The sequence below is a fragment of the Anaerolineae bacterium genome (assembly GCA_025062375.1).
GTDB lineage: Bacteria > Chloroflexota > Anaerolineae > SpSt-600 > SpSt-600 > SpSt-600.
On record JANXAG010000001.1, the window covers coordinates 57,525 to 113,867 of the forward strand.

At 51.4% G+C, this 56,343-nt stretch carries 56 protein-coding genes (2 of these 56 running past the window's edge); 35 read left to right on the plus strand and 21 right to left on the minus strand.

Features of this window, described 5'->3' with window-relative positions:
* The 4 genes in view from rbfA to NZ653_00320 are tightly spaced (at most 58 nt apart) and all read left to right on the plus strand, a layout consistent with a single transcriptional unit that may run on beyond the window.
* Window positions 1-256, plus strand: partial view of a 30S ribosome-binding factor RbfA gene (rbfA, locus tag NZ653_00305; protein ID MCS7285570.1) — the 3' portion only. It extends 131 nt beyond the left edge of the window; only the last 256 of its 387 coding nucleotides appear in the window; the start codon falls outside the window, past its left edge; the stop codon is at window positions 254-256.
* Window positions 225-1,172 (plus strand): bifunctional oligoribonuclease/PAP phosphatase NrnA, encoded by a 948-nt coding sequence (locus NZ653_00310; GenBank protein MCS7285571.1) that lies wholly within the window; start codon window positions 225-227, stop codon window positions 1,170-1,172. The genes rbfA and NZ653_00310 overlap by 32 nt, the downstream gene beginning before the upstream one ends.
* Before the next feature lie 58 nt (window positions 1,173-1,230).
* On the plus strand, window positions 1,231-2,103 hold the full coding sequence (gene truB / locus NZ653_00315) for a tRNA pseudouridine(55) synthase TruB (protein ID MCS7285572.1): 873 nt from the start codon (window positions 1,231-1,233) through the stop codon (window positions 2,101-2,103).
* 3 nt (window positions 2,104-2,106) lie between these two features.
* Window positions 2,107-3,483 (plus strand): bifunctional riboflavin kinase/FAD synthetase, encoded by a 1,377-nt coding sequence (locus tag NZ653_00320; protein MCS7285573.1) that lies wholly within the window; start codon window positions 2,107-2,109, stop codon window positions 3,481-3,483.
* On the opposite strand, the gene NZ653_00325 is transcribed toward NZ653_00320, so the two are convergent.
* Window positions 3,480-5,090, minus strand: coding sequence for a putative manganese-dependent inorganic diphosphatase (locus tag NZ653_00325; GenBank protein ID MCS7285574.1), 1,611 nt, complete (start codon window positions 5,088-5,090; stop codon window positions 3,480-3,482). The genes NZ653_00320 and NZ653_00325 overlap by 4 nt on opposite strands.
* Before the next feature lie 117 nt (window positions 5,091-5,207).
* Here NZ653_00325 and queA point away from each other — a divergent pair, with 117 nt between their 5' ends.
* Window positions 5,208-6,227 carry a tRNA preQ1(34) S-adenosylmethionine ribosyltransferase-isomerase QueA gene (queA, locus tag NZ653_00330; protein ID MCS7285575.1) on the plus strand — a complete coding sequence of 340 codons (1,020 nt, stop codon included), beginning with the start codon at window positions 5,208-5,210 and terminating at the stop codon, window positions 6,225-6,227.
* Here the strand turns inward: queA and NZ653_00335 are convergent.
* The 7 genes from NZ653_00335 to NZ653_00365 all read right to left on the minus strand — a co-directional run bounded on the left by NZ653_00335 (window position 6,224) and on the right by NZ653_00365 (window position 13,561).
* The gene (locus tag NZ653_00335) at window positions 6,224-7,030 is read right to left on the minus strand and encodes an ABC transporter permease (GenBank protein ID MCS7285576.1); all 807 of its coding nucleotides are present in this window, start codon (window positions 7,028-7,030) and stop codon (window positions 6,224-6,226) included. The two genes, queA and NZ653_00335, sit on opposite strands and share 4 nt — an antisense overlap.
* A gap of 4 nt (window positions 7,031-7,034) precedes the next feature.
* Entirely contained in the window at window positions 7,035-8,222 is a 1,188-nt protein-coding gene (locus NZ653_00340; GenBank protein MCS7285577.1) for a glycosyltransferase family 4 protein, read from the minus strand.
* Between the two features lie 247 nt (window positions 8,223-8,469).
* Window positions 8,470-9,765 carry a phosphopyruvate hydratase gene (gene eno, locus NZ653_00345; protein ID MCS7285578.1) on the minus strand — a complete coding sequence of 432 codons (1,296 nt, stop codon included), beginning with the start codon at window positions 9,763-9,765 and terminating at the stop codon, window positions 8,470-8,472.
* Between the two features lie 11 nt (window positions 9,766-9,776).
* Window positions 9,777-10,583, minus strand: coding sequence for a selenium-dependent molybdenum cofactor biosynthesis protein YqeB (gene yqeB, locus NZ653_00350; GenBank protein ID MCS7285579.1), 807 nt, complete (start codon window positions 10,581-10,583; stop codon window positions 9,777-9,779).
* Entirely contained in the window at window positions 10,574-11,440 is an 867-nt protein-coding gene (gene sucD, locus NZ653_00355) for a succinate--CoA ligase subunit alpha (protein ID MCS7285580.1), read from the minus strand. Before sucD ends, yqeB begins: the two co-directional genes overlap by 10 nt.
* Window positions 11,421-12,854, minus strand: coding sequence for a B12-binding domain-containing radical SAM protein (locus NZ653_00360; protein ID MCS7285581.1), 1,434 nt, complete (start codon window positions 12,852-12,854; stop codon window positions 11,421-11,423). The genes sucD and NZ653_00360 overlap by 20 nt, the downstream gene beginning before the upstream one ends.
* Window positions 12,855-12,868: 14 nt before the next feature.
* Window positions 12,869-13,561: a hypothetical protein gene (locus NZ653_00365; protein ID MCS7285582.1), complete on the minus strand. Its 693-nt coding sequence runs from the start codon at window positions 13,559-13,561 to the stop codon at window positions 12,869-12,871.
* A gap of 294 nt (window positions 13,562-13,855) precedes the next feature.
* On the opposite strand from NZ653_00365, the gene xpt reads away from it, so the two are divergent.
* The 15 genes from xpt to NZ653_00440 all read left to right on the plus strand — a co-directional run bounded on the left by xpt (window position 13,856) and on the right by NZ653_00440 (window position 29,682).
* Complete coding sequence (xpt, locus tag NZ653_00370; GenBank protein MCS7285583.1) at window positions 13,856-14,428, plus strand: xanthine phosphoribosyltransferase; 573 nt, start codon at window positions 13,856-13,858, stop codon at window positions 14,426-14,428.
* Complete coding sequence (locus NZ653_00375) at window positions 14,425-15,063, plus strand: PHP domain-containing protein (GenBank protein MCS7285584.1); 639 nt, start codon at window positions 14,425-14,427, stop codon at window positions 15,061-15,063. Before xpt ends, NZ653_00375 begins: the two co-directional genes overlap by 4 nt.
* Window positions 15,063-16,346, plus strand: a complete 1,284-nt coding sequence (gene miaB, locus NZ653_00380; protein MCS7285585.1) for a tRNA (N6-isopentenyl adenosine(37)-C2)-methylthiotransferase MiaB — start codon at window positions 15,063-15,065, stop codon at window positions 16,344-16,346. Before NZ653_00375 ends, miaB begins: the two co-directional genes overlap by 1 nt.
* Before the next feature lie 5 nt (window positions 16,347-16,351).
* Window positions 16,352-17,212, plus strand: a complete 861-nt coding sequence (gene rfbD, locus NZ653_00385; protein MCS7285586.1) for a dTDP-4-dehydrorhamnose reductase — start codon at window positions 16,352-16,354, stop codon at window positions 17,210-17,212.
* On the plus strand, window positions 17,202-18,164 hold the full coding sequence (locus tag NZ653_00390) for a glycosyltransferase family 2 protein (protein MCS7285587.1): 963 nt from the start codon (window positions 17,202-17,204) through the stop codon (window positions 18,162-18,164). Before rfbD ends, NZ653_00390 begins: the two co-directional genes overlap by 11 nt.
* Window positions 18,161-20,176 (plus strand): molybdopterin oxidoreductase family protein, encoded by a 2,016-nt coding sequence (locus NZ653_00395; protein MCS7285588.1) that lies wholly within the window; start codon window positions 18,161-18,163, stop codon window positions 20,174-20,176. Before NZ653_00390 ends, NZ653_00395 begins: the two co-directional genes overlap by 4 nt.
* 12 nt (window positions 20,177-20,188) lie before the next feature.
* Window positions 20,189-22,882: a cation-translocating P-type ATPase gene (locus NZ653_00400; protein MCS7285589.1), complete on the plus strand. Its 2,694-nt coding sequence runs from the start codon at window positions 20,189-20,191 to the stop codon at window positions 22,880-22,882.
* Between the two features lie 205 nt (window positions 22,883-23,087).
* Window positions 23,088-23,597, plus strand: a complete 510-nt coding sequence (gene def / locus NZ653_00405) for a peptide deformylase (protein ID MCS7285590.1) — start codon at window positions 23,088-23,090, stop codon at window positions 23,595-23,597.
* The gene (locus NZ653_00410; protein MCS7285591.1) at window positions 23,581-24,528 is read left to right on the plus strand and encodes an ADP-ribosylglycohydrolase family protein; all 948 of its coding nucleotides are present in this window, start codon (window positions 23,581-23,583) and stop codon (window positions 24,526-24,528) included. The genes def and NZ653_00410 overlap by 17 nt, the downstream gene beginning before the upstream one ends.
* Window positions 24,516-24,860 carry a cupin domain-containing protein gene (locus NZ653_00415; GenBank protein ID MCS7285592.1) on the plus strand — a complete coding sequence of 115 codons (345 nt, stop codon included), beginning with the start codon at window positions 24,516-24,518 and terminating at the stop codon, window positions 24,858-24,860. Before NZ653_00410 ends, NZ653_00415 begins: the two co-directional genes overlap by 13 nt.
* Before the next feature lie 10 nt (window positions 24,861-24,870).
* Window positions 24,871-25,209 carry a cupin domain-containing protein gene (locus tag NZ653_00420; GenBank protein ID MCS7285593.1) on the plus strand — a complete coding sequence of 113 codons (339 nt, stop codon included), beginning with the start codon at window positions 24,871-24,873 and terminating at the stop codon, window positions 25,207-25,209.
* Entirely contained in the window at window positions 25,209-25,985 is a 777-nt protein-coding gene (locus tag NZ653_00425) for a carbon-nitrogen family hydrolase (protein ID MCS7285594.1), read from the plus strand. The genes NZ653_00420 and NZ653_00425 overlap by 1 nt, the downstream gene beginning before the upstream one ends.
* A gap of 23 nt (window positions 25,986-26,008) precedes the next feature.
* The gene (locus NZ653_00430; protein MCS7285595.1) at window positions 26,009-26,569 is read left to right on the plus strand and encodes a helix-hairpin-helix domain-containing protein; all 561 of its coding nucleotides are present in this window, start codon (window positions 26,009-26,011) and stop codon (window positions 26,567-26,569) included.
* Window positions 26,566-28,881: a DNA internalization-related competence protein ComEC/Rec2 gene (locus NZ653_00435; protein MCS7285596.1), complete on the plus strand. Its 2,316-nt coding sequence runs from the start codon at window positions 26,566-26,568 to the stop codon at window positions 28,879-28,881. Before NZ653_00430 ends, NZ653_00435 begins: the two co-directional genes overlap by 4 nt.
* A gap of 66 nt (window positions 28,882-28,947) precedes the next feature.
* Complete coding sequence (locus NZ653_00440; GenBank protein MCS7285597.1) at window positions 28,948-29,682, plus strand: hypothetical protein; 735 nt, start codon at window positions 28,948-28,950, stop codon at window positions 29,680-29,682.
* Here the strand turns inward: NZ653_00440 and speB are convergent.
* Genes speB through NZ653_00455 form a run of 3 tightly spaced genes read right to left on the minus strand, consistent with a single transcriptional unit; the run spans window position 29,642 to window position 33,459 of the window.
* The gene (gene speB, locus NZ653_00445) at window positions 29,642-30,481 is read right to left on the minus strand and encodes an agmatinase (protein MCS7285598.1); all 840 of its coding nucleotides are present in this window, start codon (window positions 30,479-30,481) and stop codon (window positions 29,642-29,644) included. The two genes, NZ653_00440 and speB, sit on opposite strands and share 41 nt — an antisense overlap.
* A 9-nt stretch (window positions 30,482-30,490) precedes the next feature.
* Entirely contained in the window at window positions 30,491-31,732 is a 1,242-nt protein-coding gene (locus tag NZ653_00450; protein MCS7285599.1) for an MFS transporter, read from the minus strand.
* On the minus strand, window positions 31,729-33,459 hold the full coding sequence (locus NZ653_00455) for a TIGR04190 family B12-binding domain/radical SAM domain protein (protein ID MCS7285600.1): 1,731 nt from the start codon (window positions 33,457-33,459) through the stop codon (window positions 31,729-31,731). Before NZ653_00455 ends, NZ653_00450 begins: the two co-directional genes overlap by 4 nt.
* A gap of 206 nt (window positions 33,460-33,665) precedes the next feature.
* Between NZ653_00455 and NZ653_00460 the strand changes: the two genes are divergently transcribed.
* From NZ653_00460 to NZ653_00480, 5 genes are read left to right on the plus strand one after another with little or no spacing between them, the layout of a single operon-like run.
* On the plus strand, window positions 33,666-34,460 hold the full coding sequence (locus tag NZ653_00460; protein MCS7285601.1) for a TatD family hydrolase: 795 nt from the start codon (window positions 33,666-33,668) through the stop codon (window positions 34,458-34,460).
* A 3-nt stretch (window positions 34,461-34,463) separates the two neighbouring features.
* A complete protein-coding gene (locus NZ653_00465) occupies window positions 34,464-35,435 on the plus strand; it encodes a polyprenyl synthetase family protein (GenBank protein MCS7285602.1) in 972 nt (323 codons plus the stop codon).
* 4 nt (window positions 35,436-35,439) lie between these two features.
* The gene (locus NZ653_00470) at window positions 35,440-36,417 is read left to right on the plus strand and encodes a glycosyltransferase family 2 protein (GenBank protein ID MCS7285603.1); all 978 of its coding nucleotides are present in this window, start codon (window positions 35,440-35,442) and stop codon (window positions 36,415-36,417) included.
* Entirely contained in the window at window positions 36,414-37,637 is a 1,224-nt protein-coding gene (locus tag NZ653_00475) for a glycosyltransferase family 4 protein (protein MCS7285604.1), read from the plus strand. Before NZ653_00470 ends, NZ653_00475 begins: the two co-directional genes overlap by 4 nt.
* A 3-nt stretch (window positions 37,638-37,640) precedes the next feature.
* On the plus strand, window positions 37,641-39,182 hold the full coding sequence (locus NZ653_00480; GenBank protein ID MCS7285605.1) for a His/Gly/Thr/Pro-type tRNA ligase C-terminal domain-containing protein: 1,542 nt from the start codon (window positions 37,641-37,643) through the stop codon (window positions 39,180-39,182).
* Here NZ653_00480 and NZ653_00485 read toward each other — a convergent pair.
* The 4 genes from NZ653_00485 to NZ653_00500 are packed head-to-tail and all read right to left on the minus strand — an operon-like array spanning window position 39,154 to window position 42,270.
* Window positions 39,154-39,438, minus strand: a complete 285-nt coding sequence (locus NZ653_00485; protein ID MCS7285606.1) for a DUF503 domain-containing protein — start codon at window positions 39,436-39,438, stop codon at window positions 39,154-39,156. The genes NZ653_00480 and NZ653_00485 overlap by 29 nt on opposite strands.
* Window positions 39,432-40,514 (minus strand): hypothetical protein, encoded by a 1,083-nt coding sequence (locus NZ653_00490; protein ID MCS7285607.1) that lies wholly within the window; start codon window positions 40,512-40,514, stop codon window positions 39,432-39,434. Before NZ653_00490 ends, NZ653_00485 begins: the two co-directional genes overlap by 7 nt.
* Entirely contained in the window at window positions 40,511-41,332 is an 822-nt protein-coding gene (locus NZ653_00495; GenBank protein ID MCS7285608.1) for a lipoate--protein ligase family protein, read from the minus strand. The genes NZ653_00490 and NZ653_00495 overlap by 4 nt, the downstream gene beginning before the upstream one ends.
* Window positions 41,308-42,270: a radical SAM protein gene (locus tag NZ653_00500; GenBank protein ID MCS7285609.1), complete on the minus strand. Its 963-nt coding sequence runs from the start codon at window positions 42,268-42,270 to the stop codon at window positions 41,308-41,310. The genes NZ653_00495 and NZ653_00500 overlap by 25 nt, the downstream gene beginning before the upstream one ends.
* Window positions 42,271-42,398: 128 nt before the next feature.
* Here NZ653_00500 and gyrB point away from each other — a divergent pair, with 128 nt between their 5' ends.
* The 5 genes from gyrB (at window position 42,399) to NZ653_00525 (ending at window position 48,072) form a co-directional block, all read left to right on the plus strand.
* Window positions 42,399-44,345: a DNA topoisomerase (ATP-hydrolyzing) subunit B gene (gene gyrB / locus NZ653_00505; protein ID MCS7285610.1), complete on the plus strand. Its 1,947-nt coding sequence runs from the start codon at window positions 42,399-42,401 to the stop codon at window positions 44,343-44,345.
* A gap of 14 nt (window positions 44,346-44,359) precedes the next feature.
* Window positions 44,360-45,175 (plus strand): hypothetical protein, encoded by an 816-nt coding sequence (locus tag NZ653_00510; GenBank protein MCS7285611.1) that lies wholly within the window; start codon window positions 44,360-44,362, stop codon window positions 45,173-45,175.
* Between the two features lie 13 nt (window positions 45,176-45,188).
* On the plus strand, window positions 45,189-46,301 hold the full coding sequence (locus tag NZ653_00515; protein ID MCS7285612.1) for a glycosyltransferase family 4 protein: 1,113 nt from the start codon (window positions 45,189-45,191) through the stop codon (window positions 46,299-46,301).
* Window positions 46,302-46,369: 68 nt separating this feature from the next.
* Window positions 46,370-47,311: a glycosyltransferase family 2 protein gene (locus tag NZ653_00520; protein ID MCS7285613.1), complete on the plus strand. Its 942-nt coding sequence runs from the start codon at window positions 46,370-46,372 to the stop codon at window positions 47,309-47,311.
* Entirely contained in the window at window positions 47,308-48,072 is a 765-nt protein-coding gene (locus NZ653_00525; protein MCS7285614.1) for a glycosyltransferase family 2 protein, read from the plus strand. The genes NZ653_00520 and NZ653_00525 overlap by 4 nt, the downstream gene beginning before the upstream one ends.
* On the opposite strand, the gene NZ653_00530 is transcribed toward NZ653_00525, so the two are convergent.
* From NZ653_00530 to NZ653_00555, 6 genes are all read right to left on the minus strand, one after another.
* The gene (locus tag NZ653_00530; GenBank protein MCS7285615.1) at window positions 48,047-49,483 is read right to left on the minus strand and encodes a hypothetical protein; all 1,437 of its coding nucleotides are present in this window, start codon (window positions 49,481-49,483) and stop codon (window positions 48,047-48,049) included. The genes NZ653_00525 and NZ653_00530 overlap by 26 nt on opposite strands.
* 3 nt (window positions 49,484-49,486) lie before the next feature.
* Window positions 49,487-50,587, minus strand: a complete 1,101-nt coding sequence (locus NZ653_00535; protein ID MCS7285616.1) for a glycosyltransferase family 4 protein — start codon at window positions 50,585-50,587, stop codon at window positions 49,487-49,489.
* Window positions 50,575-51,885 carry a tRNA (N(6)-L-threonylcarbamoyladenosine(37)-C(2))-methylthiotransferase MtaB gene (gene mtaB, locus NZ653_00540; protein ID MCS7285617.1) on the minus strand — a complete coding sequence of 437 codons (1,311 nt, stop codon included), beginning with the start codon at window positions 51,883-51,885 and terminating at the stop codon, window positions 50,575-50,577. Before mtaB ends, NZ653_00535 begins: the two co-directional genes overlap by 13 nt.
* Window positions 51,882-53,048, minus strand: a complete 1,167-nt coding sequence (locus tag NZ653_00545) for an aminotransferase class I/II-fold pyridoxal phosphate-dependent enzyme (protein MCS7285618.1) — start codon at window positions 53,046-53,048, stop codon at window positions 51,882-51,884. Before NZ653_00545 ends, mtaB begins: the two co-directional genes overlap by 4 nt.
* A 140-nt stretch (window positions 53,049-53,188) precedes the next feature.
* Entirely contained in the window at window positions 53,189-53,407 is a 219-nt protein-coding gene (locus tag NZ653_00550; protein MCS7285619.1) for a hypothetical protein, read from the minus strand.
* On the minus strand, window positions 53,388-54,389 hold the full coding sequence (locus tag NZ653_00555) for a sugar phosphate nucleotidyltransferase (protein ID MCS7285620.1): 1,002 nt from the start codon (window positions 54,387-54,389) through the stop codon (window positions 53,388-53,390). Before NZ653_00555 ends, NZ653_00550 begins: the two co-directional genes overlap by 20 nt.
* Window positions 54,390-54,626: 237 nt before the next feature.
* Between NZ653_00555 and NZ653_00560 the strand changes: the two genes are divergently transcribed.
* The 5 genes in view from NZ653_00560 to atpF are tightly spaced (at most 21 nt apart) and all read left to right on the plus strand, a layout consistent with a single transcriptional unit that may run on beyond the window.
* Window positions 54,627-54,827 (plus strand): AtpZ/AtpI family protein, encoded by a 201-nt coding sequence (locus tag NZ653_00560; protein MCS7285621.1) that lies wholly within the window; start codon window positions 54,627-54,629, stop codon window positions 54,825-54,827.
* Entirely contained in the window at window positions 54,824-55,132 is a 309-nt protein-coding gene (locus NZ653_00565) for a hypothetical protein (protein MCS7285622.1), read from the plus strand. The genes NZ653_00560 and NZ653_00565 overlap by 4 nt, the downstream gene beginning before the upstream one ends.
* Before the next feature lie 10 nt (window positions 55,133-55,142).
* The gene (gene atpB, locus NZ653_00570; protein ID MCS7285623.1) at window positions 55,143-55,889 is read left to right on the plus strand and encodes a F0F1 ATP synthase subunit A; all 747 of its coding nucleotides are present in this window, start codon (window positions 55,143-55,145) and stop codon (window positions 55,887-55,889) included.
* 21 nt (window positions 55,890-55,910) lie between these two features.
* Window positions 55,911-56,147, plus strand: coding sequence for an ATP synthase F0 subunit C (atpE, locus tag NZ653_00575; GenBank protein MCS7285624.1), 237 nt, complete (start codon window positions 55,911-55,913; stop codon window positions 56,145-56,147).
* A gap of 3 nt (window positions 56,148-56,150) precedes the next feature.
* On the plus strand, window positions 56,151-56,343 hold the 5' portion of the coding sequence (gene atpF, locus NZ653_00580; protein ID MCS7285625.1) for a F0F1 ATP synthase subunit B. The gene runs 302 nt beyond the window's last position; 193 of the gene's 495 nt are visible here — the first part of the coding sequence; its start codon is at window positions 56,151-56,153; the stop codon falls past the right edge of the window.

Consider the following 56,343-nt stretch of genomic DNA (forward strand, 5'->3'; position numbering starts at 1 on the left):
TTTTGATCTCAAAGACGCCTTCATTTACGTCAGCGCTCCGGAGGGTCAGGTGCGCAAGGAAGAAATCCTGGAAGGCTTTGAAAGGGCTTCGGGTTTCCTGCGCCATGAGCTGGCCCAGAATCTCCGCATCAAATTTATCCCCCGCCTTAATTTTGTTTGGGATGATTCTCTGGAACGGGGGCAGCGCATTAACCAGCTCCTCCGGGAGATAAAAGAAAGGGAAAATGTCCAAAGAAGCGATAGTCAAGAGCCTTAACGAAGCCAATAAAATCCTGATTCTAACCCACATTGACCCCGATGGAGATGCTATTGGTTCTGTGCTTGGGCTGGGTTTAGCACTAGAGAAGATCGGGAAAAAGGTGATTATGGCCTGCCAGGACCCAGTCCCCAGACGGTTCCTCTATCTGCCGGGAAGCCAGAGGATAATCCCATACCCCTCCGGTTCCTTTGAAGTGGTGGTATCTCTTGACGTTAACGATATCAAGCGATTGGGGAAAGCTTACCATAAAGAGCTCCTGGGCCATTTGCCTCTTTTAAACATCGATCATCACATCACTAACCTCTACTTTGGAACTCTCAACTGGGTAGAGCCGCAGGCGGCGGCTACAGCCGAAATGGTGCTGGAACTCCTTGATGAGCTCCATGCACCCATTGAGTCGGATGTGGCCCTTTGTCTCCTCAACGGCATTGTTACGGATACCCAGGGCTTTCGGACGGCCAGCACTACTGCCAAAACTCTGGAAGCGGCTTTACGGCTTCAGAAGGCTGGGGCAAACCTCCATCAGGTTATGACTTACGCCTTTAACCACCATTCCCTGAAGATGCTTCAGCTCTGGAGCAAACTCCTGGGACGGGTACAGTTCAAGGATGGAATTATATGGGTAGACAAACCCCGCTCAATTCTGCAGGAACTGGAGCTGGTAGAAGACAATGACTCTGGACTGGTGAATTTCCTTTTGGGGGTAGAGGGGGTCAAAATAGCGGTTATCTTCACCGAAAAACCTGGCGGGGAAGTGGATGTAAGCCTGCGCTCCGCGCCCGGGATAGACCTCTCAACGGTCGCGGTCAAACTCGGAGGAGGTGGCCATCCCCAGGCTGCTGGCTGTCGCCTTAAGGGGAGTTTGGAGGAGGTTAAGAAAATAGTGCTGGAAGAACTTTTCAAGTTCACCTAAAGCTGACTTTTTACCTCTGGCGCTGGCTTCTTGCTTTCCCCGGGAGCACAAAAGGTGTATGAAACCTGAACTTTCGGGAATTCTCAACATCAATAAACCCAGAGGCCTTACCTCCCACGATGTAGTGGACAGAGTACGGAAAATAAGTGGGGTCCGAAAAGTCGGGCATGCTGGGACTCTTGACCCCATAGCTACAGGTGTTTTAGTTATATGCCTGGGGAAAGCTACTAAGCTCGTCCGTTTTATAACCGAAAGCCCGAAGACTTACAGAACCACACTGCGTTTGGGCATAAGCACTAACACTCACGATGCCGAAGGCGAGGTGGTCCGGGAGGCACCCGTAAACACCTCTATGGAAGAGATCAAAGAAGCCCTTAAGGAGTTTACCGGCACTATAGAACAAATCCCGCCTTTGTTTTCAGCTATAAAAGTAAAAGGGAAACGCCTTTACGAGCTGGCCCGAGAAGGCAAAGAAGTAAGCCCTCCTCCCCGGAGGGTAGAAATTTACCGCCTGGAACTATTGGAGTGGGATAACCCTTTCCTTACTCTGGAGATAGAATGTTCCCATGGAACTTACATAAGAGCCTTAGCCAGGGACCTAGGAGAAAGGCTTGGGTGTGGTGCCCATGTGGCAGCGCTGACCCGGCTTAAAAGTGGGCGGTTCACTCTGGAAGAAGCTGTAACCCTTGAGGAACTGGAAACAGCTGGACTTAAACGATATTTGATCCCGGCAGAAATAGCCGTGGCCGATCTTCCCGCTGTTATTTTGGAAAAGGGTGAAGAGAAAAGGATCCGCTTTGGTCAAAAGGTGAAGGGCAACCCTCAGGGAGGTGAAGGACTTCACAAAGTTTACTCCTTTGATGGGCGGTTTTTAGGCCTGGTGGAATGGGATAAGACTGCTAAGATGTGGCAACCGAGACTTGTGCTGTAGGCCATGCAGCTGATAGATAACTTCTCCCAGGCTTACATAAACATAGAAAGTTTCATAACCATTGGAGCCTTTGATGGGGTGCATCGGGGTCACCAGCACCTTATTCGCACTTTGGTCAGAGAGGCTCATGAGAAAGGCTTCCTGGCTGGGCTTGTAACCTTTCATCCTCACCCATCCGTAGTGCTTAACCCATCAAACCCCACTCGTTACCTGACAACTCCTGGGGAAAAGGTTTCAATTTTAGAGAAGATGGATTTGGACCTGGTTGCAATCTTGCCCTTTGATGAAAAGATGGCCAGAACACCAGCCCGTGAGTTTATAGGACTCCTCTGTAAACACCTGAACTTGAAAGAACTATGGGTGGGGGCTGATTTTGCCCTGGGCTTCCGGCGGGAAGGAAATGTAGAGGTTTTAAAAGAACTCGGCCGAGAGATGGGATTTATGGTGCGAGTGGTAGAGCCCCTCTATTTTAAGGGTGAAATCATATCCAGCACCCGTATCCGTAAGCTCATAGCCCTGGGAGAAGTTCGGGAAGCTGCCCAGCTGCTTGGCCGGTATTACAGCCTTGCTGGAGAAGTAGTTAGAGGCGAAGGCCGCGGCCGAAGCCTCGGTTTCCCCACCGCCAACCTGGAGGTAAGGCCCGAAAGGGTCATCCCAGCTGATGGAGTCTATGTGACCTACGTCCGGGTGGGGCGGGATAGGCTCTGGGGGGTTACCAACGTGGGCATAAGACCTACCTTTGACGGAGGGAAGCGTCTGGTGGAAACTTATATCCTGAATTTTGAGGGCGACCTTTACGGCTACGACCTGGTGGTTGAGTTTGTGGAGAGGCTGAGGCCAGAGATGAAATTTCCCTCCGTAGAAGAACTTACGCGGCAAATCCGAGAGGATGTGGAAAAAGCTTTGAGAATTCTCGAAAGAGAGGAAGCCCTGGGAGGTATAGAGAACATGCTGGAGCCAGTATATACTCCTTCCATCAAACGGTTTGAAGAACTCCCCCATACGGCCGATAAGGCGATAAAAGTTTACGGCAGCACCTTGGAAGATATTTTCGTCAATGCTGCTTTTGGTATGTTCAGCCTTATGGTTGACCCGCAAGAGATAAAAGTTGAAGTAACGCGGGAGCTGGAACTTTCCTCCTTTGATACAGAATCACTCCTGGTTAAATGGCTCAACGAGCTCCTTTACCTTCACGAAATTGAGGGGGAGCTTTACCGGGACTTTGAAATTGTTTACCTGGACGAGAAATCCCTCAAAGCCAGGGTCTGGGGGGGGAAAGGCTATCCTACCAAAGCCAAAGTTAAAGCCGCCACCTACCATCACCTTGAAATAAGGGACGTAGGTAAAGGCTATGAAGCCACAGTGGTTTTTGACACTTAGAGGCGCATCAGTATAGGGGCGATTTGTTTTTTGCGCGATGCTATCCCCTTCAGGGTCATAGAGTGAGGGCCCGAAAGTTTCAACCCCAACGCTTCAGCAATTTCCCTTTCTTTGCCCACTACCAGAAGCTCCGTTTCTTCCTCAAAGACGTTTACCAGCATTAATATCACGCTTATGTATCCTTTCTCTTCCTTCAACTTCCTCATTTCCTCCAGGAACTCATCCCGGCGTTTTTCCACAACAGTTCGGCCGTAAGTTTCCAAATAGCCTATTCCGAAGAGATTGTCGTTAAACTGATATTCTTTGAAATCGGACATGAGAACCTCATGGGCGGGTTTATTAAGCAATTCTGAAGCGGCGCTGAAGAGTTCTTCGGCCAGGGCTTCGGGAGAAATGCCTGCAGCGGAAGCCAGAAAAGCGGCTATAGCCTTATCCTTGGGGGTTGTGGTGGGGGAACGGAAGAAGACTGTATCGCTTATAATAGCCCCCAGAAGCAGCCCTGCCAGAGGAGGAGCTATATTGAAACCGTTTTCCTGGAAGAGGGAAGCTATAATAGTGGATGTGGCTCCCACAGGTTCGCTTCGGACCATTATGGGGTTAGGGGTTTGGATGTCGCCTACCCGGTGATGGTCAATGATGGCTATAATTTCCGCCTCGTCAAGCCCCACCACCGATTGACTCCGTTCGTTGTGGTCCACAAGAACCAGCCTGTAGCGCACTGGTTTGAGCAAATCAGACCTGGAAATCACTCCTTTTACTCTCCTTTCTTCGTCCAAGACGGGCAGGGTGCGCTGGCGAGCGAGGAGTCCTCTGGCTTCCTCTAAAAGGTCATTTTCTTCCACGAAAGCCACGTTTTCTTTCATGAAAAACTGGACAGGAGTGCTAAGAAGCATAAGTCTGGCTGTGGTGAAAGTATGATAAGGTGAGGAAATAAGCGTTACATTGTGCTCCTTAGCCAGTTCAAGGATTTCATCGGAAACGGGAAGACCGCCGGTCACAATGATGGCTCCAACTCCTTTCTCTATAGCTGCCTTTTGAGCCTCTTCCCGATCACCGATTATCAAAATTGAGTCCGGTTCCAGATACTCAAGCATTTTGGGTAAGCTCATAGCACCTATGTAAACTTTCTCCCTGACCGGGCGTGTGCCGCGATGGAGAAAATAACCTCCGAGGGTTTTCACTACTGATTCCAGGTCGGGGTATATCCTGTTGAGGAGGTGAGGGTCCATTTCTTCCAGAAGGATGGAAGAGAAATCTTCCACCGAAATCATGCCCAGAAGCCTGGATTCTTCATCCACTACTGGAATCGCCCTAATGTTTTTTTCCTTGAAAATTTGACCGACTTTGTAGGCGGGGGTTAGAGGGGGTACAGTTATTGCCGGGGAGCTCATGGCGTCCCGCACTCGTGGTCTGGCGTCAGTGAAAAGGATAGGTTCGGGGAAACCGAACCGACGGAGCAGATAGGAGGTTTCGGGCCGTAACTCGCCCTGCCGGGCTGGGATGGCTTCTTCTCCTTTGAGGCGGAAGAGCTCAGCGCAAGCTATAGCTGCCACCACACAATCAGTATCGGGGTTTTTATGGCCTAAAACATAAATGGGGGTGCCCATTTTGTGTGCTCTTATTCTGGCTTTGGTTTTTATTATAAAAGCCACTGTTGGTCTGTCAAGTTGAGCCAAGAAGGCTTGCTCGGCGGCGACGTTTGCTATAAAATTTCTAAGGGGGAAATGAAAACGGCGGAATTTGATTATTACCTTCCACCAGAACTTATAGCTCAAAGTCCTGTTGAACCACGAGACTCATCGCGCCTCATGGTTCTTCACAGGGCTACTGGCTTTATTGAACACAGGATTTTCAGGGAGATTGTGGACTACATAAACCCGGGTGACGTCCTCGTAGCTAACCAGAGCCGTGTGATACCAGCGCGCCTTTACGGCTATAAATTACCGACCGGCGGCAAAATAGAGTTATTGCTCGTTTCTCGCAGGGGGGAAAGGCTCTGGGAGGCCCTGGTCAAGGGAAGAAAGATCAAGGAAGGGACTAAACTCTGGGTAGGGAAAGAGGGGAAAGGAGTTACAGGGATTGTGGTGGGGATAACTGAGGCCGGAAGCAGGCTTATAGAATTTGAAACTCCTATTGAGCCCGTTATCCGGGAAATCGGTTCCATTCCTCTACCTCCTTACATCCATCAACCTATTTCAGACCCCGAACGCTATCAGACTATTTTTGCCCGAGTTGAAGGGTCGGTGGCTGCCCCTACCGCTGGCCTGCATTTTACTCCGGAGCTTATGCGCCGCATTGAGGAAAAGGGAGGTAGGTTTGTCTTTGTAACGCTTCACATAGGCCTTGACACTTTCAGACCCGTTAAAGAGGAAAACGTTGAAGAACACAAAATGCATTCTGAATATTGCGAGCTGAGCGAAGAAGTAGCAGAAGAAATAAACCAGGCCCGACGCGAAGGCCGAAGGATAATAGCTGTTGGAACTACTTCTGTGAGGGTTCTGGAGACAGCTGCCTCAGAGGAGGGAGTGCGGCCTTTTCGGGGTCAAACAGACCTATTTATATATCCGGGCTATCGCTTCAAGGTGGTAGATGCTCTTATTACAAACTTTCACCTTCCCCGTTCAACCCTCATAATGCTTGTTTCGGCTTTTGCGGGAAAGGACTTTATAATGCGGGCTTATCAGGAAGCCGTAAGACTTCGCTATAGGTTCTACAGTTTCGGCGATGCAATGTTGATCCTTTAAACCTCTTCCGCTATTACAAATCTGTAGCGACGGAAAATGGCCAGCCCTATCGCAAAAATTAATAAAGAAGTAACCGCTGTGCGCGCCAAAAAATCTAACCCTACCATCCTCCCCCAGTAAAGGATATCTCGGTAAGCCGCAATAATTGAGGCCATAGGATTCAGGATTTGCATCCATCGCCAGAGGTCTATTGTAACCCCCAGGAAATTGTAATCTCGCGGGAGAATATCCAGAGGGTAAAATATCGGGGTAAGGAAGAACCAGCCCAGAAGGAGCACTTCCAGAAGGTGCTGTACATCTCTGTAGAAAACGTTGAGGACTGAAAGGGCCAGCCCGAGTCCCGCTACAAAAGCAGTTTGAATGAGGATTATGAAGGGGAGAAACGTCGCCCAAACGGTGAAGCGTATGTGGAACAGGGGCATTAAGGCAAAAAGGACCACTAAAGCTATGAGGAAGTGAACGAGGTTTGAGAGGACGGCGCTCAATGGTAACACTTCTCGGGGAAAATAGACTTTTTTGATGAGATTGGCATGGGCCACCAGGCTACCTGTGCTGGCTATTAGCCCTCCGGTAAAGTAATTCCAGGGCAGAAGTCCGCAGAGGAAAAACACAGGAAAAGCTCTGATGGTACGGTTTGGCACCAGGGCGGTGAAAACCCAGGTGAAGATAAACATCATAAGAAGGGGATTCAAGAGGGACCAGACAATTCCTATCATTGAGTTTTTATAGCGAGCTTTAAGGTCCCTTACCACCAGCATGTAGAGAAGGTACCGGTAGCTCCAGAGCTCCCTAAATAGTTCCATACTTCTAATTGAGACCCACCTTTCTGTAAACCTGCAATAACCTCTCTCCAGCTTTCTCCCAGCGGTAGTTTTCCATTGCCTTTAACCTTAGGTTTTCCCCCACCCTCTTAAGTTCGGGTAAGCTGTTCAGCGCTTTTTCGATGGCTTCAGCCAGGGAGTAAGGGTCACCAGGAGCGGCATATATGCCTAAATCTCCCAGGTATTCCCTGTTAACAGGCCTATCAAAGGCTACTATAGGAAGGCCTGTGGCCATGTAAACCAGGAGTTTACCATTTCCCTCCGAGGCAGAAAGCTTGGGGGCAACAGCTATATCTCCAAGACGCAGATAGCGGGGAGCCTGAAAGTAAGGGATTTTGCCTGTAAAGGTAACATGTTGACCGATACCCATAGCTTCAGCCATAGCTTTATATTGAGCCTCGCCCGGGAAGCCCATTATTAAAAAGTGGGCCTTTATGCCATTCATGATGAGAATTGAAGCCGCCTGAAGGAGGTGGTTTATCCCCTGATAACCAGATAAAAGGCCCAAGTATACAACTATCGGAAGGTCGTGCGGGATACCCAACGAAGCTTTCAAGGCCCTGATTTCTTCCTCGTCAGCGAAAGTTCGGGGGCGAAAAGCCTCAACGTTAACGCAATCGGGGATGGTGAAAATCCTGTCAGGATTGCAACCAAATTTCTCCACCAGGAGCCTGGCTCCGTGAAGAGAACTGGTAATAACAGCATCCGGAAGGCGGTCTATGAGTTTTTCCACATTCCACATTAGTCTGAAAAGCGCTCCTCCAGGCTTGAGAATTCCATGCTGAATCATCTCGTCGGTAAGGCTTCCTTGGAAATCAAAGACCAGGGGAATTCGGGGAATCCTGGAAACCAGAAAGCCAACCAGGGCGCCTTCGTGAAGGTGAGCGTGCACCAGGTCAAATCTCTCCCTTAAGGAAGCCGTCAGAGTTTTAATGGCCAGGAAGAAATCGAAAGCCACCTTTATCCATGAAGCCCCCAGTTCATAGCGGTTGTCTCCGGGGATAGAAGGGATCCTCCTTATCTCAATCCCAGGGATATCTCCACCTTTTCTGTAGGCGTAGACTACCACCCTAAATCCATTCTTCTGAAGGAACTTTATTTCCTCATAAATCCTGACATGGCACCCGTAATCAGAGAAGAAGGAGGTAGGGGCCACCATCAAAATCTTTCTCATTTTACCAGCTCATTGTGAAAGTTTGTTCTGAGCACAGAATTTATTATATCCTGAAGGCGCGGAAAAACCAAACCACGCTCTGGTTCCCGGCGATGGCGCACGCAGAGTGGGAAACTCCAGCAAATTCTGGGCCTGCAATAACATAAGAAGATAGGGGTGCTGGCGATTTCTCAGCACCACGACACCATGCCCGGCAACCCTGCTTAAATGAATCAGGTTTGGTGTCCCGGGATAGCTTGCTCCTCTTTTACTTTCGGGCCTTGCCCCATTTCTTTAAGAGAAGGGGCCCACCGTAACGGGAGGACAGGCCCAGTTCTTCTTCTATCCTCAGAAGTTCATTGTACTTCGCTACCCTTTCGCTCCGACAGGGAGCCCCTGTTTTTATCTGACCAACTCCTGTAGCAACAGCGAGGTGAGCTATGGTTACATCTTCTGTTTCGCCGCTGCGATGGGATATTATAGCTCCCCAGCCTGCCTCCCTGGCCAGATTTACTGCTTCCAGGGCTTCTGTAAGGGTGCCTATCTGATTGGGCTTTATGATGAGCGCATTAGCCAGGCCGAGTTCTATCCCCTTCTTAAGCCTTTCCACATTGGTTACGAACAGATCATCACCGACAAGCTGGACCTTACTTCCAAGCTGGCTGGCAAGAAGTTTCCACCCATCCCAATCATCCTCGGAAAGTCCATCTTCAATGGAGAGGATGGGGTATTTTTCAACCCAGCTGGCATAAAATTCCACCATTTCCTCTGAGGAAAGAGTTCTTCCTTCTTTCTTCAGAACGTAGCGACCGTTCTCGTAAAATTCAGAGGCCGCTGAATCAAGGGCCAGAAAAACCTCCTCTCCAGGTTTGTATCCCGCCTTCTGAATGGCTTCCAGGATGAGTTCCACCGCTTCTTCGTTAGCTTTAAGGGATGGAGCGAACCCCCCTTCGTCCCCCACATTGGTGTTATAGCCCTTTGAAGCCAGAACTTTCTTGAGGGAGTGGTAGATTTCAGTTCCCCAGCGAAGGGCCTCAGCGAAGCAGGGCGCTCCCACAGGGACTATCATAAACTCCTGTAAGTCTGTTGAATCAGATGCGTGTTTGCCACCGTTCAGGATGTTCATAAAAGGTACCGGGAGAAGAGAAGCGTTAAGTCCACCAATGTAGCGGTAGAGAGGTATTCCTAAATGGTTAGCAGCTGCCCAGGCAACGGCAAGGGAAACCCCAAGGATCGCATTGGCCCCAAGCTTGGATTTGGAAGGAGTTCCATCCAGCTCCAGAAGACATTGGTCAATCCCCTTTTGATCGAGGGCGCACATTCCTTTCAGTTTAGGAGCAATAATCTTTTCCACGTTTTCTATCGCTTTAAGTACTCCCTTGCCTCCATAACGGGTTTTATCGTCATCTCTGAGCTCGAGGGCTTCGTAAGCTCCGGTAGAGGCGCCGGATGGGACAGCAGCCCTTCCCCACGAGCCATCTTCCAGGAAGATTTCCACCTCCACTGTGGGGTTACCCCTTGAATCCAGGATTTCCCTCGCTTTAACCCTTTCAATCCTGCACATATCTCCCTCCTTCAGTCAGGGATAGAACGCAAGCTTTTTAGATAAAGTATGGCCTCTAAAACGCCTCCGGCTACAGAGAGTGATTTATCGGATATAGTGAAGCAATAATCCCTTACGCCTCTGGGGTCTACATCCCCTACTTTCATACCCTGACGAACTTTGAGGCCAGGGTAAAGGATACCCCGGAGCACCCCTTTGATTCTGGCTTTAATTGCCACGCCATTTACTTCTGCGACTGTTTCCCCTTCTTCTACGAAATCGCCAATCTCCTTCAGAGGGCGGAAAGTTCCATCCGCTGGAGCTCGCAGGACCCGGCGTTCTGTTTCTCCCCCCACTTCTCCAGGGATTCCGGTGTTGGGTTGGGCTTGCCCCTTTAGGATTACCCGGCCCAGATAATGGCCTCGGTTGGTCTCAATCACGGCGTGGCAATCTGCTCCAGCGGTGAAACCAGGCCCCAGAGCTATGACTATTGGGGCATCGTTTATGGAAGTCCCGGTATTGCGTTTGGCCATAATTGCATCTACCAGAACGTGAGGTTTAAGGCTTTCCCGAATGCAAGTTTCAGGGTCCACGATAACGGGAATTTCACCCCTTTCCCATGCTTTGAAGATTTCCTCCAGGCTTTCTACCCGGCGGGCTGTTATACCTTCTACCACGTGAACGCCCGAATAAACAGCTTGAGCGAAAGCTACAGCTCTTCTTATAGCTGTTGGACAGGGTATCTCGGTCATCGCAATTAGCATACCAGCCCGGTGAAGCCTGTAAGCTACACCGGTAGCGAGGTCTCCAGCGCCTTTTATAAGGACCTTCAGAGGCATTTTTCCACCAGTTCAGCTACTTCTTCGGGATAAGAAGCCACAGGGATACCTGCCGCTTTGAAGGCTTCAATTTTTTCCTGGGCTGTGCCAATTCCCCCTTCAATGATAGCTCCAGCATGGCCCATCCTTTTTCCTGGAGGTGCTGTTCGCCCAGCTACAAAGGCCACCACTGGTTTGGTCATATTGGAGGAAATAAACTCTGCTGCCCTTTCCTCGTCCCTACCCCCAATTTCTCCGATGAGGACCACCGCTTTGGTTTGCGGATCTTCTTCAAACATGCTCAAAACCTCAATGAAATCAGTGCCCACCACGGGGTCACCGCCTATTCCGACAGCGGTGGATTGACCTATGCCCCGTCGGGTTAAGGCGTAGACTACTTCGTAGGTCAGAGTTCCGCTTCGGGAGACAATCCCAACAGGGCCAGGAATATGAATGTGTCCTGGCATTATCCCTACTTTTGCCTCTCCGGGAGTTATTACTCCAGGGCAATTGGGGCCAATGAGCCGGCTCCCTTTGGCTTTGAGGTAGCTTTTTATTTTCACCGTTTCCTGCACTGGGATCCCTTCGGTTATGCATACTATAAGGGGTATCCCGGCATCGGCGGCCTCGTATATGGCATCGGGAGCGAAGGGGGCAGGGACATATATTGCGGAGGTGTTGGCACCTGTAGCCTCAACAGCTTCTTTAACTGAGTCGAAGACGGGGATCCCCTCTACTTCTTCACCCCCCTTACCCGGAGTAACTCCTGCCACCACTTTGGTCCCATACTCTATCATTTTGCGGGTGTGGAAACGGCCCTCTCTACCCGTTATGCCTTGGACTATAAGTCGGGTGTCTTTATTTACAAGGATTCCCATTTTGTCTCCCCCGTTTGTAACCTGTTAAGGTTTTCCATGCCACTTTTACAGTTCTGGGCAAATCGAGCCAGGTGCGTTTACGGGTAAGGGCTTTGAGGATTCGCCGGGGCCGCAGATAAAAGCGCCGGTATGCTTCCCTCCATTTTCTTTCCACCAGTTCGGCAGGCATACCGGGCATTTCAAAATGGGCTTTGCCTTCAAAAAAGGCAAAATCATCCCAATCTTTAACGAGAAGCTTCCCTTCTCTTTTCACAATTTCGTACATTTCAGTTCCTGGGAACGGGGTAGCAATAGAGAAGTTAGCCACCAGCGGGTCAAGCTCTATAGCGAAACGTATGGTTTTCTCCATTGTTTCTTCAGTTTCACCGGGGAGCCCTATGATGAAAAAGCCTATAGTTTCTATCCCTGCTTCCCTGGCCCACTTGAAAGCTTTTCTTATTTGTTCCAGGGTGAGCTGTTTATGGATGACTTCATCCAGTATGCGCTGGTCGCCACTTTCCACCCCGAAAGCCACCCGGATGCAACCAGCCTCTCGCATTTTTCGGAGGAGTTCCTTATCCACCAGATTGGCTCTTATCCCATTTATCATTATCCAGGGGACGTGGTTGAGTTTCTCTTTAATAAGTAGGTCGCAGATTCGGATGACCCTTTCCCTATCCACATTGAAAGTATCATCCAGCACACCTATCTCCAGTGCTCCCATTTCCTTTACGAGCCAGCGCCATTCGGCCAGGACGTTTTCAGGAGAACGCATCCTCCAGCGACGTGGGCTTATTTGACTGCAGTAGGAACAGCGGTATGGGCATCCCCTGGAAGTCATTATGGGAAAACTTCTACCCCTGGGCAAATGGTCTATGGTGGGCTGAAGGTTGGTGTAAAGGTGCAGTTTGAAGGGACGATACGAGGGAAACGGGAGGGAGTCCAGATCCACAACTACGGGCCTATCGGGAGTAGAGACGATTTCTCCAGAGGCAGTGCGAAAAGTTAGCCCTGAGATTTCTTTGAGGGCATGGGGGTCAAAGCCCTTTTCCAGAGAAGAAACGAGCTCTTCCCAGGTTAGTTCTCCTTCTCCCCTCACCACTATGTCTACGGCGGGATGGGAAATGGATTCTTCGGGCATGATAGTGGGGTGAACCCCTCCGAGCACTACCGGGACATCCAGAACTTTTTTAACCCTCTCGGCGGTTTTCCAGGCCATTTTTATCTGCACAGTGGTGGCTGTTATCCCCACCACTTCCGGCCTGAATTCTTCCAGGATCTGCTCTAAGGGTTCGGGATCCACTTCCCCATCCCAGACTTTTACCTGGTCTCCCCGGCGTTCGGAAACAGCGGTGAGGTAGGCAAGCCCCAGAGGAGGGGAAGCCCTCGTTTCAATTGGGATATTGTAAGGTGGGTTTATGAAAAGGACCCGCATTTATCCCCTTATTTTCAGAGAATTTTGTAAGAAGCCCTTTCCCCCAGTTCCTCCAGACCCAGAAGAAGCTCCTGGCTTCCGCCTCTGGCAACTATGTCCCTCAAAATGCGATAAAATAGGAGAGCAAATTCATCCTCGAAACTTTCAAACCTGAAGTATTCCTGATTTTTCTTTTCTATATACATTCCTCCAAAAGCGCAAATCACATCGGGAAGAAGTTCCATTGGGTAATCGGATATGGGCGGGCTAAGTTTTTTGCGGAGCGTGGATTCTCTGACACTGGGTCTGAAGGCGAGCAAATAGGTACTGATCTGAGGAGCTGCGCTTTTTATCGCCGCGAGTGCTTTCAGAGAGTTCTCCATAATTCTTGGAGCGAGGACAGGGATTATGTCTCCCACCGCAACAACGCCTTCCAGCGGGAGGACCCAGTTATCATCAGCCCTGTATATGGGGGCATAAAGGTAAGAGTCATACAAGATGAGGTCAAAGTGGGGTACAAACTTTTGAGCCTCAGGACGAGCTTTTAGAGGGAGCACGAACCCGGAAGCCACAGCCCAGCGAGCGGGAAGGTAGGAAGCCACGAGCTCTCGGAAAGCTTTGGGGCTTTTAGCGGCCTGGAATTGCGTTAACTGGATATAGATTAAAGCATCTATCCGGGAGAAGAAGGCAGCGGGATCAATCCCAAGCTGTTCTTTTACGGTTAACATCCGAACCTCCTTTACCGGAATTTTTCGGTATTATATTCTTTTTCCCGGGAAAATGCAAATTGTCAGATTTTCTCTGAGAATTGTGGGACTCATTTCCGTTGCCTTTCCCTACCCTATGGACTGCCAGGTGTTTAAAGCTGGGAGGAGCCCGAGGTCTCAGTTCCTGCTGTGCGGAGGACGCTGGCCAGGAGTTAAAGTCACTGGCAGGTGGTAAAGAAGTTTGATTTTTAAAGCCCTATCTGTTAAACTTAGAAAACAAGAGTACTCCGGCATGCCATGGCTTGGAGGATAGCAATGGAAATCCTTAAGGAGCGAATACTTAGAGAAGGCAAGAACCTGGGAGGGGGCATCCTGAAAGTTGATAGTTTCATTAACCATCAGGTTGATCCCCGGCTTATGGTGGAAGTAGGCCAGGAACTGGCGCGCCGTTTTGCTCACCTTGAAATAACCAAAGTTCTTACAGCCGAAATTTCTGGCATTGCCCCCGCATTAACCACTGCCCTGGCTCTTGGTGTCCCACTGGTATATGCTCGCAAAACCAGGCCGATAACGATGGTGAATGGGGCTTACCGGCAGCTGGCCCCCTCCCACACTAAAGGCAGGATGGTGGAACTTATGGTGTCTGTGGAGTTCCTGAAGCCGGGAGATAAGGTCCTCATTGTGGACGATTTCCTGGCTACGGGCCAGACTATAGAAGCTCTGGTTCGGATTGTGGAAATGAGTGGAGCTACCCTTGTGGGAATTGGGGCTGTTATTGAGAAAACCTTTGAGGGAGGAAGGGAACGCCTGAGATATCTCAATGTCCCGATAGAGTCCCTCGTCAAGATAACAGACATGGCAGATGGGAGGATAGTTTTCGGAGAATGAAGTGGAAAATTGACCTTCACCTCCACACTTATTATTCAAAGGATGGACTTTGCTCTCCAGCCCGGGTAGTTGAATTAAGCCAAGCCAGGGGTCTCGCAAAAATAGCGATAACCGACCATAACTCTATAGTTGGGGCTCTGGAGGCCAAGAAGATAGCCCCGGAGTTTGTGATAGTGGGTGAAGAGGTAAAAACAAAAAAGGGCGAGCTTTTGGCTCTTTTCATAGAAGAGGAAATTCCCCCGGGCCTTGACCCGCTGGAAACCATCCGTCGCATTAGAGAGCAGGGAGGGATAGTGGGGATTCCCCATCCCTTTGACCGGCTCCGGCGGGAAGCAATGGGCCATTATGCTCTGGAGATCATAGGGGAAGTGGATTTTTTGGAAGGGTTTAATGCGCGAACTATTTTCACTGCTGATGATGCTAAAGCTTTCCAGGTCGCGCTGGAAAGGGGCATTCCCGTTTCAGGGGGGAGCGACGCTCATACTCCTTGGGAGATAGGGATGGCGTGGGTTGAAGTGGAGCCTTTCAGAGGGGAAAAGGAGCTCCTGGAAGTATTGAGGAAAGGGAGAATAACTGGTCGGAGAAGCCCTTTGTGGGTGCATATTTTCTCCACCTTAGCTAAGTTCAGGCAGTAATGGTTCCCAGGAAATATTACCTCTGGTCCATAGGTTGTCAGATGAATGACGCTGATTCAGCCAGGGCGGCGGAAGCCTTGGAGCGAATGGGCTTCGTGAGGGTGGAAACGCCCTCTGAAGCTGATGTCCTTTTGCTTAATACTTGCGTGGTCCGCCAGAGCGCCGAAGATAAAGTAAGGGGGCATCTGGCGTCCCTCAAGGCAGTAAAACGCCGCCGGCCTGATGCTTTCCTTGCGGTAATGGGTTGTTTCGTGGACGATGCTCAACCCCTTTACGAGCAGTTTCCCTACGTGGATCTTTTCCTGCGCCCTTCCGATGTGGATGGATTTATCAAGGCTGTAAAAGAGCGGCTGGCTCTAGGCGATGGGTGGGTTAGGCCCCCTCTTCCTGCTCCCGTTTCCGTTTACGTCCCTGTAGTTTATGGCTGTGACCATTTTTGCACCTATTGCATTGTGAGGCTCAGGCGGGGCAGACAGAAGAGTCGTCCTCTGGAGGAAATAGCCACTGAAGTAGAAGAGCTGGTTAAACGCGGAGCAAGGGAAGTAATCCTCCTGGGGCAGAATGTGAACTCTTATGGACGAGACCTCCCCGGGAAGCCGGATCTGGCTCAGCTTCTGGAGGCTATCCATCCGATAAAAGGGCTGTGGCGCATACGTTTTCTTACCTCTCATCCTGCTGATATGAGCCCAAGGATCATTGAGACGGTTGCTAAACTTCCGAAAGTTTGTGAACATTTTGAAATTCCCGTTCAATCCGGAGATGACCTCATCCTCAAGCGTATGGTCAGGGGCTACACGGTTGCTCAGTTCAGGGAATTGGTGCGGAAAATAAGGGAAACTATTCCCGGGGTGAGCCTTGCCACCGATGTCATTGTAGGTTTCCCCGGTGAAACAGAAGAGCAGTTCATGAACACTTATCGTTTGCTGGAGGAGATAAGGTTTGATGTGGTGCACGTGGCAGCTTATTCCCCACGCCCTGGTACCGCTGCCTCTCGCCTGAAGGACGATGTCCCACCTGAAGAGAAAAAGCGCAGGCTTAAGCTTGTGGAGGAACTCCAGGAGAGGATCTCTTCGGAGATAAACGCTGGACTTATCGGCAAAGAGGTGGAAATACTGGTAGAGGGAAGGCGAAAGGGGCGATGGTTCGGAAGAACCAGGACCAATAAGCTAGTCTTCTTTGAGGATCCTGGTAACAGGGATGGCCAGATGGTAATGGTGAAGGTAGAGGAGGCGGGTTCCTGGTCCTTACGGGGGCGGTTTCTCCGGGTGGTTTCCGTGGAGTAAGAGCCATGAGGATCGCTATCACTGGGAGCACAGGTCAGCTTGGCCGAGCTCTTATGGAAGTGTTAAGGGAAGATGAAGTTATGCCATTGGCCAGGCCGGAATGCGATATTACCTGGCTGGATTCCCTGAGGGATTGCTTTAGAAATTTCAAGCCTGAAGTTGTGATCCACACCGCTGCTTTTACGAATGTGGATGGATGCGAGCTGGAACCGGAAAGAGCATATGCTGTAAATGCCCTGGGAACCCGCAACGTTGCGGTGGCTGCTCTAGAGTGTGATGCAGCTATGGTTTACGTCAGCACCAATGAAGTCTTTGACGGCACGTCTTCTGAGCCCTACTGGGAGTTCGATCGCCCGAACCCCGTTGGAGTGTATGGCCGGTCAAAATTGGCTGGGGAACAGTTCGTCCGGGAGATCCTCTCCCGCTTCTTTATCGTCCGCACCGCTTGGTTGTATTACCATGGGGGGAATAACTTTGTCACCAAAATAATCCGGGCCGCCGATGAGCGAGGCAGTCTCCGGGTCGTAACGGATGAAGTAAGCAATCCGACCTACGCTCTGGATTTGGCTGAAGCCATTTCCAGGCTTATCCGCACGAAATTTTACGGAACTTACCACTTTACCAACTCCGGCTATTGCTCCCGTTATGATTTTGCTAAGCTTATCTTGAAGCTATCAGGAAGGGAAAATGTGCCGGTAGAACCCATTACCTCTAAAGAATGGGTGAGGGTTGCGAAGCCACCCCTCTTCACTCCGCTGCGGAACTTTGCGGGAGCACAAGTCGGGATAACTTTGAGATCCTGGGAGGAAGCTCTCAAGGCTTTCTTTGATAGGGAGCCGGGCCTGGTGAAAGGCCATGGGGGTTAAAATTTCAGTGGTTATACCCAACTGGAACGGAGAAAAGTTCTTGAGGGGATGCCTCCAATCCCTGAGGGGGCAGACCTTTGATTCTTTTGAGGTTATCCTGGTGGACAATGCTTCCACCGATGGCTCCCTGGCGCTGGTGGAAAGGGAATTCCCAGAGGTTAAAGTGGTGAGGCTTCCCCGGAACGCAGGCCTCACCGGAGGGGCCAATGCCGGGATAAAAATGGCACGGGGTGAGGTGATAGCTCTTTTGAACAACGATGCTGAAGCTCACCCTCGCTGGCTGGAGGCCCTCTGGAGTGCTTTGGAGAGGCATCCAGATGCGGGCATGGCGGCCAGCAAGATTTTGCTTTATGACCGAAGGGATATAATAAATTCCGCAGGGGATTTCTACCGGCTTGACGGGATACCAGGGAACAGGGGTGTCTGGGAAAAGGACACAGGTCAATACGACCGGGAAGAATATGTTTTCGCAGCATGTGGGGGGGCGGCAGCTTACAGGAAAATCATGCTGAAAGAGATAGGAAATTTTGATGAAGATATGTTCATGTATTGTGAGGATGTAGATCTGGCTTGGCGGGCTCAGATAGCCGGCTACAGGTGCATTTACACACCTGAAGCCATCGCTTACCACAGGCTCAGCGCCACAGGTGGAGGGAAGCTGGCCAGTTTCTACAACGGCCGCAATTTCATCTACGTTCTGGCCAAGGATTATCCTGAGAGCCTCTTCCGCAAATACTGGCCTCTCATCCTTAAGGCTCAGCTTAAAATAACAGCCGATGCTTTAAGGGCGTGGCGTGGTGAGGCAGCCAGAGCCCGAATAAGAGGGCAGCTCGCCGGGCTAATGGCCATACCCATAGCACTATCCAAACGCAAAGCCGTTTACGCCCTGCGTCGCGTCCCTGATGCTTATCTGGAGTCTTTGCTTTTACATCCCCAAGGAGGTAATTCGTGAAAGAGGTGAGAGGCGCTTGCCCACACGATTGCCCTGATACTTGCGCTTTCATAACTACAGTGGAGGGTGGACGAGCTGTTTCTATACGTGGTGACCCATCTCACCCCATAACTCAGGGGTTCCTCTGCGTCAAGCTCAACCACTATCTTGAATGGGTTTATAATCCCCGCCGTGTCCTTTACCCGTACCGGAGGATGGGGCCGAAGGGTTCCGGTCAGTTTGAGCGGATAACCTGGGAGGAGGCCCTCGGGCTAATATCTTCCCGTTTTCAGGAAATAATAGCTCGCTACGGCCCAGAAGCGATAATGCCTTACAACTATTCAGGAACCTTAGGGATCCTCAATTTCGGAAGTATGGATAGGAGGTTCTTCCACCGCCTTGGGGCTACCCGTCTCCTCTACACGATCTGCTCTTCAGCGGGAAAGGAAGGCTTCATCGCCACAACAGGCGCGGCTTTAGGGCCCGATCCCGAAGACATACCTATGGCCAGGCTTATAATCCTATGGGGAACCAACACTTTGACCAGCAACCCCCACTACTGGCCTTTGATCCAGAAAGCTCGCCGTCAGGGAGCTAAGCTCATTGTAATAGACCCGCGACGAACCCGAACGGCTTCCTTAGCCGATGTCCATATACCTGTAAAGCCGGGAACTGACAGTGCTCTGGCTCTGGGATTGATGCATGTAATTATCCGGGAAAACCTCTACAATGCTGACTATGTGAGGCAGTTCACTTTTGGCTTTGAAGCCCTTAAGGAAAGAGTAGCTTCCTACACTCCGGAAGCTGTGGCGGATATCACCGGTGTTCCCGTAAGCGATATAGAAGCCCTGGCGAGGCTTTATGCTGGGGTTCCTCGATCCCTCATCCGCCTCAATTATGGCCTTCAACGGCACACCAACGGGGGAATGGCCGTTCGGACTATAGCCTGCCTTCCAGGGCTTACGGGCGCATGGCTCTATCCTGGCTGTGGTGCTTTGCTTACCACCAGCGGTGCCTTTGCCATAAATCAGGAAAAACTCCAGCGGCCAGATCTTCTTCCTCATAGCTCCCGCATCGTTAATATGATTCACCTGGGCAAAGCCCTCACGGAACTTGACGACCCTCCGGTAAAGGCCCTTTTTGTTTACAACTCAGATCCCGCCAACTCAGCCCCTAATCGGGAACTGGTCATTAAAGGGCTTATGCGGGAAGACCTCTTCCTGGTAGTGCATGATATATTTTTCACTGATACCACCCGCTTTGCCGATGTGGTCCTTCCGGCTACAAGCCAGCTTGAGAGGTTAGACCTTCACACTTCTTACGGCCACTACTATTTGAGCCTCAATCAGCCAGCCATAGAACCTCTCGGGGAAAGCGTCAGCAATACGGAGCTTTTCCGCCGGCTGGCCAGAGCCATGGGCTTTGAAGAAGAATGCTTCAGAGATTCCGATGAGGACCTTGTGGGTCAAGCCCTTGAAGGAATTGGGATAACGTGGGAAAGCCTGAAAGAGGCCGGGTGGGTTCGCCTGAACATCCCCAGACCCTTCATCCCCTTCGCTGAAGGGTTCCCAACTCCTTCCGGAAAGCTGGAATTTTACTCCCACCGGCTGGAGAAAATGGGCCTTGATCCGCTTCCCTACTACGAACCCCTTCCCCCAAGCTCTTATCCATTGATTTTCCTAACCCCGAGCGCCCACCACTTTCTTAACTCAAGCTTCGGGGCTGTGGATTCCCTTAGGGCAAAAGAGGGGCGCCCTGAGATCATAATCCATCCCCATGATGCTGAAGAGCGGGGCATCTCCGAAGGAGATCTGGTAAGAGTGTGGAACGAAAGGGGCGAATGTTACCTCTGGGCACGGGTAAGCTATGAAACAATTCAGGGGGTAGTGGTGAGCCCGAGCATATGGTGGGAGAGTTTTTCCCCCAGGAAGACAGGGGTCAATTCCACCACGCCAGACCTGGAAGCCGACCTTGGCCGGGGAGCAACTTTTTACACAAATTATGTGGAAATAGAAAAAGCAGGCGAGGAATAAGGAGGGGAGCCTATGAACTGGGCATCTCTTGAAATAGACGAAGTACTGAAACGCCTGGAAACTAATCCTGACACGGGCCTTTCTTCCGAAGAAGCCAAAAAACGCTTTGCCCACTATGGTCCTAACAAGCTTGAGGAACGAGAGGGCCCCAACCCCATTGCCATTTTCTTTTCCCAGTTTACCGAAATAATGGTCGTAATACTCCTCATCGCCTCGGCCATTTCTTTCCTCCTGGGCGATGTGAAAGAAACCATCGCCATTCTGGTGATAGTTATCCTCAATGCTGTCCTTGGCTTTGTTCAGGAATACCGAGCGGAAAGAGCCCTGCAGCTACTGAGGAAACTGGCTACCCCTGTGGTGAAAGTTAAACGGGACGGCAGGATAAAGGAGATTCGTGCTGAAGAGCTCGTCCCTGGGGACATAGTTCTCCTGGAAGCTGGAACCCGAGTCCAGGCAGACCTTCGCCTCATAGAAGCTATAAACCTGCGGACAGATGAAGCTCCCCTTACAGGAGAATCAACCCCTGTAGACAAGAACGCCAGGGTTGTTCTCCCTCCCGAAACTCCTGTTTCCGATAGAGTCAACATGGCCTTTATGGGCACCGGAGTGACTTACGGCCGTGGTATGGGGGTCGTGGTGGAAACAGGGATGAGGACGGAGCTAGGCCGTATAGCCAGGATGATCCAGACCGTGAGGCGAGAGACTTCGCCCCTTCAGGAAAAGATGGCCCAGGTGGGCAAAGGGTTGGCAGTGGCTGCTGGAGTTCTGGTGTTAATAGTTTTCATCCTTGGTCTGTGGCGCGGTGAAGACCTCCACACCATGTTTCTCACGGCTGTGAGCCTGGCAGTTGCCGCCGTTCCCGAAGGTTTACCAGCGGTGGTCACCATAACCCTTGCCCTGGGCGCTCAGAGAATGGTCAAGCGGAACGCTCTGATCCGCAAGCTTCCGGCTGTAGAGACCCTTGGCTCTGTAACGGTCATCTGCTCCGATAAAACCGGCACCCTTACCGAAAACCGCATGACCGTGACCATTCTGGACGTAGCCGGAGAGACTCTGGATCTTACCGAAAAGCTTTCCAAAGTAGGGCCTTTCCTGGAAGTAGGCGAAAACATCTTGGAAGAAAAAAGCCAGGCGATCCATCTCCTCCTTGTGGGTGGAGCTCTCTGCAATGATTCTTACCTGGAACCAGACTCCATCAAACCTTCGCGATTCTATGCCAGAGGTGACCCCACCGAGGGGGCGATGGTGATAGCAGCAGCCAGATTTGGCCTCTGGAAAGACGAACTGGAGAAGCAAGCTCCCAGAGTCAGCGAAGTGCCCTTTACCTCTGAACGCAAACGCATGACCACCGTTCACAGGATTAACGATGATAACCTTATCCCATTCAACACCCCTTATGTTGCCTTTTGTAAAGGGGCGGTTTCAAGCCTCCTGGAAATTTCTTCCAGGGTCTGGAATGCAGACCACCCTGAACCTCTGGACGACAGCTGGCGAGAGCGCATCGTTAGGGCCGATACTAACTTTGCTTCTCAAGGGATGAGAGTGCTGGGGGTGGCTTTCAGGCCTCTTGAAGAAATCCCAGATGAACCCGAAAAGGACATGATATTTGTGGGGATGATGGCGATGATAGACCCGCCCAGGCCTGAAGTAAAAGAGGCGGTAGCTAAGTGCAAGAGCGCTGGAATCCGCCCAGTAATGATAACAGGTGACCACCCTCAGACTGCACTTTACATAGCCCGGCAGCTGGGAATGGATGAAGGAGGGGAAGTTATCACTGGAGCTGAGCTGGAGAAGATGACGGTGGAGGAATTAGAGGAAAAAGCGGAAAAAGTAACCGTTTATGCGCGTGTTTCTCCAGAGCACAAGCTGAAAATAGTGCAAGCCCTCCAGCGGCGGGGCCATATAGTGGCCATGACGGGCGATGGAGTGAACGATGCGCCCGCCCTCAAGAAAGCGGACATCGGCGTAGCCATGGGCATAATGGGAACCGATGTCAGCAAAGAGGCCTCGGAGATGGTCCTTCTTGACGATAACTTTGCCACCATTGTGGCAGCGGTGGAAGAGGGTAGAGTCATTTACGATAATATCCGTAAATTCATAAAATACACCCTCTCCAGCAACACAGGGGAAATTTTCCTGATGCTGGTAGCTCCTCTTCTGGGAAGGCCCATGCCCCTTACTCCCCTTCAGATCCTCTGGATAAACCTGGTAACTGACGGTCTTCCCGGTTTGGCTTTCGGTTTTGACCCGGCCGAGCCCGACACAATGAAGCGTCCTCCAAGGCCGCCTGGGGAAAACGTCTTTGCGAAATTGTGGAAATACATCCTGCTAGTGGGGTCTCTTATGGGCTTCACAGCTCTCCTCCCCGCGCTCCTCTCCATTGGGTCTGAGGCAAGCTGGCGAACCATGGTGTTCACCACCTTAGCCTTAGCCCAGATGGGCAACGCTCTGGTAATCCGATCTGAAAAAGAATCCATTTTCCGGATAGGATTCACCTCCAACCCAATCCTTCTGGTCGCGGTATTCCTGACCTTTATCCTCCAGCTCATGGTAATATACATCCCACCCTTGCAGAAAGTTTTCAAGACGGTAGCCCTCAGCTGGTGGGAGCTCCTGATAAGCCTTGCCCTCGCTTCAATAGTCTTCTGGACCATTGAACTGGCGAAGTGGCTGAGGCGGGAGATTGATAAATCCCGTGTGACCTGAAGCAATCTACAGCCTGCAGGTAGGCAGAGTCTCGTTATCCGTCAAAATTGAGGGCAGGAGGGCTTGAGGGCTTTGACCAGGCCTGTGAAACTGCCAGTTAGAGGACATCTCGCTTGCCCTCTGGTGATTGGTTCTTCTTCACCAGCCTGATTTGATTGACAAACCTGACAAGCATGCGATATAATCCTGACAAAAGGTGCAAGATATGGTGCGGAGAATTCTTACAGGAGACGACCCGCGTCTGCGGGTTAAATCGAGAGAGGTCACTCAATTTAATCAGGAGCTCAAAGCCCTCATTCAGGACATGATAGATACCATGAGGGCAGCGAAGGGTATTGGCCTTGCGGCTATTCAGATAGGAGTTCCCTTTAGGGTAATCGTGGTAGAACTTCCGCCAGAAGAAGGAAACGGTAAAAGCCGCGTTCTTGCTCTTGTAAACCCTGAGATAGTTAAAATGGAAGGCGAGGAGGAAACAGAAGAGGGCTGCCTTTCCCTTCCCGGCATCGTAGGAGATGTTAAAAGAGCAGCCTATGTAGAAGTTAGGGCCCGGACTCCTAACGGCAAAAAGGTTCGGATAAAAGCCTCTGGCCTTCTATCAAGAGTTCTCCAGCATGAGATTGACCACACTAACGGAATACTGTTCACGGATCGCATAAGCGATCCAGCCAAGATTCGTTATGTGGAAGCTGAGGAAGTAGGTGCTGGAGAAATTTGAGGGCTGCCTCATTGGCCTTGCCATAGGCGATGCCCTGGGGATGCCTGTAGAAGGTTTGCCCCCTGAAATAATTCGGAAGCGATACGGAAAAGTAGAAGATTTCCTCCCTGCTCCAGACCGAAAACTCGGCCCCGGCCAGTTTACCGATGATACTCAGATGATGGTAATCCACGCTGAAAGCATTGTAGAAAAGGGGGAAATTGATCCCGAAGACCTGGCTTTGCGGTTCGTGCGCTGGGTGAAAAGCGGAAGCCCCAGAGGTATCGGGCTCACAACCCTTAGAGCTATTAAGCGACTCGCGAAAGGGGCAAGCTGGAAAGAAAGCGGTGAGGAAGGGGAATTTGCTGCTGGCAACGGAGTGGCCATGCGCATCGCCCCCGTGGGTCTGTTGAACGCCTGGACCCTCGAAAGGCTTGAGGAGGATGTTGAAAAAGCAGGGGCAATAACCCACCGCAACCCTGAAGCTTTGAAGGGAGGGTTAGCTGTAGCTTACGCCGTGGCAAAGCTGGTCTCGGGAGTAAGCCTTGGAAGTTTCCTGGAAGATGTGTGTGAATTTTTAGGACCCTCTAAGGTTACAGAAAACCTCCGGAAAGCTGGAGAACTCCTCAGCAGAGATGTTGAACCAGAACAAGCTCTGGAAATCCTGGGGACCAGTGGCTATGTGGTGGAGACGGTGGCTTCTGCCTTTTACTGTTTCCTTAAAACCCCCGAGGACTTTAAAGCCTCCGTCACGGCAGCCGTAATGGGTGGGAACGATGCCGATACCACCGCTGCCATTGCTGGAGCTCTGAGCGGCGCTTTCAACGGCATTTTGGCCATTCCCGCGCACTGGGTGGAAAAGGTAGAGGAAGGGCCTTACATAAGAAAGCTGGCCCGAGCAATCTATGAGCTCGCTCTGAAGAGAAAGGAGCAGGGTCTATGGAACCCTTAGTGCTCAAGGCCGAGTCTATCCCGTGGCAGCCACATTCCAGATTCCAGGGAGTGTGGACCAAAATTATGGTTTCAAGCCGGGCGAATCCGGCTATGAGCCTTCATCTAGTGAAAATAGAGCCAGGTAGTGCCATCGCACCTCACATTCATCCCGATTCTACGGAGACTTTTACGGTTATTTCCGGCAGGGGCCTTTGCGTTGTGGGAGGCCAGGAATTCAATTTTGGCCCTGGAGATTGCGCTGTCGCCCCTGCCGGGGTTGAGCATGGATTGCGTAATACAGGGGATGACCCCATAATCCTTCTGGCTATATTTACCCCACCACTGGTTTAGAGGGGAAGCTATGGAGAAAGTGATAAACGTAAAAGACGCTGCGGGCCACATAAGAGAACCTTTTACCCGCTACGTCCTGGCCGATGTGGACGACTACAGGGCTTACCTCAGCCGCTTTGAAGGGGATTATGTCTTCCACCGCCACCCCCAGGATGAGCTCTACCTGGTCCTGGAAGGGGAAATTACCATTGACTTGCCCGATGGCAATTCCCTCACCCTTAAAGAGGGCGATCTCTGGGTAGCAAAAGCCCATCAGATCCACCGCACCCGTTCTGAGAAAGGTGCTTTAGTTCTCATGTTTAAAGCCAAAGGTTTGCCCTCAGAAATTCTTAATCAGGAGAAGCACTGATGGAAATCACAGTGGCTATAATCCAGATGGATGTGGTAGCAGGCAAGCCCGAGAAGAACATAGCACGTGCTTCTTTTTTCCTGGAAGAGGCGCGCAAAAACGGTGCCCATATAGCCCTATTACCAGAACTCTGGCTTTCGGGTTATGTTCTGGATAGGGCGAAAGAGCTTGCTTCTCCTCTTGGGGAGGGTTTCTTTTTGGAGATAGCGGCTCTGGCACGTGCCTATTCCATTTATCTTATAGGTTCCACCTTGGAAGAAAGGGGCGGACGTTTCTACAACACTGCCACCATATTTTCCCCTCAGGGTGAACTCTTGGGAGTCTACCGCAAGATCCACCTCTTTGCCCCTATGAACGAAACCAGGTTCCTTTCTCCTGGAAATGAAGCCCCTGTTTTTCCTCTCCCCTGGGGCAGCACGGCCCTGGCCATCTGCTATGACCTGCGCTTCCCTGAACTCTTTCGCCTCTACACCCTCAAAGGGGCTGAGATAATATTCGTTCCCGCTCACTGGCCTGAAAGCAGGATAGAGTACTGGCGCCTGTTCCTGAGGGCGAGAGCTACAGAGAACCAGGTTTTCGTGGTAGGATGCAACAGGACCAAGAACGAATTTGGTGGTTGGTCCGGAGCTTATAGCCCCCGAGGTAAAGCTATAGTGGAAGGAGACAAAGAGGAAGCTCTCCTTCTGGCCCCGATAGATATGGATGAAGTTTCCAGAGTGCGAGAGGAATTCCCTGCCCTGAAAGACCGCCGCCCCGAAATCTACTCGTTAACCTGAAGCGAAAAGCACTGGAGGGGCAAATGGAAAACCTCAAGCAATATGCAATTTATACCCTCATCAACCTTCTGCTGGTGGGGGTAGTAGTTTTACTCCTCCGGAGGCCCGAACCAAGTGCGATGGAGATTGTAACCCCGCCTCCAACGCCAACCCCATCCCCCCTAAGGGTTTACGTTTCAGGGGCAGTGCTCCACCCCGATGTTTACTCTCTCCCTCCTGGGAGCATACTGAAAGATGCCCTTATGGCCGCTGGGGGGCCCAGCCCTGAAGCAGACCTAGATAGCATTAACCTCGCCATGCCTCTAAGGGACGGAATGCACGTGTTCGTCCCCCGCAAAGGGGAAGCCACGCCGGCCGCCGCCCCGGTTGCACCTTCTCCCTCTTCCCCATCTCTCATTAACATAAACACCGCCTCTCAGGCTGAGCTGGAATCCCTCCCCGGGATAGGCCCCACCCTTGCCCGTAGGATAATAGAGTTCAGGGAAACCCATGGCCCCTTCAAATCCATTGAAGACCTTAAGAAAGTTCCGGGTATAGGTGAAGCCATCTTTTCCCGCATAAAAGATCTTATCACAGTGCAATGACCCTCGTTCCTCCGGCCTTGGCTTGGCTCTCGGGGATAGTGCTGGCTTCAAGGGTGGAGCTTCCTTTTCCTTTTATCCTTGCCTTAAGCTTGCTGGCGTTGATTTCAGCCTTCGCCTTAAGGGAAAGGCGCCTGGTTCTGCTTTTTCTTTTCTTCCTTGGTATGGCGCGCCTTTCAGCAGCCCGGGCCCCTGTGGACTCTCACCACTTGGCCTATTACAATGACCGCCCGGAACCTCTAACTATTAAGGGCCTAATTTCGGCTCCACCCCTGAAAAAGGAAAAAAATCTACAGGTAAGAGTTTCGGCCTTTTCCATAAGCCTGGGAGGGGAAGAAGTTCGAGTGAAGGGCGATTTCATCACCTTAGTCCCTCTTCTATCCGATTACCAGTATGGTGATGTGGTAGAGGCCTCAGGGAAGCTGGTGACACCTCCCGTTTGGGAGGATTTCTCCTACAAGGATTATCTGGCTAGGAAAGGGGTGTTCTCCATCCTTAAAGAACCCCGGATTCGCCTGGTGGAGCGAGGTAGAGGAAACCCTCTGAAGCACTGGCTTTTTTCTATCCGGGAGAAAGCCTATAATACGCTCCTTTCCGTTTATCCTGAGCCGGAGGCTTCCTTTTTGGCCGGTGTGTTGCTGGGGCTGGATAGAGGAATACCCGAGGAAATCATGGATAGCTTCCGGCGAACAGGCACAAGCCACATAATTGCTATTTCCGGCTTCAACATCGCAATTCTGGCCGGCTTTCTGGGAAAACTGCTTTCGGGGCTCGGTAAACGCAAAGCCTGGCCGATAATTGTGGCTGCTCTTTTCTTCTATGCCTTCTTGGTGGGAGCAGAACCTCCAGTCATCAGAGCAGCGGTGATGGGGTCCCTTTACGTCCTGGCAGAAGCAGTAGGCCGGGAGGCTTTTTCCCTTAATTCCTTATCTTTTGCAGCTATTGTGATGAGTGCAGCCAATCCCGAAGTTCTATGGGATCCGGGCTTCCAGCTCTCTTTCGCCGCCACCCTGGGCTTAATCCTCCTGGCCCCACCTGCTGAGGAGTGGATTAAAAAGAAGTTTCACCTGCCCAAAAGGTGGGAAAACATCCTTAAGGAAACCCTCATAGTTACCGGGGCTGCCCAAATAGCCACTTTACCATTGACCGTTAGCCATTTTAACCTTTTATCCATTGTGAGCCCCATAGCCAATTTCCTGGTGATTCCGGCACAACCGGGAGTTATGATAGGAGGAGGTGCAGGACTTCTGGCAGGCCTTCTGTATGCTCCTCTGGGGAAAGTCGCAGGGATTGTAGGCTGGGCCCATGCGGCTTATACCATCAAAGTAGTGGAACTGCTGGCAAGCCCTTCCTGGGCTGCCGTGCGTTTAGAAGGCCAGTGGGAAGAAATTTCCATAGTATGTTTTCTGGGCCTATCCATCCTCTTCATCCTGGCGAAAACGGGTCAGAGGATTGGGAAAATCCTGATCAGGTTCTGGAGGTTCGGTGCTACTTCCACCCTTCTGATATCCCTGACGATTCTGGTCTGGTCGGGTGCTCTCCTGAGTCCCGATGGCTACCTCCACGTGGTTTTCTGTGATGTAGGCCAGGGCGATGGCATTTTCATCCTCACGCCCAGAGGCCATAAAATTCTTATAGATGGAGGGCCTTTCCCATCCCGTTTCCTGGAGTGCATGGGCAGGAGGCTTCCCTTCTGGGATCGCTCCATAGACCTTGTAATTCTTACTCATCCTGATAGCGACCACCTCACCGGGCTGGTTCCGGTGTTAGAAAGATACCAGGTAAAAGCTGTGCTGGAAAGCGGAGTAAAAGGAGATTCTCCGGCCTGGGAAAATTGGCACAAAACAATAGAAAACCGGGGTATAGCTCGCTACGAGGCTCGCAGAGGCACTATTGTTCGCTTCCAGGACGGCTTCCTTATGCAGGTAATCCATCCAGAAAGCATTTCTACCTGCCCTGACGATAATGCCTGCTCGGTGGTAGTGAGGGCGAGCTACGGGAAAGCTTCTTTCCTGTTTACAGGAGACATTGATGCGGAAGTAGAATCAAGGTTGGTTGAAAGTGGATTGGAGCTTTCCAGCGCTGTCCTCAAAGTTTCACATCATGGGGCAGGAAACACCACCTCTCGGGCTTTCCTGGAAGCAGTGAAGCCCATGGTAGCGGTAATCTCTGTGGGTAAAGATAACCCCTTTGGACACCCTGCAAAAGCGGTTTTGGAAAGACTTAGAGGCGTAAAAATACTGAGGACCGACCTGGACGGCACTGTGGAAATAATAACTGATGGCAGATACCTCTGGGTGAAAACCGATAAGTGAACGAGGGAACCGGGCTGGGGCTGCGGGGCGTCTTACTCTATGAGAATATAAAGCTGGAGGGAGGCGATGGTGAGGAAAGTTTTTAGCTTTTTCCTGATAGCCCTCATGCTGACAGGGTGTGCGGCTCCGAAACTTACCCCAACCCCACCATCAGGGGTGGAGGTAAAGATAGCGCCCTATTCGCCCCCATCCATCCCGACCCCTTCTCCGGAAAGAGAAGTCAGACCACTGCCCACCCCAGAGATGGAGGTTAAACCCTTGCCCACCATCCCGCGGGAAGAAGCTCTTTCCCGGGCGATAAAGAGAGCCATTGCTGATCTCTCCAGGCGCCTTGGTATTCCCGAAAGCGAGATAGAAGTGGTGAGTGCTTCCTGGAGAGAAATGCCTATTCAAGAGGTTGAATGCCATCAGCCGGAAGGGAAAATCACGTTACCGGCCTTCGTGATGGGCGTAGAAGTAGTGCTTATGGCTCAGGGCAAAACCTACGTTTACAGAGGACGGGGCGAGATGGTAACCCTTTGCATTCCGGGAGAAGAAAAACCTACAGCTTATAATCCCATTTTAGAGAGGGTGCTGGCGCTTTTTGAATCCAAAGGTATTTCGCGGGAGGAAATAAAGGTTATTATGGTGGAATGCGTTACCTGGCCTGATACGAGTCTGGGATGTCCGGAGCCAGGGAAGTTTTACGCCCAGGTTCTTGTCCCCGGTTACAGGATAGTGTTAGAGGTAAAAGGCCTGAGAGTGGAAGTGCACACTGACCTTAAGGGGCGTGTGGTGATATGTAGCCCCATAAAGCTATAATGCCTTCAATGGCCAGTTTTGCTGCACAAACTGCTGAAACAAAAGATGGGTCATAGGGTGGGGCAAGCTCTACTATATCCATAGCCACGACGTTAAATTTCTTTCTTAGCTTCCTGAAAATTTCAATCACATCCCCGTAACTCAACCCTCCAGGCTCTGGGTTAGTCACTCCCGGGCACTGGGATGGGTCAAGGGCATCCAGGTCTAAGCTCAGGTAAAGGGGCAGAGATGGCTCCAGAAAGGAGGCAAAGTTTTCAGGGGAAGCCAGAAAAACCTGAGCCTTGTTTATGAAATCAAATTCTCCCCCGTAAAAGGAGCGAGCGCCCACCAGGACCACCTTGGAGGCCACTTCCGAACACCTTCGGGTAACAGTGGCATGGCTTACTTTTAGCCCAAGGTATTCATCCCTCAGGTCGGAGTGAGCATCCAGCACCAGGAGTTGAACTTTCCCGAAAACGGAGAGAGCAGCTTTTACTGCGGGAAGGGTTACGGTGTGCTCTCCCCCGAAAATCAACACTTTCTTGCCCTTGCGGAAATATTGGGTTAAAGATTTTTCCACCGAAAGCAGTGCCTCTTCCAGGCCACCAGGATGATCCAGGTTCCCGGCATCTCCGAGCTTGAGCTGTGTCAGATCCAGGCCGAATATTGCGGAGAAGGATTCCAGTGATTCAGAAGCATAACGGATAAAATCTGGAGCCAGAGCTGGTCCTTTCCGCCACGTCTCAGTAGCCTCCAGAGTCACCCCTACTATCACTATATCAGCTTCTTCGGGAGGAAAATTAGCTGCCAGGAAACGCATGCCACCTGCTCAAACCGAACGTATGGCAGGGACCCACAGCAGGATTGCCAGGGAGAAAAGCAGGTTTACCCCTGCTCCGAATGCTACCCCCGCTACGGGGCCGAAGGACTGAGCGATGCTTCCCGCCAGGAGGGAGCCAAAGGGAACCATACCGAAAAACATGAAGGAAAAGACCGCCATAACCCTACCTCTCAAATTGTCAGGCACCACCGATTGAAGAAGAGTGTTGCCTGTGGAGTTCTGGATTACAAAACCAGCCCCCACCAGGACCAGAAAAACGAGGGATAAGAGGTAATTGGAAGAAAAGGCGAAAACTAAAAGAGCACTGGGGAAAAGGAGGCTTCCCGTTAGAAGAAGCCAGCCTTTACGGGGCAAACGACCCAGGGAGGCAACTATCAAAGAACCACAAAGAGCCCCGATACCAACAGCTGCGTTCAGAAAGCCAAGGCCCCTTTCACCCACTTTCAGGACATCTGCTGCATATGCAGGCATAAGGGTTGAGTAAGAGAAGCCGAAAAGGGTGGAAACCCCCACGATGAGCACTATTATCTGGGTTACACGATTCCCTGAAATATAGCGAAAACCCTCGGCCAATTGACGGAAGATGGGCTCTGAGGAGGGAGCGTAGGAAATATCTTTAAAATTCATGAGCACAAGGGCAGAGATCACAGCCAGAAAGCTTAAGCCATTTATCCCAAAGCACCAGGCTGGGCCCAGGTTTGCCAGCACGATTCCTCCAATAGCCGGCCCTATGACTCTGGCCAGGTTGAACATTGTGGAATTAAGGGCAATAGCGTTCATGAGATCTTCCCGGTTTTCAATCAACTCCACGGCCAGGGCCTGTCGGGCGGGTGCATCAAAGGAGTTAACGATTCCAGAGAGGAAAGCCACGAGGGCTATGTGCCAGATCTGGAGGGCTCCGGCAGCCGCCAGCCCGGTAAGGGTAAAAGCAAACAACATAAGGGCTACCTGGGTCGCCAGAAGGAGATGGCGCTTGGGGGTTCTGTCAGCTATCACGCCTGCCGGAAGCGTTAAAAAAATGGTGGGGATCGTTCCCATAAACGAGACTAAACCCAGGGCGAAACGGGAGCCCGTAAGCTCGTATACCACCCAGCCCTGAGCTACCGATTGCATCCACATCCCCATGAGGGAAAAGCCCTGCCCGATAAACCAGAGGCGGTAATTGTGATAGCGAAGGGAAACAAAGGTGGGGGGAAGCCGTAGCTCTGCTGTCTTGAGGCATGGACTCATGACTCAGCTCCCCGGAAAAGTATTGTAGCACTTCTGAGGAGGCGTAAGTTGAAGAACCCAAGCCGCACGTTTAACTCTTCCTTATCGCAGACGGTGGAAGTGTTTGCATTATCCACGTGGGGTTTCAGAGCCCTGAGGAATTTATCCCTGAGGGCACTATTGGACATGGTAAGGACGTCGTCGATAAGGCGGAGGAGGAGGCGAGCTTTGTGGATGCGGGAGCTCACGTCTTCTGCCCTGCGCGGAGAAATCAGACCATATGCTTTCTTGAGCTCATTGAGGCGGAGCCCCGCTTCATAGGTGCTTTCCACTATCTCTTCCCTGCTCATCCATATGGTTTCATAACTAAGGATATACTTCCAGCTGGGCTGCTCCAGGGCAAAGCGGTGCTCTTCAAGAGAGCGATAGAAAACCCTATAGCCGTATTGTTCTGGAGCCTCAAAGGCCGCACTCCCGGGATCGAGGAAGGGGGCCATGGGTGAGATAAAGGGGAAAAGGCGTGGGCTCCGGTTCCGATTGAATTCCCGGATAAGCTTGCCAGCGTAATCCACTGTCTCCATAACTGAAGAAAAGTCCTGTCCGGGAAGGCCAATCATGAAGAAGACATCCAGCCTTTTACATCCTGCTTCCAGGGCGTATTCCATAGTGGCTTCGGCTTGAGCTGTGGTATAGGGTCGTCCGAAGGCCTGCCGAACAGCATCGCTATGGCTTTCCAGGGAAATTTCCAGAACGAAATTGGGCAGGGCACGAGCTAACTTCCTGAAGAAATCCCGATCGGCAGCATCGAATAGCTCCACTATGACAGGCCCCTCGTATCCCTGAATGGCTTTGAAGAACCTGTCGGCGTAATCCATCCCTGCCTGGCGCAGATCTCCGAGGATAAACACAGGGCCTTTGGAGAAGCGGGCAATATTACGGATGTCTCTGGCCAGAAGTTCGGGATCCCTGTAGGCGGGCTCAGAGCGCCCATGCAGCTTCCTGAAAGTGTAGGCAGATCCCCCACAGGTCCGGCAGGAATGCGTGCAGCCGCGGCAGGTCAGAACAGCTGTGATGGGATAGCCGAGCCATCCTTTGAAAGGTATAAAGCTGATTAAATCTCGGTAGCGGGCTACCGCTCTTACGACGTAGCTGTAATCTAAAAGCACGTAGTTCAAATCGGGAGGAATCCAGCTTAGAGGGTTTATGTGGATCTCTCCCTTTTCATCTTTCCAGGTCAGGTTGGGGATGGCTTCAAGGGGAGGCGCATCCTTATCCCCTCTTATTCGCTTCATAAGCAACCGGAGAGGCTCCTCCGCAGAATCTCCCCGGACCACGAAGTCTACTTCGGGTCGTTCTATAAGTTCGCGGTGATAGTAAGTGGAGGAAAATCCTCCGAGTATAACGGGGGTTTGAGGGTGATATCTTTTGACCAGGCGGGCCACTTCTATAGCTCCGTGGCAGTGGGGCATCCAGTGCAGATCTATCCCAAAGGCCAAGGGATTGAGGGATGAAATCAAATTTTCGGGGTTAAAGCGTTCAGAAGCCAACATCCTGACGGCTAAGTTTATTATCCTGACTTTGAATCCGTGGCGTTCCAGGTATTCGGCTATCGTGGTAAAACCTATAGGATACATCTCAAAAATCGGGGTTGACGGGATTAGGTCGCTTATAGGGCCGTAAAGGATGGTTTTGGTGCGGAAATCGTAAACACTTGGAGGATGGAGGAGGATCAGATCTGGATTAGCCATCTTTCACCTCAATTTTCACTCAAAGTTACGGAAAAGCCGGGTTAAGATTGTATCACTACTAGGGAAAATTGGCAACCCTTTAGCTGGAGTTCGGGCATGGGTTTTGTGGGCGGAATACCCTCACTCGCGCCCTGATCCCTGAGAGGGTTGCTTGCCCTGTTAATCTATGTTAAAATTAAATTGACTTTGCTGGAAAAGCTGATGAAATGGAACTTGTAGATTCTCACACGCATCTGGATTTCCCGGAATTCAACCCCGATAGGGATGAGGTTATAGAGAGGGCGTGGGAAGCAGGCGTTCGCCTCATAATCAACATTGGCACTGATGTCAATTCAAGTCTGGATTCCATTTCTCTGGCGGAAAGATACCCCTTCGTCTATGCCTCTGTGGGCCTGCATCCCCACGATGCCAGCTCGCTGGATGAAAAGATGGGCGAGGCTTTCAGGAAGCTGGCCTCCCACTCAAAAGTGGTAGCCATTGGCGAGACAGGCCTTGATTACTACCGGAATCTATCGCCTAAGGAAGCTCAGAGGAGAGCTTTTGCCTTTCACATAGAGCTGGCCCGGGAATTGGGGAAACCCTTAATCATCCACAGCCGGGAGGCTCACCAGGAAACCTTGAATTTTTTGAAAGAAATCGCCCGCAACCCCGGTAGACTATCCCCGCCCTATGGGGTAATGCATTGTTTTTCCGGAAGTCTGGAGATGGCTCGGGAAGCCCTTGAGCTGGGTTTCTTTATATCAGTAGCGGGCCCCCTTACTTTTCAGAATGCCCGGAAGCTGCCAGTTATAGTTAAAGAAACACCGATAGACTGGCTCCTTATTGAAACCGATTGCCCTTACCTGGCTCCACATCCTTACAGGGGCAGACGCAATGAGCCTGCTTATGTGCGCTTTGTGGCTGAGGCTGTGGCCGGCATAAAGGGCCTGAGCCTGGAGGAAGTGGGGCAGAAAATGTTAGAAAATGCCCGCCAAATTTTCCGTCTGGATAAAGGGAGGTAAGGTTTGAAGGTTCTACCCTTTCTGGGAATAGTCAAAGAAGAGCTCAAAAAAGTGGAAGAACTCATCCTTTCGGAGGGGGGGTTAAGCTACAAGCCTCTGGCTAATTCCGTGGAGACCATCCTAAAAAGCGGAGGCAAACGTCTTCGGCCCGCTCTTACAATCCTGGCTTCAAAGCTTTACCCTGCTGACGGAGAAAGGCCCATAATAGCCGCTGCGGCTATGGAACTCCTTCACGCTGCCACCCTTATTCACGATGATTTTATAGACCAGTCGCCTACCAGGCGCGGTGTTCCTACCCTCAATAGTCTATGGCCCCCCGCTGCTGTGGTTCTGGCCGGCGACCATCTCTTCGCCAGAGCTGCTTCTCTGGCAGCTATGACCGGAAGCCCAAGGGTGGTTAAGATCTTCGCCCAGGCCCTCAAAACTATATGCGATGGCGAAATCCGTCAGCTTTTTGGAGCTTTCGGCTGGCCTCAAGAACACAAAGATTACTATTACCGAATTTATGCTAAAACCTCTTCCCTCTTTGAGGCCTCCGCTGAGATTGGAGGGGTGCTGAGCAATGCTCCCGAGGAAGCCATCCAGGCCCTGAAAGAATACGGGAAAAATCTCGGAAACGCCTTCCAGATTGTAGATGATGTCCTGGACTTTACCGGAAATGAGGAAATTCTGGGGAAACCCGCCGGGAGTGACCTCCGCCAGGGAATTGTGACTTTGCCCGTCTTTTACTTTGTGGAAAACGGAGGCGATGAAAGTTTAGTGGTGAAAGCCTTAAAGGCCGGGCCTGAGGAAAGGGAAAGGGCTCTGAAAGAACTTATAGAGAGAATTCGGAGTTCTCCAGCTATAGAGCTTTCCATAAAAGAGGCCATGAATTTCGTGGGAAGGGCCAAAGAGGCTATCGCCTTCCTCCCTGAGAGCCCATATCGTTCAGCCCTTATAGCCCTGGCCGATTTCGCTGTGGAGCGAAACCGTTGAGGAGATGAGTTCTGATTTAGCTGTTATAATCGTAAACTGGAATGTATCAGCCCTTTTAAGACGTTGTCTGGAAAGCCTGGAAAAATCTACCGATATCTCTTTCACCTCTTCTCCTGCCCGCTACCAGGGGGATGTCACTGTGGTAGACAATGCTTCCACCGACGACAGTGTGGAAATGGTGTGCTCTCTTTTCCCCTGGGTTCGCCTCCTAACCAGCAAAGTTAACCTGGGGTTTGCCAGGGCCAATAACCTTATCCTTAAAAGCCGGATGATGGAAGACCCACCAGCTTTTTTCCTCCTTTTAAACCCTGATACGGAGGTTGCACCGGATGCCATCTCCCGCATGCTTGATTTCATGGTGGCCAACCCGGAGGTGGGGGTAATTGGTCCTAAACTCCTTAATCCCGACGGAACTGTTCAACCCTCAAGGCGCCGTTTCCCTTCCCTCCTCACTGCTTTTCTGGAAAGCACCATTATCCAGTGGCGTCTCTGGAAGAACAATCCCGTGCTTCGCCACTATTACATAGCAGACAAATCCGATGACGAGATTCAGGAAGTGGATTGGCTCACCGGGGCCTGCCTAATGGTCAGGCAGGAGGCAGTGGAAGCTGCCGGCTTCCTGGACGAGGATTTTTTCATGTATTCCGAGGAGCTGGATTGGTGCCGCAGGATTAAATCCTTGGGCTTCAAGATCGTCTACTTTCCCTATGCCCAGGTAGTCCATCACTCGGCCCAGTCCAGCGAGCAGGTGAAACCCCTTCAGCACATTCGCTTTCAGAGGAGCAAAATTCTCTACTTCCGCAAATATTTCGGCCCCTTCTGGGGGCTTTTCCTCCACATTTTTCTGGTGTTCAACTATTTTATCCTCTTCACAGAAGAAGCGATTAAATGGCTCCTCACCAGGCGGCCGGAGCATAAAAGAGGCATGGAAAGCTACCGGGAAATTTTGATTTCAGGGCTTTTAAGGGGGTGGGAAGAATGAAAGTTTGCTTTGTAACAGGTGAATTTCCCCCCATGGAGGGGGGAGTAGGGGATTACACAAAAGAGTTAGCAATGGCAATGGCTGCTCAGGGGGTTGAAGTATGCGTTATCACTTCTGTTAAAGCAAGGGAAGCCAATTTTCCTCCCCTGAAAGTCTATCCAGCAATGGAAAAGTGGGATTGGGGACACTGGAGTAAAATTGCAAAGTATATTCGCTATGAAGAACCCCAGGTGCTTCACATTCAATATCAGGCGGCTGCCTATAACATGCACCCGGCTGTTAACCTCTTGCCGTGGCGTCTTAAGCTTCTCCGGAACCGCCCCCTGATTGTAACCACTTTTCACGATTTAAGGGTCCCCTACCTTTTCCCCAAGGCTGGAGTTTTGAGAGAGTGGGCCATTACCCTCATGGGGTTAGGGAGTGATGGAGTTATTGTCACCAACGTGGAAGATCTCCTGAACCTGCGACGGAGGTTTGAAGGGCTTCGCCGTTTTCCCCTTTCACCAATCCGTCACATCCCCATTGGCTCCAATATAAGGCCAGAGCTGCCACCCAATTACCACCGCGACCACTGGCGGGCACGCTGGGGGGTAGCCAAGGAGGACATACTCCTTTCCCACTTCGGTTTTTTGAACGAAACCAAAGGAGTGGAAGCCCTGGTAAAGGCTCTCCACCGGTTAGTGAAAGAAGGTTATCCGGTAAAGCTATTGATGGTGGGTGGGGAAACTGGCTCCAGTGATCCCACCAACCTGGAGTACGCTCGCAAGGTGAAAGCATTGATAGAAGAACTGGGCCTTGAAGAGAGGGTTAAATGGACCGGGTACACTTCTCCTGAAGAGGTATCGGCTAACCTGATCGCCTCTGATATCTGCGTTTTGCCCTATAGAGATGGGGTATCTCTCAGAAGGGGGAGCCTTCATGCAGCTCTAATCCATGGTTTGCCGATCATAAGCACGCATCCCCGGGTGGCTATTAAAGAGCTCAGGGATGGGGAGAACATCAAGCTTGTGGCCCCTGATGACCCGGAGGCCATAGCGCGAGCGGTCATAGAGCTAAGTCAGGACCTCAACTTACGTAATAAGCTTGGAGAAGGAGCCAAGAAGCTTTCGGCTAAATTTGGGTGGGAGGGAATAGCCAGCGAAACCCTTAAATTTTACGGGGAGCTGAAAGCAAGCTTTTCTCAGGCCCAGACTCAATGGAGCTACGGGAAAGGGTGTTAAATTATGCGGATGAGCAAGCTCTTCGGCCGTACTTTGAGGCAGGTGGAGGAGAGAGGAAGCACGGGCCTTAAGCTCCTGGCAAGGGCAGGTTTCCTCCGAAGGGAGCCCTTTTCCATCCTGCCCCTCGGTTCCCTGGCCTTGGAGAAGCTCAAATCTCTTTGGGAGAAAGTTCTTGCCCCGGAGTTTCAAAGAATTGAATTAACCTTCTGTGAGCCCCTATCGCCTGAAGAAAAGCTCCTGCTCCTTGTTTCCAAAGAGCTCGCATCGTACCGGGAACTCCCTCTCTACTTGGAATCAGAAGTGTACCTCAGTAAAACTTCTCCCTTTTACCTGCCGGAAGGGAAGGCTTACCTTTTATTGGGACTTTTACCGGATGAGGGTTCAGCCCGGGAACAGTGGCAAGCTTTGAGCGAAAAGGCCGAGAGGTTGATCAAGTCGTGCAAGCTTCACAGCCCTTTTCCCGGCTTCGGAAAGGGATGGGACTGGATTGTGCCAGACCCTGAGGGGGAAGAGAGGGTGGTGGTATGTCCAGGCTGCGGGTATTCAGCGCCTCCTGCCTGGGCCAGGGTTCATATAGAACCCCTCCCTCCCGAGGAGTTAGAGCCCCCGAGAGAGGTGGCAACCCCCAATTGCACTACTATTGAGTCCCTGGCTTCCTTCCTGGGGGTTCCCAGAAGTAAAACGGCTAAAGCTGTATTTTATACCGGAGAGGATGAGAGAATAGTTTTCGCTGTAATCCGAGGGGATATGGAGGTAAGCGAGGCTAAGCTTTCATCAGAACTGGGCTGGGTAACGCTCAGACCTTCTACCGAAGGGGAACTGCTCTTTGCGGGTATAGTGCCTGGTTATGCTTCGCCCATAGGGGTCAAAGGGGTAACTGTTGCGGTGGATAGCTCCCTCAGAAGCGGAGCTAACTTTGTAGCCGGAGCTAACCGGGAAGGTTACCATTTAATCGGGGTAAATTATCCCAGAGATTTCCAGGCAAATCTGGAAGGGGATCTGGCCCTGGCCAGGGCCGGGGACCGATGTCCTTTCTGCCAGGCTGTTTTTGAAGAAGCCAGGGGGTTTCTGGTGGCATCACTGCGGATGGCTGGCCCCGAGGGCACATCTCGCCGCGGCCTTTCTTTCAATACTCCCGAGAGGAGAAAGGATCACCCATGGGCCATCCTTATGGTTCTTTACCCATACCGGTTTCTGGAAGCAGTAGCTCAATTAAATCATGATGAAAAGGGGTTGCTTTGGCCCGAGCCTTTAGCCCCCTTCCACGTTCACCTCATAGGCCTTGGAGAAGAAGGCCTCACCGAAGGAGAAAGCTTTTACCTTCGGCTCAAGACCGAGGGAATAGCGGTGCTGTTTGACGATCGGGATGAAAGCGCCGGAGTAAAGTTTACCGATGCCGACCTAATAGGCCTGCCCTGGAGGGTGGTGGTAAGCAAGCGTTCCTTATCTCAGGGAGGGGTTGAAGTCAGAAGAAGAACCGAATCTCTTTCAAGGGTTGTGCCCTTTGACGTTTTCCTCAGAGAAGTTCAATCCGGTAATCAATGAGCTCTACCTGAGGGTAGTGCTGTAAAATCCATTCCACTACGTTGCTCAGAAGGCGATGCGCTTCCTCTGAGCTGGTAGAGACGCAGGCGATTCCCAGCTCGGCCCTCTGCCAGAGATCCTGAGCGCCTATTTCGGCTATGGAGACGTTGAAGTTGCTCTGGACCCGCCGAATTATGGATTGAAGTATTCTCCTTTTATCTTTCAGAGAACCGTTCCCTGGGAGGTGCAGTTCGAGAGTGCAGGTTCCGATTACCAAGTCCAGCTTATCCTCTCTTCAAGCCAGCCTCTGGAGTTTTCCCGGTCAATTCCCACGATGCCGTCAGGGCTTCCACCGAGGTTGAAGAGGCGCCTTAGGCCTGAACCATCAGGCCTTATGACCCACACAGCCCACTCTCCACCCCGATTGGACAGGAAGGCGATGTAATTTCCGTCGGGCGACCAGGTGGGTAAACCGTCGATAGCGGGGTCTTTAGTCAGGCGTCTGAGGCCTGTTCCATCGGAGTTGACGATGTAGATTTCCCAGTTGCCATCGCGCATAGACATGAAGACGACTTTGCGGCCATCCGGGGAAGCCTCTGGTGCAGCGTCGGTGGGATCAGTGGTGAGGCGTTTTACAACAGCCCCGCCGGTTGTTATCACAAAAAGTCCGCACTCACGGCATTGCCTGGCGGTGTAAACGATTGTGCCATCGGGCATCCAGGATGGGTATTCTCCGAAAACAGGGCCATAAAGTCCACTCATATCGCTCATGATAACCCCGTAGCCGCTGGGGGTGGTGATGTAAATGCGGGGGAAGCGGTCAGGATCCTCACGGGAGTGGAAAGCGAAAGCTTTATCGTCGAAAGACCAGCTGGGGCGAGCAGCTTCTGCCCGCCACTGAGTGCCCTGGATGTTCCACCAGTCGCCTCCTATAACCTGGCCAAAAATACCACGCCTTGCGTTATCCCAGGAGCGATAGGCTATGCGGGTGCCATCGGAGTTAAAGTCGGGCTGGCTGGCTTGCTCCAGGAGCTTCCTTCTGCCTGAACCGTCAACGTTGGCCACAAAGATATCGTAAGTCTGGCGGGCGGGATCGTAGAGGGGGAAAGCTATTTTCCCTTTAAGGACAAGAGGCCGAGCAGAAGGTGTCGGAGTAGCTTCCGGCGATGGAGTTGGGGTTGGGATTTCAGGCGAAGGAGACGGAATTGGGGTAGAAGTGAAGGTCGGCGTTGGCGATGGGGTAAAGGTAAAAGTTGGGAGGACCACTGTTACCCTGGGGGTGGGTGAAGGGGTTGCGCATCCTGCTGCTAATAAGCATAAAACGATGGTTAAAGCTAAAATTTTTCCCCTCATTTTAAACCTCCAAGTCTAAAAGTCCATTCTTCGCTTGAATACTTTTTCCGCAAACTGCGGGCTTGTTCTTCTTCAAAAGGGGTGAGGGAAGAAGGAACCAACAGCAGGTTGAAGGCCTCCCGGAAGCCTCGGATGAAGGCAACAGTTGCTTCTTCAAAGGTTATTTCCCGGCCCAGCAGGTCCGAAAGGGTTGAGGCCCTCTGGCGGAGCTTTTCCCTGAGGGCTTCTTTCTCCTTCTCTCCGAGGCGAAGGAAACGGACTATAGCCGCGATATCACCTCTGAGAGGTATAGAGCCATGCTGAAGGAGGGCATTCTTGCGACGGAGCTGGGCGCTACCTATGACCTTTTTGCCTTCACACTCTATCTCATAATCGGAAGGAGCTTCAAAGCACACGGGGCTTGGGAGATTACCCTGGCGGGGTGGTATTGCCTGATAGGGCTTCAAACCCAGAACTTCAAGACCTCTGAGAAGTCCATAACTTATCCTTCGGAAGGAATCCAGAACCCCCGTTCCGGCCAGAGGATGGGAGGCAGGCAGAACGACGGTGTAGGTGAGTTCGTGGTGATGGAGGATGGCTTTGCCTCCGGTAGGCCTGCGGACTATCTCAACGCCAGCTCTGTGGCATTCTTCAAGGTCTAACTCTTCCAGGATTGCTTGATTGAGGCCTACTGAAAGACATGGAGGTTCCCACCCATAGAAGCGCAGAGTAGGAGGAACAAGGCCTTCCGAAACAGCCTGAAGGATAGCCTCATCTATGGCCATATTGGTTGCTCCATCGGCAAAGCCGCTTACTACAAGCCGCCAGCTTTCGGCCATATGCCTGCCTCCATTATAGCGCGGCGAGTTTCAGCCGGGGACGGGGGGTAAGGAAAGTTGTATAGGGGGCCTGATGGGCGTTCGTTGTAGTAGGGACGGTTGCAATCGGGGCAGCCTGAAGTTCGGAAGGCTTCACCGCTGGAAAGAACTTCCAGGTCAAATGGAGGGAAAGCCATTAATTTGCCATCCCTGGAGAAGGAAAGCTCCTCAGCCCGGACCAGATTTTGGACTATGAGATAACGGGCTATCTGGATGCGTCTGTAGGAAGCGAGGGGAGGGGGTGGTGAGTTTTCCATCCTTGTTCCAGCCAGAGGGGTAAAGGCGAAAAGTCCTGTAATTACGCCCAGGTCATGCATCTTCTGAATCATCCGGATCATTTCTTCTTCTGTCTCGCCCAGGCCCACGATAAGGTGAACAGCTGCCCGACCGGGGTATTTGTAAGCTGTTTCTTCTATAAGGCTAAGGGCTTTTCCCCAGCCAGGCCCTTTGACCCGGGCGAAGACTCTTTCGGAGGCAGCATCCAGGCCAAAGCCTAGATGGTCAAGGCCGGCCTCGAACAGGATCTGAACTTCCCTGAAGTTCTGCGGGAGGAAAGCAGCATCTACAGGCAGAGGAGTCCTTTCCCTCAGTTTACGGACCAGCCTCACGGTTTTCTGGAAAGCTCCGGGGGAGTGGGTGACCTGAAGGCATATCCTCTTAAAGGGGCCGAGAGAACCCAGGGCTTCAAGTCTGGAAATTACTGTTTCTTCTGGGAAAGGGGGCCAGGAAATTCGTGAAAGGGAATAGGGCTTAGCGTTGCTGCTTCGGGCTTGCGAGCAAAAAGCGCAATCTCTCAGGCATTTGCCCCCCAGCATCAGGTAAGCGGTAGTAGGGGGGTGAGCCACTTTACCCAGTTTCAATCCCAGAGCTATGGCCGTTCCCAAGGAGATATTAACCATGGCGTTTATTTTATACCTCTTCCTGGCCCCTCTTGCAAACTCGTATTAGGCTGTTTAAAACTTCCCGACAGAACAGGATGGCTGAGATGCGACGGAGCTGAAAGTAGATTTTTCCGAACAAATGTTTTATGCTAAAATATAACCCGGGAAACGCTCAGGGGAGGGAAGATAAATTGGACTGGCGAGAATACGATGCTTCCAAGATTCAGGTTCTGGAAGGGCTAGAAGCTGTCCGCCGGCGTCCGGGAATGTACATAGGCTCAACGGACATCCGGGGCCTTCATCACCTCATCTATGAAGTGGTGGATAACGCAGTGGATGAGGCCCTGGCCGGCTTCTGCACCCACATTGAAGTCACCATCCTCCCCGATAGCTCCGTGAGGGTGGTGGACAACGGTCGTGGAATCCCTGTGGACATCCACCCTCAGACGGGGAAACCTGCTCTGGAAGTGGTCATGACTACCCTTCATGCTGGAGCTAAATTCGGGACCGGGAGCTATAAAGTGGCTTCGGGCCTCCACGGCGTTGGAGTATCTGCTGTAAATGCCCTTTCCGAATGGCTGGAAGTGGAAGTTAAAAGAGGGGGGTTCATCTACCACCAGCGCTACGAGCGGGGAAAGCCTGTGACCCCGGTAAGGAAAGTGGGCCGCACTAAGGACAGCGCCACGGGCACTACTGTCCACTTCCTGCCCGACAAAGAAGTCTTCCGGGAGATAAACTACAAATTTGAGACCCTGGCTCAAAGGTTCCGGGAAATGGCTTTCCTGACTAAGGGCTTGACTATAAAATTCCGGGATGAGCGGACGGACCAGGAAATGACCTTCTACTTCGAGGGCGGTATCCTGTCCTTCATCCGTTATCTCAACAAGAACCGCAAACCCCTCCACCCTCCCTTCTATGTGGAAAAAACCGTGAACGGGACACTGGTAGAGATTGCTCTCCAGTATACCGATGAGTTTTCAGAGTCGGTTTTCACTTTCGCCAACAACATAAATACGGTGGATGGCGGCACCCACCTCACAGGTTTCCGTTCTGCTCTCACCCGAACCCTCAACGAGTATGCCCGCAAACAGGGCTTGCTCAAAGAAAGTGACCCCAACCTTACAGGGGAAGACGTGAGGGAAGGGCTTACGGCAATCGTGAGCGTGAAACTTCCGGAACCTCAGTTTGAAAGCCAGACCAAAGCCAAGCTGGGGAACCCCGAAGTCAAAAGCCAGGTAGAAGCCGTAATGAGCGAGGCTTTCTCCAGGTGGCTTGAAGAGAACCCCAGGGGAGCCAGAGCCATCGTTGAAAAATGCCTGACCACATTCAGAGCCCGTGAAGCAGCCCGCAAAGCCAGGGACTTGGTCATCCGCAAAAGCGTGCTGGAAAGCATGACCCTTCCCGGCAAACTGGCTGATTGTTCCCTGAGGGATCCAGCTCAGACCGAGCTCTTCATAGTGGAAGGCGATTCCGCCGGAGGGTCAGCAAAGCAAGCACGAGACAGACGCTTCCAGGCTATACTCCCCATCCGGGGGAAAATCCTTAACGTGGAAAAAGCCCGGCTGGACAAAATCCTTGAGAACAACGAAGTCAAAGCCATAATCACAGCCCTGGGCACAGGGGTGGGGGAACAATTCAACATAGAAAACCTCCGCTACGGCCGAATAATCCTTCTCTGCGATGCCGACGTAGACGGCGCTCACATTCGCACCCTGCTTCTGACCCTGTTCTACCGCTACCTTCCACAAATCATTGAGCGGGGCCATCTCTACATAGCACAACCCCCTCTTTATCGTATCCAGGTAGGCAAGGAGCACTATTATGCCTACAATGAGGAGGAGAAAGAGAAGCTCATCCAAAAGTTCAAAGGGAAAGTAACTAACATCCAGCGCTACAAGGGCCTGGGGGAAATGAACCCGGAACAGTTGTGGGATACCACTCTAAATCCTGAGAAGCGCACCCTCTTACAGGTAACCATAGAAGATGCTGCCTCCGCCGACCGAACTTTCAGCATTTTGATGGGCTCCAGTGTTCCCCCACGCCGTCGTTTCATCCAAACTCATGCCCGTAAAGTGCGAAATCTGGATATATAAAGGAGGGAAAAAAGATGGATACCCGGAGGCGCAAAATCCTCAAGGGAGCAGCTGCTGGCGGAGCTCTTCTGACCCTGGGAGTCATAGGAGGGGTAGGCAGCTTCAAAGCGGGTCAGAACCTCGCTAAAGTTGAATACGAGCTGGAAATAGCCAAACTCCGCACCCTCATTAAACTCTATCAGGAACTGGATAAAATCGGGATAGACGCACTTCTTAAGACTGCCCTTAAGACCATAACGTTGCCTCTGGAAACAGTAAAAAAGGGGATTAGCGTGTTAAAGGAGGCAGTGGAGAAAGCCGAAGAGGCCCTGAGCAGACTCCTTTCGGCCTTGGCCCGGTGGCAGGAGCTCCTCAAAGAAGGAAAAGAGATTGTCCTGGAAATTGTTTCCTCTATGGAAGAAGCAGGCAAACTGATGGCCAGAGCCCTTGGCAAAATCCTTCCCTTCGCCGAAGCCGTTATAGAGTTCTTTGCCAGGCTGCTCCAGAAGTTGCCATTCGGGGCGGGCAAGGAACTTGGCGAAGCCCTTGAATCCGTAAAGACCCTCCTGAGGAACCTTCCACAGATCGTTGAAAGGATAAACCTGAAAATCTTCGGGGGCCTTGGAGAAGATATTAACCCCGGGGACAGTGGCAAAGCAAAGGTTGAGGAAGAGGTCTCAGAACCTATAAAACTTGGGCTCCTTGAACCCCTTAAGGTTTTCCTTGAGGATGTGATGGTCCTTGTGGATAGCATTGAAAGGGACTTTGCTACCCCCATAGAAACGGCTTTAGCCGAAAGGGCTAAAATCCGCCAGCAAATAGAGGAATTCCGTCGTCAGCACGGCCTGTAACGAGGGTGGAATTTTGCCTGTTAATTACGTGCTGGACCTGCGCATCGCTAATGAACACTTTCCTGGAATAGGACGGTATGGCATCAATCTGGCCTGGAAGATCCCAAAGTTCCTGGAAAAAGACGAGCGCCTGGTGCTCATCCGCGATCCTGGTCACTGCTCTTTCCCATTCCCTTCCGGGGATAAGGTGGAAACCTTTGACATTCCGAGCACTCCCTTTTCCCTCGCCCAGCAGTGGCTCATACCTCTGGCCCTGAAAAACCTGAAACCCTGCCTTTACCATAGTCTTTACTACGTAATGCCCTATAGGCCAGCTACCGTCACCCTCCTGACCGTTTACGATTTAATTCCCCTGCTTTATCCCCAGAGCGTCTCTCTTAGGGCGAGGCTCCTTTTCCGCTACCTCTTCCTTCTGGCTCTTTCTTCTTCCTCCGGAATTATCGTTGTATCCAATACCACCCTCAATGACCTTAAAGCTCGCTTCAAGATTGGCGGCAAGGGATTGGCAATGATCCCCCTTGCTGCTGACCCCGCCTTTCAGCCATGCCTCCCGCATGAAAGGGAGGCAGTTCGCCTCAAATACAAATTGCCGGAGCGTTTCATCCTTTTCGTAGGGAGCCACAAGCCTCACAAGAACCTTGAAAACCTCCTGAAAGCTTTTGCCCGAACGAGGGCGCGCACAAACGCAATTTTAGCGATAGCCGGTCCCGGGAGCCGTAACTCCTGGAGGTTAAGAGCCTTAGCCCAGAAATTGGGGCTGGAAAACTCCGTTCGCTGGCTCGGTCGCGTGCCCGATGACGACCTTCCAGCCCTCTACTCGGCTTCCGCTGCTTTTGTTTTTCCATCCCTCTATGAAGGCTTTGGCCTTCCGGTCCTGGAGGCCATGAGCTGTAGTGCTCCCGTAATTTGTTCGGACATCCCGGCTCTCAGAGAAGTGGCAGGGGAAGCTGCTTTCTACTTCAACCCACTTTCGCCCGATTCCATCGCCCAGGCCATTGATACGGTTATGGAAAATCAGGAGCTCCGAAAGGATTTAACAGAAAGGGGGCTTGCCAGGGCTGCCATGTTCTCGTGGGATAAATCAGCTCACCAGACCATTGCTTTTTACAGAAAAATCCTCGGATAAAGTTAATCTGGTCTTTGCTTCCATTGGTTGACACCTTAAATACCGGAAGGTATAATCCGTTAAAAACCATGCTTGCCGTCATAATTGTAAGCTATAACGTTCGTCAATACCTCGAGCGTTGTCTTGAATCGGTGCTGGCGGATTTCATGGCTTCCGGAGTGAAAGGAGCCATCTGGGTTTTTGACAATGCTTCGTCTGACGGAAGCCAGAGCATGATAAAGGAAAGATACCCCCAGGTCAAACTCCATGCCCATGAAACTAATGTGGGATTCGCCGCGGCCAATAACTTTGTAATGCGAGAACTCTTAGCTTCCCCATCCCCTCCCGATTATTTTTTCCTCCTTAATCCCGATACAGAGGTTCTCCCGGGAACAATCGGAGTGCTTCGGGAATTCATGGAGGAGAACCCAGGGGTGGCAGTAGCAAGTCCGAAGCTCCTGAACCCTGATGGCTCTCTGCAACCCTCAGCTTTCAGATTTCCGGGGCTTATCCAGACCTTTTTTGACTTTTTCCCCCTTCACCCTCGTCTTTACTCTTCTCTTCTGAATGGCCGTTACCCGGGCTTCCTCTACCGCAGGGGTAAACCTTTTTCCATAGACCACCCTTTGGGAGCTGCCATGCTGGTCCGCCGAAAAGCCGTAGAAGAAGTGGGCCTCATGGATGAAAGCTTCTTTATCTATTGCGAGGAGATTGACTGGTGTTTGCGGTTCAAAAAAGCTGGCTGGCTTATCTACTGTGTTCCCCAGGCCAGTGTAATTCACTACATTGCCAGAAGCACATCCCATTTTCCCCAGAGAGCGATGATAGAGCTCTGGAAAAGCCGCTACCGGTTTTACTCCAAGCACAAAGGGCCGTGGTTTCTCAGAGCTTTCCGCAAACTGGTGAAAATAGGGTTAGAGTTCAGGGCTATGACAGATTCAAGGCTGGCGAGGAAAGGTTTTATATCCCGGGAAGAACTCAGCACACGCCTGGATACATATAGAGCAATAAAGGAAACCTTGGGCTTATGAAGGGGATAACGGCTTTGGTGCTAACCTTAAACGAGGAGAAAAACATAGAGGAATGCCTCCAAACCCTCCTGTGGGCCGATAAACTCATCGTGCTGGATTCTGGAAGCTCTGATCGCACGGTGGAAATTGCCTGGAGGATGGGGGCAGAGGTTTTCTTTCACCCTTTCCAGAACTATGCAGACCAACGTAATTTTGCCCTCCAGCTGGTTCAAACAGATTGGGTTCTTTTTATAGATGCCGATGAAAGGGTGACGCCGGAGTTAGCTCAGGAGATAAGGGAAGCGGTGGAAAAGGAAAGCATTTGCGGATGGTGGATACCCCGAAAAAATTACATCTGCGGCCGGTGGGTCCGGCACGGGGGCTGGTATCCTGATTACCAGCTTCGTCTCCTGCGCCCTGAAAAAGCTCACTACGATTCCGCTTGGGAGGTCCATGAAATTGTAGTGGTTGAAGGGGGAACCGGCTACCTCCGCCACCACATTATCCACTATAACTACAGGACATGGCCGGAATTCATCGCTCGTCAGAAAGTTTACCTCCCCCTTGAGGTAAGGACATTGCGGAAACGAGGTATAAAGGCAAAACCCTGGAGCCCTTTTTCAATGCCTCTCAGGGAATTCTGGAGGCGATATTTCAAACTTGAGGGATATAAAGACGGCCTTTATGGCTTAATTTTGGCCTTGGCTATGGCCTTCTATACAATGCTGGCTTACACTCAACTCTTTCTTTCATCCTTCAGGTTAAAAGAGCCACGGGCCTGAAGGTTATCACACCTCTTTCAAATTTTACCCTGGGCAAGCCCCACCTATCGGTGGTAGGGTCTTCTACGGGATAACCCAGGGGGCCTTCTGCTCCGCCTTTTTCGTAAATGTAGTAGTCCCTTATGGGGCCCCACAGGATATAAGCTTTTGAGGTTCCATCCCTAAGCATTATTATAGACTTGAAAGAGCCATCGGGCGTTTTGAAATCCTGAACCCAACCATTTCCCCAGCGGTGAACGGGGACTCCTCCACCATTATCGAAGGGAAGACCGAGGACTTTTTCCCCACCATGCCTAAGGTAACATTCTACAATGGGCCAGTAAATGCGCCCGGAAGCATCCCTTCCCACTGACGGCGGAACATCCAGAAGCTCAGGGGTCCGGGATATGCTGGCCCATTCTTGGAACCGGTAGTATATGGGTTTGCGGGCAAGAGTTCCAAAGCCAGCCTGAGTGTAGAGGCCTTTTGTAGTGCCGGGGAAATCCCGCAGGCAGAACCAGATGGCTGCTCCTATTCTCTCATCTTTCAGTAAAGTGTAAAAAGCTGTCGCCATGGCGGCGGCTTGAAAATCATCGCCCTGCTCTGAATCCCAACCAATTTCGGAAATGTATATGCGCGTTGAGGTGTTCTTACCCTCATAAATCGTTATGCTTTCCCAAATGGCGTTGATGTAAGTCTGAAGAGTGTTCCGAATATAATCAACCCCTCTGTCTCTGGTCTGGCCTATGTAGGGGTGATAGCCAACCCCGTCAAGAGGATATGAGCCGAAAGCACTTTTTACTTCACCCCAGTTTAATTCCCTTATTCCGTAATAGTACATTTGACGCAGATAAGAGGCTCCGGTGTCGGCGCCGGTTGGAAGGTCATGGGCAAGAATAGGCCCAGAGATTATGCGGACGTTGAAAGAGGGCTTAACAGCCAGGTACACCTCCTTCTGGATGCGAGCCATCCAGTAGGGGTGGAAAAGGCTTGTAGTTCCTCCAAACCAGTTGTTGGGCTCGTTTATAAGCTCAAAAACCCAAACGCGGTCGCGGAAACGCTCAACAATTGTGTAAAAGTTATCCACATACCTCTTGATCCAATCTTCTGCCCCAGGGCCCGGGGCTTTGCGGCGGAAATTATCTCCAGGCCCAGGCTTCACCGATTCTAAACCGATCAAACCATATATCGCCACATTTCTGGCCAGAAGTCCGTCCACTATGGCGTCAAAGGTCTCAAACCATGTTCTTCTGCAGTATAGGGAGCGATCGGTGGGGGAATTCCAGGGCCCCAGGATGAAATTGAGGCGAACCATACTGGTTCTGGTATCGGCTATTATCCGGGGGTCAGCCATTTGGGGTGCTGGGCACCCATTGGGCTCAAGAGGGCTGTTGGCGTCAAGGCCTATTTTGGAAGAAGGTATAAGGGCCATGTTCTAAACTCCTCCAAGGATTTTATTGTAAACCTCAAAAGTTTGACGGGCTACAGCTTTCTGAGTAAACCTTTCCAGAACCCTTTCTCGTCCTTTCCGAGCCAGGTAAAGGCGCAGCCCCTCATCGTTCATAAGCTTTAGGATGGATTCCCGGAGAGCTTCCTCATCCCCTTCGGGAAACACGAGGCCAGCATCCCCTATGACGTTGGGTATTTCTCCGCAGGTGGAACCTATGACCGGAACTCCGCAGGCCATCGCCTCTATCAAAACCCGCCCGAACTGTTCCTTCCAGTTGGGTTTCGTTATGGATGGCAATACAAGGAGATCAAGCTGGCGGTAGAAGCCGGGTAGCTGAGAAGAAGGGAGGAAGCTTAAGAAATGGGTGCGCTGGGATAGTCCGAGGCTAAGAGCGAGCTCTTCTAACTCCCGGCGTTTTGGCCCTGTGCCCAGGATAAAAAGTTCCCACTCTCCGCCGATTCTGGCCATGGCTCTAAGGAGCAGGTGAACCCCCTTTTCTTCTACAAGCCTTCCTGCATAACCCACGATAAAGGGTTGGCCTCTTTCCCGGGCAGGATCAGGCTTAAAAATATCCTCATCCACTCCAAATTGTGGGATCAAGCTTATGCTCTTCTGGTATCCCTTGCGCCTCAGCACTTCCATAGCCTCCTGGTTTCCGGCGATGGCCCAGGAGGATTGGTGGTAATTGTATCGTTCAAACCAGGAGAAGGGCGGAGGGTAGCGGCGGTAGAGGTTCTGCCAGGTGAAAAATAGAGCTCTGGCTCCCAATTTTCTGGCCAGCACCATGGCTTGGAAAGTGGCCAGATTGTATGGCTCCTCGTCAATGTGGACCAGTTTTGGTTGGATTTTCCGCAGGTGGAAGGGCAGGCGCAGGTAAAAGTGGAGATGGTAATTCCCGTTAAAAATCAAGTCATCCACGAGCATTTTGTAATTTTCTTCCCCCTCTTCAAGGGGCAGAATCCCTCTCTCATCGCGCCAGTAGCGAGGAACTACCAGGAACATTTCAACTCCTAATTTCGCCAGTTCCTCCAGTTTTTTCCGGTAAACTTTGAAGACACAGGCTTTGGAAACCATCAGGACACGCATGCCATCTCCTTGAGCGCCGGCACTCCCTCAAGAACCCCCCACACCCCTCTTTCCGGTCCTTCAGAGTCTGGTCCCTTTTCCTCCCCGAGAGCTACTAAGCGCACAGGCGTGATAACGTTAGATAGAGGACATGGGCTGAAGGCGAAAACCCGAATGTAATTATCAGTGAGGCCGGAACACAGGAATTTTCCCTCCCGGTGTTCCGGTGTTTCCCACAGGACTTCCATTGTGCGGCCCAGGAAGCGCGATTGAAAAGCTCTTTCGCTTTCCTTGCCCACTTCGGCCACGAGCTTTTCTCTTTCCCTCTTAATTTTTCCGGAAACTTGGCCTTTCATAGCTGCGGCTGGGGTTCCAGGGCGTGGGGAATAGGGAAAAACATGGATGCGGGCAAACTCCATTTTCTTTATGAACTCAAGGCTCTGACGGAATTCCTCCCACGTTTCCCCTGGGAAACCCACCATTACATCGGTGGTTACAGCCAGGTCCGGAATCCACGATCGAGCTTCTTCCACAAGGTGGGCGTATTGGGCTGCAGTGTAACGTCGCCCCATTCTCTTTAAGGTTTCATCGCACCCGCTCTGGAGAGGAAGATGCAGGTGCCGACATAACCGGCGATCCTGCCATAGGGAGAAAAAGCCCGGAGGTATATCCCAGGGTTCTATGGAAGAAAGCCTCAACCGTTGAATTGGGGTTTCTTCCAGAACGGCCTTTATAAGGCTTGCCAGATCAACCCCCAGGTCACAGCCGTATCCCCCAAGGTGGATTCCAGTCAGTACCACTTCCTTATAGCCGGCCTCGGCTAACCTTTTCACCTCTTCTACCACTTCTGAAAGGGGGCGGCTTCTCTCCCGTCCTCTAGCCACCCGAATAATACAGTAAGTGCAGTAATTGTTGCATCCATCTTGAACTTTCACAAAGGCCCTGGTAGCTCCTGGGGAAGGGGATAGCGGAGGAGCCCACGGAGCCCTCGCTCCGACCAGAATCTGGGGCAGGAACTCCTTTTCCGAATTTTTAACCACAAGGCTGACCCCTTCAATGGAGTTTATCTCTTCCCGAGCAATTTCGGCGTAGCAACCTGTGACCACTATCTTAGCGGCCGGATTCAGGCGATGCATTCTCCTTATGAGCTGGCGGGATTTATGGGATGCAGCGCTGGTTACAGTGCAGGTGTTGATTACGATAAAGTCGGCCTCTTCAGGAGAAGAAATCTCATGCCCCAGAGCTACAAATTCCCGCTCCCAGGCCTCCTGCTCGCTCCTGTTGGTTTTGCACCCTAAGAAAGTAAGGAAAACTTTCATTTCTTTACAACCTTCTTTACGAACCGCTCAATCCTTCCCAGAGCCTCCTCAATCTTTTCATAGGCGGTAGCATAAGAGCAGCGGATAAACCCCTCCCCACACGCTCCGAAGGCATTGCCCGGCACTACGGCTACTTTTTCTTCGTAAAGGAGCCTTTCGGAGAACTCTTCTGAGCTGAGCCCAGTGGATTTTATGGAGGGGAAGGCGTAGAAGGCTCCTTTGGGCTCAAAACACTCCAGCCCGATTTCGTTCAGTCCGCTGACTATAAGGCGACGGCGGCGATCGTATTCAGCCACCATCTGGCGCACGTATTCTTCCCCGTTTCGGAGGGCCTCAAGAGCTGCCACCTGCGCAGTGGTAGGAGCACACATTATAGCATATTGATGGATTTTCCGAATCTGAGCCATTATGCTGGCAGGAGCACAGGCGTACCCTATCCGCCACCCTGTCATGGCGTAGGATTTGGAAAAACCTCCCAGAAGGATGGTCCTTTCCCTCATCCCCGGAAGGGAAGGGAAGCATGTATGCTCAACCCCATAAACCAAGCGGTCGTAAATTTCGTCAGATATTACCAGAAGGTCGTACTTCTCCGCAAGGGAAGCGATTTCCAGCAGCTTTTCCCGGCTCATAACGGCGCCCGTTGGGTTATTGGGATAGCCCAATAATATGGCCTTAGTGCGAGGTGTCACCTTCTCTTCGATCTGGCTGGCTGAGACCTCAAAGTTATCCTGGAGTCTGGTCTCTACTACTACGGGAACGCCTCCAGCGAAAATTACTGCCGGCTTATAGGCTACAAAGCATGGCTCTACTACGATCACTTCTTCTCCCGGCTCCACCGTAGCCAGAAGGGAAATGTGGAGAGCTTCTGATACCCCAACGGTTATCAGTATTTCCGTTTCAGGATCGTATTTTACTCCGTAAAGCTTTTCCAGATGTTGAGAGAGGGCTTCCCTCAGCTCCAGAATGCCTGAGTTTGAAGTATAGTGGGTCTCACCGCGGCGGAGGGAGGCGATCCCCGCTTCAATGATAGGCTCCGGCGTTACAAAGTCCGGCTCCCCTATCCCCAGCGAGATAACGTCTTTCATGGTAGCGGCTATATCAAAAAAGCGCCTTATTCCCGAAGGTGGTATTTCCCTGATTCGCCTGGCCGTAAAGTCCCTCATTTTCCTTCCTCCTTGGAGTAATTTTAAGATCGGCAATACAGGCTTCAGCTTTTCGGGGGCAGTTTCCGGTTAAATATAGAGGGTGTAAGTAAAACCATTTGGCACTGGGGGTCCCACTCCTGGCCCGAGAAATTTCCGCCTTAAATTTCCCGAACAAACCATTCATCGCAGTGCTCCCAGTAAAGAAGCCAGTAAAATTTGCCACAAGCCTTGACCTTGAAAAGAGGCCCTTCCGGGGTGAGAAACCGGCTTTCCACGCTTTCCACCTCATACCTTTGAGCTCCCACGGAAAAGGCCTTCGGGTCCTGAGGGTATTTGTAACTGGAGAAACACTCCACTTTACAGGCTTTCCAGCTCAAAGGTTCCCACATTGACCTGGGAAGAATCGCCTACATTGAGTTGCTGGTAAGCTCCCTGATAAGTAACTTCAGAGCCTATAAGGGAAAAGGCCAGGACAGCTCTCTCTATGTAGGCTCCTTCGTTAATTATGGAATCCCGGATTATGGACTCTTCAATCACGACCCTCTCGGCTATAGAAACGTATGGGCCGATGATGGAGCGGGATATTTTAGCTGAAGGAGCGATATAAACCGGGGGTATTATTATGGAATCTTCAAAATGGGGGTAACTGCTTCCCATTTTCTCCAACAGATAGCGGTTAGTATCCAGCAGGGTTTCAGGCTTACCGCAGTCTTTCCAGACCTTCACCGGACGAGTGATGAAACGAGCTCCCTGGTCTATCATGATCTGAAGAGCGTCAGCCAGGTAAAACTCCCCTTTAAGGTGGATGTTACGGGTCATTTGCTCCTCAATGCACCTTACAAGCCACTCAGCATCTTTTATGTAATAGAGCCCTATCACTGCCAGTTTATTTTCTTTACTGGCGGGCTTTTCGATAATCCTTGATACATAACCGTCCTTTACCTCTGCCACTCCGAAACGCCTTGGGTCTTCCACTTCTTTTACGAAGAAAATCCCGTCGGCTTTCAGCTCTTCAAAGCCTGACAAATCCGCCTCAGCGATGGTGTCAGAGTAAGTGATGAGGATGGGCCCATGGAGGCGTTCTCTGGCCAGCCAAAGAGCGTGAGATTGACCTTTAAGCTCTTTTTGCTCGAAGTAGCTGGTTCTGGGAAGCCGATAGTGGGATTCAATGTAATCCCGGATTTTATCCCCTAAGTGGCCTACAATAAACACAAACTCTTCCACATTGAGGTCCACAAATTGATCCAGGATATGCCCAATGATAGGCTTACCAGCCACCACTACAAGAGGTTTTGGTCGGGTATGAGTGTGAGGCCTCAAGCGTGTCCCAAGCCCTGCCAGAGGGATAACCACTTTCATGAGAATTATCCTCCGGAGTGCGGATTAAAACCTCAAAAAGTATACAGTAAGTTTCCGGCCGTGTCAAAGCGGTAAGAAAGTCTGGGGATTTTTCTCCGATTGGGCCAGGAACCCCCTAAGATTTGTTGGGGTGCGCGGTGAGTGAAACTGTACAAGACAATTACATATGTAGCCACGTTTGCTTTTTCTCCGCTTTTGACTATAATTAATTTGGTCAATAATCCGCGGAGCCGGCCAGTGAAGAAATGGCAAGTTTTGGCCTTTGTTGTTGAGTTAGGTTTTACGGTCGGGTTCAGCATCCTCATAGGGATTGGCGTGGGGTGGTGGCTGGATGGGAAACTTGGCACGAGGCCAATTTTTACTTTAATCGGCCTTTTCCTGGGTCTGGCTTCGGCGGGGTATAACCTTTATCGCCTTTCTTCTGTGGTAAGAAAATGAAAGATTTTGCTTTGATTGCAGCTGGATTCCTGGCAGGGGTGGCTGGTTCCTGGTTCAATAGTTTCCTTACGGAGTTCTCCGTGAAGAAAATCGTTTTTTCCCCCGATGCACCCAAGTGGCTGGGGGGGTTATTTGGGTTTTTATTTATCACAAAGCTTTTCCTCTTCTTCGCCTTCTGTTACGCTGTAATCCGTTATCTCAACTTCAACCTTTGGGGGGTTATCGCTGGAATCCTGACTCACCAGGTATTTCGCATCCTTTACAAGGTCTACCTTTGGTATGCTAAAAGCAAACAGGCGTCCTGAGGTGTAAGCTATGCTGGGGAAACTGCTGGGGATTGAGTTTCACGAAATCTCAATGGGAGCCGAAAAGCTCTTCTACTTGGGCCCTTTCCCTGTTACTAACACAATCCTTACTACGTGGATGGTGATGGCATTCCTCATAGCTTTGACTCTGGCGGTGAGAAGGCGCTTCAGCCTTGTCCCAGGAGCCTTGCAAAGCGTGATGGAAATAGTAATTGAAACCGTCTACAATCTTGTGAGAAGCATAACTGGGGAAAAGGTGGGGCGCATTATCTTCCCCCTCATTATGACCCTGTTCCTTTTTATTCTTACAGCTAACTGGTTTGCTCTTCTGCCCGGCTTCGGCACCATAACCTATCACCATGTCCCCATTTTCCGGCCCCCTAACAGTGACCTCAATACCACTTTAGCTATGGCTCTCATCACCGTCCTGCTGGTTCAGGTGGCTGGAATTGTTTACAGAGGCATAAAAGGTTACCTCAAAGAATTCATAACTCCTCCGATCCTCGCTCCTCTCATGGCACCGATTCACATCATCAGCGAGCTTTCTCACATCCTTTCCCTTTCAGCACGACTTTTCGGAAACATATTCGGTGGCGATGTGGTCCTCACGGTGATTTTCGTGATGTTCCCAGTCCTCATCCCCGCAGCTTTTATGATTTTAGAGTCCCTTTTCGGCCTGATTCAGGCGGTGATTTTTGCTGTGCTGAGCACAATTTACTTCTCCATGTCTACAGCGGCTCATGAAACAGAGCATTAAACTTGAAAGGAGGAGGTAAAAATGGACCCTAAAGTTGCAGCTAATCTTGGAGCTGCCTTCGCTATGGGGATAGGCTCTATAGGCCCTGGCTTTGGCATAGGAATGGGGGTAAGTAAAGCTATGGAAGCGATAGGGCGTAACCCCGAAGCCGCCGATAAACTCTTCACCCCTATGATTGTAGGGCTTGGCCTTGCCGAAGCCGTTGCCATATACTGCCTTGTAATAGCCCTTACTTTGATTTTCGTCGGCGGAGGATAAAGGATGGAAAAGCTTGGGGTAAACCTTCCTGGCCTCGTCCTGCAGGCGATAAATTTCTTGCTGTTGCTCTTTATTCTCCAGAGGTTTCTCTACAGGCCAATTTTAAATGCAATAAAAACCCGGCAGGAGAGAATCCAGAGGGGGCTTGAAGAGGCAGAGAAGGCCTCGCGACGTTTAGCTGAGGCGGAAGCCGAAG

Coding starts and splice junctions, on each gene's coding strand:
- yqeB (MCS7285579.1), bottom strand. CDS start 10,583: ATGCCTCTGAAGGTCCTTATAAAAGGCGCTGGAGACCTCGCTACCGGT.
- NZ653_00325 (MCS7285574.1), bottom strand. CDS start 5,090: ATGGGCACCCCCATTTATGTTTTAGGCCATAAAAACCCCGATACTGAT.
- NZ653_00500 (MCS7285609.1), bottom strand. CDS start 42,270: ATGGTTAATATCTCCTTGGGAACGGCCATAGCTCTGGGATTGAAACTG.
- NZ653_00430 (MCS7285595.1), top strand. CDS start 26,009: ATGGAAAACCTCAAGCAATATGCAATTTATACCCTCATCAACCTTCTG.
- NZ653_00490 (MCS7285607.1), bottom strand. CDS start 40,514: ATGAGGGGAAAAATTTTAGCTTTAACCATCGTTTTATGCTTATTAGCA.
- NZ653_00535 (MCS7285616.1), bottom strand. CDS start 50,587: ATGCGTGTCCTGATGGTTTCCAAAGCCTGTGTCTTCAAAGTTTACCGG.
- def (MCS7285590.1), top strand. CDS start 23,088: ATGGTGCGGAGAATTCTTACAGGAGACGACCCGCGTCTGCGGGTTAAA.
- NZ653_00460 (MCS7285601.1), top strand. CDS start 33,666: ATGGAACTTGTAGATTCTCACACGCATCTGGATTTCCCGGAATTCAAC.
- NZ653_00425 (MCS7285594.1), top strand. CDS start 25,209: ATGGAAATCACAGTGGCTATAATCCAGATGGATGTGGTAGCAGGCAAG.
- NZ653_00340 (MCS7285577.1), bottom strand. CDS start 8,222: ATGAGAAAGATTTTGATGGTGGCCCCTACCTCCTTCTTCTCTGATTAC.
- NZ653_00520 (MCS7285613.1), top strand. CDS start 46,370: ATGCTTGCCGTCATAATTGTAAGCTATAACGTTCGTCAATACCTCGAG.
- truB (MCS7285572.1), top strand. CDS start 1,231: ATGAAACCTGAACTTTCGGGAATTCTCAACATCAATAAACCCAGAGGC.
- NZ653_00555 (MCS7285620.1), bottom strand. CDS start 54,389: ATGAAAGTGGTTATCCCTCTGGCAGGGCTTGGGACACGCTTGAGGCCT.
- NZ653_00525 (MCS7285614.1), top strand. CDS start 47,308: ATGAAGGGGATAACGGCTTTGGTGCTAACCTTAAACGAGGAGAAAAAC.
- miaB (MCS7285585.1), top strand. CDS start 15,063: ATGGTTCCCAGGAAATATTACCTCTGGTCCATAGGTTGTCAGATGAAT.
- NZ653_00360 (MCS7285581.1), bottom strand. CDS start 12,854: ATGCGGGTCCTTTTCATAAACCCACCTTACAATATCCCAATTGAAACG.
- NZ653_00510 (MCS7285611.1), top strand. CDS start 44,360: ATGGATACCCGGAGGCGCAAAATCCTCAAGGGAGCAGCTGCTGGCGGA.
- gyrB (MCS7285610.1), top strand. CDS start 42,399: ATGCTAAAATATAACCCGGGAAACGCTCAGGGGAGGGAAGATAAATTG.
- NZ653_00495 (MCS7285608.1), bottom strand. CDS start 41,332: ATGGCCGAAAGCTGGCGGCTTGTAGTAAGCGGCTTTGCCGATGGAGCA.
- speB (MCS7285598.1), bottom strand. CDS start 30,481: ATGCGTTTCCTGGCAGCTAATTTTCCTCCCGAAGAAGCTGATATAGTG.
- xpt (MCS7285583.1), top strand. CDS start 13,856: ATGGAAATCCTTAAGGAGCGAATACTTAGAGAAGGCAAGAACCTGGGA.
- NZ653_00375 (MCS7285584.1), top strand. CDS start 14,425: ATGAAGTGGAAAATTGACCTTCACCTCCACACTTATTATTCAAAGGAT.
- sucD (MCS7285580.1), bottom strand. CDS start 11,440: ATGGGAATCCTTGTAAATAAAGACACCCGACTTATAGTCCAAGGCATA.
- eno (MCS7285578.1), bottom strand. CDS start 9,765: ATGTGCAGGATTGAAAGGGTTAAAGCGAGGGAAATCCTGGATTCAAGG.
- NZ653_00450 (MCS7285599.1), bottom strand. CDS start 31,732: ATGAGTCCATGCCTCAAGACAGCAGAGCTACGGCTTCCCCCCACCTTT.
- NZ653_00480 (MCS7285605.1), top strand. CDS start 37,641: ATGCGGATGAGCAAGCTCTTCGGCCGTACTTTGAGGCAGGTGGAGGAG.
- NZ653_00400 (MCS7285589.1), top strand. CDS start 20,189: ATGAACTGGGCATCTCTTGAAATAGACGAAGTACTGAAACGCCTGGAA.
- NZ653_00335 (MCS7285576.1), bottom strand. CDS start 7,030: ATGGAACTATTTAGGGAGCTCTGGAGCTACCGGTACCTTCTCTACATG.
- NZ653_00440 (MCS7285597.1), top strand. CDS start 28,948: ATGGTGAGGAAAGTTTTTAGCTTTTTCCTGATAGCCCTCATGCTGACA.
- NZ653_00390 (MCS7285587.1), top strand. CDS start 17,202: ATGGGGGTTAAAATTTCAGTGGTTATACCCAACTGGAACGGAGAAAAG.
- NZ653_00475 (MCS7285604.1), top strand. CDS start 36,414: ATGAAAGTTTGCTTTGTAACAGGTGAATTTCCCCCCATGGAGGGGGGA.
- atpB (MCS7285623.1), top strand. CDS start 55,143: ATGCTGGGGAAACTGCTGGGGATTGAGTTTCACGAAATCTCAATGGGA.
- NZ653_00415 (MCS7285592.1), top strand. CDS start 24,516: ATGGAACCCTTAGTGCTCAAGGCCGAGTCTATCCCGTGGCAGCCACAT.
- NZ653_00420 (MCS7285593.1), top strand. CDS start 24,871: ATGGAGAAAGTGATAAACGTAAAAGACGCTGCGGGCCACATAAGAGAA.
- NZ653_00310 (MCS7285571.1), top strand. CDS start 225: ATGTCCAAAGAAGCGATAGTCAAGAGCCTTAACGAAGCCAATAAAATC.
- NZ653_00320 (MCS7285573.1), top strand. CDS start 2,107: ATGCAGCTGATAGATAACTTCTCCCAGGCTTACATAAACATAGAAAGT.
- mtaB (MCS7285617.1), bottom strand. CDS start 51,885: ATGAAAGTTTTCCTTACTTTCTTAGGGTGCAAAACCAACAGGAGCGAG.
- atpE (MCS7285624.1), top strand. CDS start 55,911: ATGGACCCTAAAGTTGCAGCTAATCTTGGAGCTGCCTTCGCTATGGGG.
- NZ653_00565 (MCS7285622.1), top strand. CDS start 54,824: ATGAAAGATTTTGCTTTGATTGCAGCTGGATTCCTGGCAGGGGTGGCT.
- NZ653_00470 (MCS7285603.1), top strand. CDS start 35,440: ATGAGTTCTGATTTAGCTGTTATAATCGTAAACTGGAATGTATCAGCC.
- NZ653_00435 (MCS7285596.1), top strand. CDS start 26,566: ATGACCCTCGTTCCTCCGGCCTTGGCTTGGCTCTCGGGGATAGTGCTG.
- NZ653_00455 (MCS7285600.1), bottom strand. CDS start 33,459: ATGGCTAATCCAGATCTGATCCTCCTCCATCCTCCAAGTGTTTACGAT.
- rfbD (MCS7285586.1), top strand. CDS start 16,352: ATGAGGATCGCTATCACTGGGAGCACAGGTCAGCTTGGCCGAGCTCTT.
- NZ653_00530 (MCS7285615.1), bottom strand. CDS start 49,483: ATGGCCCTTATACCTTCTTCCAAAATAGGCCTTGACGCCAACAGCCCT.
- queA (MCS7285575.1), top strand. CDS start 5,208: ATGAAAACGGCGGAATTTGATTATTACCTTCCACCAGAACTTATAGCT.
- NZ653_00545 (MCS7285618.1), bottom strand. CDS start 53,048: ATGAGGGACTTTACGGCCAGGCGAATCAGGGAAATACCACCTTCGGGA.
- NZ653_00365 (MCS7285582.1), bottom strand. CDS start 13,561: ATGTTAACCGTAAAAGAACAGCTTGGGATTGATCCCGCTGCCTTCTTC.